The organism is Candidatus Villigracilis sp. (assembly GCF_057083605.1).
The window spans coordinates 1-57,671 of the sequence record NZ_JBXMTI010000033.1 but is presented as its reverse complement, the minus strand read 5'-3'; the positions used below and the strand labels follow the sequence as shown (position 1 = coordinate 57,671).

The 57,671-nt window shown below is 49.6% G+C and carries 52 protein-coding genes and 2 tRNA genes (1 of these 54 running past the window's edge); 27 read left to right on the top strand and 27 right to left on the bottom strand.

The features are described 5' to 3' along the window. The 3 genes from AC14M5_RS05305 to AC14M5_RS05295 all read right to left on the bottom strand — a co-directional run. A protein-coding gene (locus AC14M5_RS05305; protein WP_484028599.1) for a heavy metal translocating P-type ATPase crosses the window boundary here: on the bottom strand, positions 1 to 1,272 show its 5' portion. 1,224 nt of this gene lie to the left of the window's left edge; the window shows 1,272 of its 2,496 coding nt (coding positions 1–1,272); its start codon is at positions 1,270 to 1,272; its stop codon lies beyond the left edge, outside the window. A gap of 46 nt (positions 1,273 to 1,318) precedes the next feature. After that, on the bottom strand, positions 1,319 to 1,537 hold the full coding sequence (locus AC14M5_RS05300; protein WP_484028598.1) for a heavy-metal-associated domain-containing protein: 219 nt from the start codon (positions 1,535 to 1,537) through the stop codon (positions 1,319 to 1,321). A 201-nt stretch (positions 1,538 to 1,738) separates the two neighbouring features. Continuing rightward, positions 1,739 to 2,008 carry a metal-sensitive transcriptional regulator gene (locus AC14M5_RS05295; protein WP_484028597.1) on the bottom strand — a complete coding sequence of 90 codons (270 nt, stop codon included), beginning with the start codon at positions 2,006 to 2,008 and terminating at the stop codon, positions 1,739 to 1,741. Positions 2,009 to 2,146: 138 nt separating this feature from the next. Here AC14M5_RS05295 and AC14M5_RS05290 point away from each other — a divergent pair, with 138 nt between their 5' ends. From AC14M5_RS05290 to AC14M5_RS05275, 4 genes are all read left to right on the top strand, one after another. After that, complete coding sequence (locus AC14M5_RS05290; protein ID WP_484028596.1) at positions 2,147 to 2,845, top strand: Crp/Fnr family transcriptional regulator; 699 nt, start codon at positions 2,147 to 2,149, stop codon at positions 2,843 to 2,845. A 74-nt stretch (positions 2,846 to 2,919) separates the two neighbouring features. After that, positions 2,920 to 3,150 carry a hypothetical protein gene (locus AC14M5_RS05285; protein ID WP_484028595.1) on the top strand — a complete coding sequence of 77 codons (231 nt, stop codon included), beginning with the start codon at positions 2,920 to 2,922 and terminating at the stop codon, positions 3,148 to 3,150. After that, entirely contained in the window at positions 3,147 to 4,925 is a 1,779-nt protein-coding gene (nirK, locus tag AC14M5_RS05280) for a copper-containing nitrite reductase (protein ID WP_484028594.1), read from the top strand. The genes AC14M5_RS05285 and nirK overlap by 4 nt, the downstream gene beginning before the upstream one ends. A 109-nt stretch (positions 4,926 to 5,034) precedes the next feature. Beyond that, positions 5,035 to 5,664 (top strand): hypothetical protein, encoded by a 630-nt coding sequence (locus AC14M5_RS05275; protein ID WP_484028593.1) that lies wholly within the window; start codon positions 5,035 to 5,037, stop codon positions 5,662 to 5,664. 105 nt (positions 5,665 to 5,769) lie between these two features. Here AC14M5_RS05275 and AC14M5_RS05270 read toward each other — a convergent pair whose 3' ends face one another. The 4 genes from AC14M5_RS05270 to AC14M5_RS05255 all read right to left on the bottom strand — a co-directional run bounded on the left by AC14M5_RS05270 (position 5,770) and on the right by AC14M5_RS05255 (position 9,569). Further along, on the bottom strand, positions 5,770 to 6,696 hold the full coding sequence (locus AC14M5_RS05270) for a hypothetical protein (protein ID WP_484028592.1): 927 nt from the start codon (positions 6,694 to 6,696) through the stop codon (positions 5,770 to 5,772). A gap of 84 nt (positions 6,697 to 6,780) precedes the next feature. Then, the gene (locus tag AC14M5_RS05265; RefSeq protein ID WP_484028591.1) at positions 6,781 to 7,422 is read right to left on the bottom strand and encodes a site-2 protease family protein; all 642 of its coding nucleotides are present in this window, start codon (positions 7,420 to 7,422) and stop codon (positions 6,781 to 6,783) included. Between the two features lie 69 nt (positions 7,423 to 7,491). After that, positions 7,492 to 8,466 (bottom strand): UDP-glucose 4-epimerase GalE, encoded by a 975-nt coding sequence (galE, locus tag AC14M5_RS05260; protein ID WP_484028590.1) that lies wholly within the window; start codon positions 8,464 to 8,466, stop codon positions 7,492 to 7,494. A 209-nt stretch (positions 8,467 to 8,675) separates the two neighbouring features. Continuing rightward, positions 8,676 to 9,569, bottom strand: coding sequence for an alpha/beta hydrolase (locus AC14M5_RS05255; protein ID WP_484028589.1), 894 nt, complete (start codon positions 9,567 to 9,569; stop codon positions 8,676 to 8,678). A 32-nt stretch (positions 9,570 to 9,601) separates the two neighbouring features. Here AC14M5_RS05255 and AC14M5_RS05250 point away from each other — a divergent pair. The 6 genes from AC14M5_RS05250 to AC14M5_RS05225 all read left to right on the top strand — a co-directional run bounded on the left by AC14M5_RS05250 (position 9,602) and on the right by AC14M5_RS05225 (position 14,084). Beyond that, positions 9,602 to 9,676 (top strand) — tRNA-Pro (locus AC14M5_RS05250). 235 nt (positions 9,677 to 9,911) lie between these two features. Continuing rightward, entirely contained in the window at positions 9,912 to 10,262 is a 351-nt protein-coding gene (locus AC14M5_RS05245; RefSeq protein ID WP_484028588.1) for a VOC family protein, read from the top strand. A 63-nt stretch (positions 10,263 to 10,325) separates the two neighbouring features. Then, a tRNA-Sec gene (locus tag AC14M5_RS05240) sits at positions 10,326 to 10,421 on the top strand. A gap of 244 nt (positions 10,422 to 10,665) precedes the next feature. Then, the gene (locus AC14M5_RS05235) at positions 10,666 to 11,844 is read left to right on the top strand and encodes a site-2 protease family protein (protein WP_484028587.1); all 1,179 of its coding nucleotides are present in this window, start codon (positions 10,666 to 10,668) and stop codon (positions 11,842 to 11,844) included. Next, positions 11,841 to 13,220 (top strand): extracellular solute-binding protein, encoded by a 1,380-nt coding sequence (locus tag AC14M5_RS05230; RefSeq protein ID WP_484028586.1) that lies wholly within the window; start codon positions 11,841 to 11,843, stop codon positions 13,218 to 13,220. Before AC14M5_RS05235 ends, AC14M5_RS05230 begins: the two co-directional genes overlap by 4 nt. 87 nt (positions 13,221 to 13,307) lie before the next feature. Further along, on the top strand, positions 13,308 to 14,084 hold the full coding sequence (locus AC14M5_RS05225; RefSeq protein WP_484028585.1) for a hypothetical protein: 777 nt from the start codon (positions 13,308 to 13,310) through the stop codon (positions 14,082 to 14,084). A gap of 176 nt (positions 14,085 to 14,260) precedes the next feature. On the opposite strand, the gene AC14M5_RS05220 is transcribed toward AC14M5_RS05225, so the two are convergent. Next, positions 14,261 to 15,187: a hypothetical protein gene (locus AC14M5_RS05220; RefSeq protein ID WP_484028584.1), complete on the bottom strand. Its 927-nt coding sequence runs from the start codon at positions 15,185 to 15,187 to the stop codon at positions 14,261 to 14,263. Positions 15,188 to 15,336: 149 nt separating this feature from the next. Between AC14M5_RS05220 and AC14M5_RS05215 the strand changes: the two genes are divergently transcribed. From AC14M5_RS05215 to AC14M5_RS05190, 6 genes are all read left to right on the top strand, one after another. Next, entirely contained in the window at positions 15,337 to 16,800 is a 1,464-nt protein-coding gene (locus tag AC14M5_RS05215; RefSeq protein ID WP_484028583.1) for an aldehyde dehydrogenase family protein, read from the top strand. A gap of 186 nt (positions 16,801 to 16,986) precedes the next feature. Then, positions 16,987 to 18,165 (top strand): YibE/F family protein, encoded by a 1,179-nt coding sequence (locus AC14M5_RS05210; protein ID WP_484028582.1) that lies wholly within the window; start codon positions 16,987 to 16,989, stop codon positions 18,163 to 18,165. 119 nt (positions 18,166 to 18,284) lie between these two features. Next, positions 18,285 to 18,893: an RNA polymerase sigma factor gene (locus AC14M5_RS05205; protein WP_484028581.1), complete on the top strand. Its 609-nt coding sequence runs from the start codon at positions 18,285 to 18,287 to the stop codon at positions 18,891 to 18,893. Next, complete coding sequence (locus tag AC14M5_RS05200; protein ID WP_484028580.1) at positions 18,874 to 19,404, top strand: anti-sigma factor family protein; 531 nt, start codon at positions 18,874 to 18,876, stop codon at positions 19,402 to 19,404. Before AC14M5_RS05205 ends, AC14M5_RS05200 begins: the two co-directional genes overlap by 20 nt. Beyond that, complete coding sequence (locus tag AC14M5_RS05195; protein WP_484028579.1) at positions 19,401 to 20,465, top strand: bactofilin family protein; 1,065 nt, start codon at positions 19,401 to 19,403, stop codon at positions 20,463 to 20,465. The genes AC14M5_RS05200 and AC14M5_RS05195 overlap by 4 nt, the downstream gene beginning before the upstream one ends. 187 nt (positions 20,466 to 20,652) lie before the next feature. Next, entirely contained in the window at positions 20,653 to 21,762 is a 1,110-nt protein-coding gene (locus AC14M5_RS05190) for a C45 family autoproteolytic acyltransferase/hydrolase (RefSeq protein WP_484028578.1), read from the top strand. Positions 21,763 to 22,038: 276 nt separating this feature from the next. On the opposite strand, the gene AC14M5_RS05185 is transcribed toward AC14M5_RS05190, so the two are convergent. Both AC14M5_RS05185 and nadD read right to left on the bottom strand, forming a co-directional pair. Next, a complete protein-coding gene (locus AC14M5_RS05185) occupies positions 22,039 to 23,193 on the bottom strand; it encodes an MFS transporter (RefSeq protein WP_484028577.1) in 1,155 nt (384 codons plus the stop codon). Between the two features lie 8 nt (positions 23,194 to 23,201). Then, positions 23,202 to 23,813: a nicotinate-nucleotide adenylyltransferase gene (gene nadD / locus AC14M5_RS05180; protein WP_484028576.1), complete on the bottom strand. Its 612-nt coding sequence runs from the start codon at positions 23,811 to 23,813 to the stop codon at positions 23,202 to 23,204. Positions 23,814 to 23,886: 73 nt separating this feature from the next. On the opposite strand from nadD, the gene AC14M5_RS05175 reads away from it, so the two are divergent. The 3 genes from AC14M5_RS05175 (at position 23,887) to AC14M5_RS05165 (ending at position 27,271) form a co-directional block, all read left to right on the top strand. Then, positions 23,887 to 24,783 (top strand): GAF domain-containing protein, encoded by an 897-nt coding sequence (locus AC14M5_RS05175; protein WP_484028575.1) that lies wholly within the window; start codon positions 23,887 to 23,889, stop codon positions 24,781 to 24,783. Between the two features lie 157 nt (positions 24,784 to 24,940). Then, positions 24,941 to 26,119: an NAD(P)/FAD-dependent oxidoreductase gene (locus tag AC14M5_RS05170; protein WP_484028574.1), complete on the top strand. Its 1,179-nt coding sequence runs from the start codon at positions 24,941 to 24,943 to the stop codon at positions 26,117 to 26,119. A 21-nt stretch (positions 26,120 to 26,140) separates the two neighbouring features. Continuing rightward, on the top strand, positions 26,141 to 27,271 hold the full coding sequence (locus tag AC14M5_RS05165) for a TolB family protein (protein ID WP_484028573.1): 1,131 nt from the start codon (positions 26,141 to 26,143) through the stop codon (positions 27,269 to 27,271). 226 nt (positions 27,272 to 27,497) lie between these two features. Here AC14M5_RS05165 and AC14M5_RS05160 read toward each other — a convergent pair whose 3' ends face one another. Continuing rightward, positions 27,498 to 28,259, bottom strand: a complete 762-nt coding sequence (locus AC14M5_RS05160; RefSeq protein ID WP_484028572.1) for an ABC transporter substrate-binding protein — start codon at positions 28,257 to 28,259, stop codon at positions 27,498 to 27,500. Between the two features lie 73 nt (positions 28,260 to 28,332). On the opposite strand from AC14M5_RS05160, the gene AC14M5_RS05155 reads away from it, so the two are divergent. Continuing rightward, positions 28,333 to 29,883, top strand: coding sequence for an adenylate/guanylate cyclase domain-containing protein (locus tag AC14M5_RS05155; RefSeq protein WP_484028571.1), 1,551 nt, complete (start codon positions 28,333 to 28,335; stop codon positions 29,881 to 29,883). 45 nt (positions 29,884 to 29,928) lie between these two features. Here AC14M5_RS05155 and AC14M5_RS05150 read toward each other — a convergent pair whose 3' ends face one another. The 9 genes from AC14M5_RS05150 to AC14M5_RS05110 all read right to left on the bottom strand — a co-directional run bounded on the left by AC14M5_RS05150 (position 29,929) and on the right by AC14M5_RS05110 (position 38,651). Then, positions 29,929 to 30,306: a hypothetical protein gene (locus AC14M5_RS05150; protein ID WP_484028570.1), complete on the bottom strand. Its 378-nt coding sequence runs from the start codon at positions 30,304 to 30,306 to the stop codon at positions 29,929 to 29,931. Between the two features lie 239 nt (positions 30,307 to 30,545). Next, on the bottom strand, positions 30,546 to 31,328 hold the full coding sequence (locus AC14M5_RS05145; protein ID WP_484028569.1) for a MinD/ParA family ATP-binding protein: 783 nt from the start codon (positions 31,326 to 31,328) through the stop codon (positions 30,546 to 30,548). Between the two features lie 30 nt (positions 31,329 to 31,358). Beyond that, on the bottom strand, positions 31,359 to 32,096 hold the full coding sequence (locus AC14M5_RS05140) for a Crp/Fnr family transcriptional regulator (RefSeq protein ID WP_484028568.1): 738 nt from the start codon (positions 32,094 to 32,096) through the stop codon (positions 31,359 to 31,361). Beyond that, positions 32,093 to 33,199 carry a PrsW family intramembrane metalloprotease gene (locus tag AC14M5_RS05135; protein ID WP_484028567.1) on the bottom strand — a complete coding sequence of 369 codons (1,107 nt, stop codon included), beginning with the start codon at positions 33,197 to 33,199 and terminating at the stop codon, positions 32,093 to 32,095. Before AC14M5_RS05135 ends, AC14M5_RS05140 begins: the two co-directional genes overlap by 4 nt. 116 nt (positions 33,200 to 33,315) lie before the next feature. After that, positions 33,316 to 34,962 carry a TolB family protein gene (locus tag AC14M5_RS05130; protein ID WP_484028566.1) on the bottom strand — a complete coding sequence of 549 codons (1,647 nt, stop codon included), beginning with the start codon at positions 34,960 to 34,962 and terminating at the stop codon, positions 33,316 to 33,318. A gap of 127 nt (positions 34,963 to 35,089) precedes the next feature. Beyond that, entirely contained in the window at positions 35,090 to 35,563 is a 474-nt protein-coding gene (locus tag AC14M5_RS05125) for a hypothetical protein (RefSeq protein WP_484028565.1), read from the bottom strand. Between the two features lie 179 nt (positions 35,564 to 35,742). Continuing rightward, entirely contained in the window at positions 35,743 to 37,509 is a 1,767-nt protein-coding gene (locus tag AC14M5_RS05120; protein ID WP_484028564.1) for a TolB family protein, read from the bottom strand. 124 nt (positions 37,510 to 37,633) lie between these two features. Next, the gene (locus AC14M5_RS05115) at positions 37,634 to 38,095 is read right to left on the bottom strand and encodes a hypothetical protein (RefSeq protein WP_484028563.1); all 462 of its coding nucleotides are present in this window, start codon (positions 38,093 to 38,095) and stop codon (positions 37,634 to 37,636) included. 1 nt (position 38,096) lies between these two features. Continuing rightward, a complete protein-coding gene (locus AC14M5_RS05110; protein WP_484028562.1) occupies positions 38,097 to 38,651 on the bottom strand; it encodes an RNA polymerase sigma factor in 555 nt (184 codons plus the stop codon). Between the two features lie 196 nt (positions 38,652 to 38,847). Here AC14M5_RS05110 and AC14M5_RS05105 point away from each other — a divergent pair, with 196 nt between their 5' ends. From AC14M5_RS05105 to AC14M5_RS05080, 6 genes are all read left to right on the top strand, one after another. Then, positions 38,848 to 39,603: a MinD/ParA family ATP-binding protein gene (locus AC14M5_RS05105; protein WP_484028561.1), complete on the top strand. Its 756-nt coding sequence runs from the start codon at positions 38,848 to 38,850 to the stop codon at positions 39,601 to 39,603. A gap of 27 nt (positions 39,604 to 39,630) precedes the next feature. Next, positions 39,631 to 39,963: a hypothetical protein gene (locus AC14M5_RS05100; protein ID WP_484028560.1), complete on the top strand. Its 333-nt coding sequence runs from the start codon at positions 39,631 to 39,633 to the stop codon at positions 39,961 to 39,963. A 51-nt stretch (positions 39,964 to 40,014) separates the two neighbouring features. Continuing rightward, complete coding sequence (gene ligA, locus AC14M5_RS05095) at positions 40,015 to 42,084, top strand: NAD-dependent DNA ligase LigA (RefSeq protein ID WP_484028559.1); 2,070 nt, start codon at positions 40,015 to 40,017, stop codon at positions 42,082 to 42,084. Positions 42,085 to 42,327: 243 nt separating this feature from the next. Beyond that, positions 42,328 to 43,539, top strand: coding sequence for an aminotransferase class I/II-fold pyridoxal phosphate-dependent enzyme (locus tag AC14M5_RS05090; protein WP_484028558.1), 1,212 nt, complete (start codon positions 42,328 to 42,330; stop codon positions 43,537 to 43,539). 728 nt (positions 43,540 to 44,267) lie between these two features. After that, a complete protein-coding gene (locus tag AC14M5_RS05085) occupies positions 44,268 to 46,964 on the top strand; it encodes a cation-translocating P-type ATPase (RefSeq protein ID WP_484028557.1) in 2,697 nt (898 codons plus the stop codon). Positions 46,965 to 47,555: 591 nt separating this feature from the next. Continuing rightward, positions 47,556 to 48,377 (top strand): trypsin-like serine protease, encoded by an 822-nt coding sequence (locus AC14M5_RS05080; protein WP_484028556.1) that lies wholly within the window; start codon positions 47,556 to 47,558, stop codon positions 48,375 to 48,377. A 73-nt stretch (positions 48,378 to 48,450) separates the two neighbouring features. On the opposite strand, the gene AC14M5_RS05075 is transcribed toward AC14M5_RS05080, so the two are convergent. From AC14M5_RS05075 to AC14M5_RS05055, 5 genes are all read right to left on the bottom strand, one after another. After that, positions 48,451 to 49,596 (bottom strand): NAD(P)-binding domain-containing protein, encoded by a 1,146-nt coding sequence (locus AC14M5_RS05075; RefSeq protein WP_484028555.1) that lies wholly within the window; start codon positions 49,594 to 49,596, stop codon positions 48,451 to 48,453. A gap of 34 nt (positions 49,597 to 49,630) precedes the next feature. Further along, positions 49,631 to 50,119 carry a pyridoxamine 5'-phosphate oxidase family protein gene (locus AC14M5_RS05070; RefSeq protein ID WP_484028554.1) on the bottom strand — a complete coding sequence of 163 codons (489 nt, stop codon included), beginning with the start codon at positions 50,117 to 50,119 and terminating at the stop codon, positions 49,631 to 49,633. A 10-nt stretch (positions 50,120 to 50,129) separates the two neighbouring features. After that, on the bottom strand, positions 50,130 to 51,044 hold the full coding sequence (locus AC14M5_RS05065; protein ID WP_484028553.1) for an alpha/beta hydrolase: 915 nt from the start codon (positions 51,042 to 51,044) through the stop codon (positions 50,130 to 50,132). A 164-nt stretch (positions 51,045 to 51,208) separates the two neighbouring features. Further along, positions 51,209 to 53,557, bottom strand: coding sequence for a S8 family serine peptidase (locus AC14M5_RS05060; RefSeq protein WP_484028552.1), 2,349 nt, complete (start codon positions 53,555 to 53,557; stop codon positions 51,209 to 51,211). A 152-nt stretch (positions 53,558 to 53,709) separates the two neighbouring features. Continuing rightward, complete coding sequence (locus AC14M5_RS05055; RefSeq protein ID WP_484028551.1) at positions 53,710 to 54,366, bottom strand: YczE/YyaS/YitT family protein; 657 nt, start codon at positions 54,364 to 54,366, stop codon at positions 53,710 to 53,712. Positions 54,367 to 54,523: 157 nt separating this feature from the next. On the opposite strand from AC14M5_RS05055, the gene AC14M5_RS05050 reads away from it, so the two are divergent. Then, positions 54,524 to 55,711, top strand: coding sequence for a class I SAM-dependent rRNA methyltransferase (locus tag AC14M5_RS05050; RefSeq protein ID WP_484028550.1), 1,188 nt, complete (start codon positions 54,524 to 54,526; stop codon positions 55,709 to 55,711). Between the two features lie 85 nt (positions 55,712 to 55,796). Here AC14M5_RS05050 and AC14M5_RS05045 read toward each other — a convergent pair whose 3' ends face one another. Both AC14M5_RS05045 and AC14M5_RS05040 read right to left on the bottom strand, forming a co-directional pair. Then, a complete protein-coding gene (locus tag AC14M5_RS05045) occupies positions 55,797 to 56,714 on the bottom strand; it encodes an AbiTii domain-containing protein (RefSeq protein WP_484028549.1) in 918 nt (305 codons plus the stop codon). 344 nt (positions 56,715 to 57,058) lie between these two features. Next, on the bottom strand, positions 57,059 to 57,671 hold a 613-nt coding region (locus AC14M5_RS05040; RefSeq protein WP_484028548.1), incomplete at its 5' end, for a GNAT family N-acetyltransferase.

Sequence of the window (57,671 nt, the reverse complement as noted above, 5' to 3'; positions counted from 1 at the left end):
CACAAAGACAGCCGAGACCTGGTCAGCAAGTTTTTGGATCGGTGCTTTGCTTCCCTGTGCATCTTCAACTAATTTGATGATCTGTGCGAGCGCGGTTTCCTTACCAACTTTGGTGGCTTCGAACTTCAACATGCCCAGTTTATTGAGCGTCGCGCCAATAACTGCGTCACCAGGCTTCTTCTCAACGGGTAGTGACTCACCTGTCAACATGGATTCATCAATGGCGCTGCGGCCATCCACAACCACGCCATCCACGGGAATCTTCTCGCCAGGTTTAACAAGAACCATGTCCCCGACTCGAACATCGTCTATCGAGACTTCAGCCTCCACTCCGTCACGAATGATGCGGGCGGTCTTGGCACGTAATCCCATTAATTTCTTGATCGCTTCCGAGGTGCGTCCTTTTGCACGCGCTTCGAGGAATTTTCCAAGTTTGATCAACGTGATGATGACTGCCGCTGTTTCATAATAGACGTGTCCCATCAACAAGCCGAAAGTGATCGGCAATGAATAGAAGAATGCGGCAGATGAACCCATCACAATGAGTACATCCATATTGGCTGATTTGTTTCGCAAAGCCTTGTATGCACCCACATAATACTGCCAGCCAACATAAAACTGAACTGGGATGGCAAGAGCCAGCATCAGCCAGCCAAACCAGGGCTGGGCCTCGATCATTCCTTCCATCGAGTTGCCAGTGTAAAAGAACGCAGGTAACAGGCCAAAATCTTTGCCCATCGAGAGCAGGAATAGTGGAACGGTGAATATGATGCCAATGATCAAAAGGCGGCGTTGTTCGTTGATCTCATGTTCACGCGCCTGGGCTTCAGCATCTTCGGCTTCACCGCCGAGTTCCACGGCTTCAAATCCAGCGGATGAAACTGCGCGACGCAACTCAGCCTGCGTGACGATGGTTGGGACATATTTCACGCGTGCCTTTTCAGTAGTGAATGTCACTTGCGCTTCCAACACACCTTCAAGCTTGGCAAGCGCTTTTTCCAAGCGACGCGCATCGTTGTCGTCGGATAATCTCTTGATGATCAAATCCGCTTCGCCGGTGGCAACGCCATAACCCGCACGATTGACTCGCGCGATGACCTCAGGCAAGCCGAGTTTGGCGGTGTCAAAATCCACGGTGGCTCGCTCGGAGGAGAGATTCACCACCGCGCTTTGCACACCATCCAGTTTCTTTAAATTACGTTCAACCGTCGCGACACAGTTCGCACAGGTCATGCCTGTGATTGGTAATGTTAATTGTTTGGTATCGCTCATTTAGAATCCTATAAGTAGTCACGCTTGAAGCGTGACCTACAAAACGTTATAAAGTGATCAAGCCTTCGGCGGGATAATTGATCTCAGCCAGCAAGGCTTTGATCACAGCTTCGTTTGCGGGCGCATCGAAGGTGATTTCAACTTTCTTGGTGGCTTCATCTGCTTTTACAGATTGAACACCCTGCAATTCGCCAACTTCTGATTCAATCGTGTGGGTGCAATGTCCGCAGGAAATTGCGGGGACGGTATATGTAACTGTGGTCATGTTTTATTTCTCCTTGGGTTATATGGTTTTATTTTTATGCTCGGTGGTTGAGTAGCCCGAGGCGACAGACGAGGGCATATCGAGACCACCATTTATTGCAAATATTTTTGTCACAGGTGGTTCGATACAGGCTTCGCTATCGCTCAGCCCTACTCGACCACCGGACTATCTAACTAACCAACTATCCAACTATCAAACTATTCAAACTTTCGTAGACATCTCAAACACTTCGGTAATTTCCTTCAACACGCGTTCACGTTCCTTCTTGTCATTGCCTTGAACAGCGGTGATGACGCATGAATTCAAATGGTCTCCAAGAATCCGCGAGCTGACCTTATTCAAGGCCGCTTCAATCGCCTGTATCTGGCGGATCACGTCGATGCAGTAGGCATCCTCTTCCACCATGCGGATCACACCGCGCAGGTGTCCTTCGACAGTTTTTAATCTTCGGATCGTGTTATCGTTTTCCATAATTACCTCTATACTTGGATAAGGCTTCAGATGTCTGTCTTACCCCCCCCCAGGGGGGTTGGGGCAGGCAGAATATAAGCGAGGCCTAAAGATTCGTCAATATGACAAACATCATCGGATAGAGGGTAAAATGGCGCAATGAAATACACACCCATGGATTTGCGTAAGGTGGTTGTTTTTGAAAAAGCAACCGACGATGACCTGCATCTCATTTTGAAAAATAGCATTGATCGTTCCATAGAAGAAGGAAGTTTCTTTTTCTTTCAGGGAGACCCCGCCGAACATCTTTATGTGCTCACGAGTGGGCAAGCCAAACTTTTGCAAAACTCACCTAGTGGACAACAAGTCAGCTTGCGGATTATTTCTCCCTGGCAGATGTTCGGCGCGCTGGGAGCTGTCCGTGCGCAGGCTACCTACCCTGCCAGCGCCCAAGCCCTGGAAGACAGCACCGCCCTCGCCATCAAAAGCGGGTTCCTTCAGGAGATGCTCAAGACCCGCCCCGATCTGTCATTTGGTTTGATGAATTTAATGACCTCCTATATTCAGGAAATACAGGCTCGCTATAGAGAATTGGCAACCGAGAGGGTTGAGCAGAGAGTGGCCAACGCGCTGATCCGCCTGGCAGGGCAAACAGGTGTCAGGGCGGAAAAAGAGGCGGTGATCGTCTTATCGTTCTCAAGGCAGGATGTGGCAGAAATGACCGGGACTACTGTCTACACCGTCAGCCGTTTGCTCAGTGAATGGGAGCGGCAGGGGATCATCGAAACGGGGCGGGAGCGCATCAGCCTCATCAAGCCGCATGAGTTGGTGAGAATCGCGGACAATCTCGAAAAGTAATCCGTTTTTCCATTTGTGCCAATTTGCGCTAGCGCAAAGACAGGTTTGGGGGAATACGATATTCTGTATCCACTATGAAAGATGTTTTTGCGATTTCTGAAATCACTGTTGCAGACGTGCTGACGGCAACGCCAGAGGCGGTCAGATTCTTCATTGACCAGGGCACAGGTTGTGCAATTTGTTCTCTGGCGCGTTTTTGCACACTTAAGGAAGTTATCACCGTATACGATCTTGATGAAAATATATTCCTTGAAGAACTCGCCAAACTAAATATTCACAAAACATTAATAAGGAGTACAAAATGAAAACGTTTATCAAATTTTTTGGAGCCACCATCTTCCTGGCTGTCTTCGTGGCAGCCTGCGCCGGCGGGAATTCCCAGGTTGTAACAAAGGAATATGTGCTGACAACTGAATTGAGAGATGGTAATTTGATCTTTCTGGGTGTCAGTGATGAGATCAACGGCATTGCAAACCCAACGTTGAGCGCCAACCCCGGCGAGACAATTACCGTTACATTGATCAACGGCGGGATGGGACAACACGACATCACTTTCCCGGAAGTTCAGGCCAGCACAGGTATGGTAAAGGAAAAGGGCGAGACTACCTCAGTTACATTTACAGTCTCTGATGTTCATGGAGAAATGGAATATTATGACAGCGTAGCTAACCATGCAGACCTGGGCATGAGAGGTGTTTTGGTTGTAAGCGCAACAGAGGTATCTCCTGTTTCCTCTTCTTCCATGACAAGCAATGGTGACCCCGCAGTACTCGCCGCCTTCCAAAAAGGTGCATGTGGAAGCTGCCATACCATCGCTGGAATTCCCAATGCGGCAGGTGTGGTGGCACCTGATCTTTCAGAGATTAGCGTGGTCGCCGACGAACACATCAAAAGTGATGCGTACACAGGCACTGCAACCACCGCTGAGGAATATATTCACGAATCGATCCTCGATCCTAATTTGTTCATCGCGCCCGACTGCCCCACCGGTGCATGTGCCCCCAATGTTATGCCGGCTGCTTTAGCTGACACATTGACAACAGATGAGATCAACTCCATTGTTACTTATCTGCATGGATTGCCCGATGGCGCCTATAGTGAATCAGCCGCAGTTGCGGAAGTAGCCGCTGCTCCTCAAGAACCCACCACTGGCGCTGACATCGTGCGCGACCCAAGCGACCTGCCCGCCCCTCTCGAAGCACGTGAACCCACCACCGTCCGCATTGACCTTGAAGCGGTGGAAGTTGAAGGTCAGCTTGCAGATGGAACCACTTATACTTACTGGACCTTTAATGGCGCAGTCCCTGGCCCGTTCTTCCGAGTGCGCATCGGCGATACCATCGAAGTTCACATGAAGAACAACACTACCAGCGTAATGAATCACTCAGTAGATTTCCACGCAGTTACAGGTCCCGGTGGCGGCGCTGTGATGACGCAGACCAAGCCCGGTGAAGAAACCATGTTCACATCCAAGGCAATCAACGTCGGACTCTTCGTCTACCACTGCGCGACACCCATGGTTGCAGATCACATTTCCAACGGCATGTATGGTCTCATCCTCGTTGAACCCGAAGGTGGACTTCCTCCCGTTGACCGAGAGTTCTACGTAATGCAAGGTGAGTTATATACGGCTGGCAAATTCGGCGAGCAAGGTCATCAGATGTCTGATACTACAAAATTACTCGGCGAAGAACCTGAATACTTTGTCTTCAATGGCGCAGTCGGCGCGCTAACAACGCAGAAACCGCTCAAAGCCAATGTCGGCGACTCAGTGCGCATCTTCTTCGGCGTAGGCGGCCCGAACTTCACATCATCCTTCCACGTCATCGGCGAAATCTTTGACCGCGTGTACGATCAGGCTTCCCTCACTGGTGCGCCTCTCACTGACGTGCAAACCACCCTCGTCCCGCCCGGCGGCGCAACCATGGTTGAGTTCAATCTCGAAGTCCCTGGCAACTACATTCTCGTTGACCATGCACTCTCAAGATTACAACGCGGTCTGGCCGGCTTCATCGTTGTCGAGGGCGAAGCAAATCCTGAAATCTTCAACGGCACACCCATGCCCGGCAGCGGACACTAAAGAATTGCTACTGCTCGCTCGGGGGCTTAGCTCTCGAACGAGCAAGGGAAGCAGAAGCTAAACAAAAGCCTCGTCATGTTTGACGAGGCTTTTGTACTATAATTTTGGGATGAAAAAACAATCGCTTCTTTTTTTAACTGTTAGCCTGCTCCTGTTTCTATCAGCAGGTTGCTCCCGAAATGCGACTCCCGACCCGAACCAACAGATCCGCCAAGCTGTTGCAGCGACTCTTGCCGCAATGCCAACTGCCACACGAAACCCCGTTTCCACACCTTATCCATCACCCACACCCTTCAACCTCGTTGGTTTATTCTGCGAATATCAATTCTGCATCGGCCATCCAGTTGAGATGGCGTTCTTCGACGTCAGTGCACAGCAAAATCCCGCTGCGCCCAGCACGTTCAGCCAGGGACTACTTGCTGCTTTTAATGGCAATCTCTTCATCCAGGTCATGTGGCAGAGCGCGCCCGGCACAGCCGACCCGAAGTTCCTGCTCGATACCATCATTGATGCAGCCATAGATACCCGCGATGGAAACATGGATGTTATGCTGGTTCGCAATATGAATGTGATGTACACACAGATCACAAGCACCGCTACGGCTGTCCTACCCTTTGGCGGCGCCGGCGCATGGACCTGCGATGACCGCGTTTTCGCATGGAAAGTTTATACAGGACAAGCCGAATCAGCTAGGCCGCTTTTTGAAGAGGCGTTGGCGCGGTTTACTTGTGGTCAATGATTATTTCAGGGAAACGTCATCAAAAACAGGAACCCATTCACCCACACAAACGCAAGCTGGGTAGAGGGTAGTGTTCAAGTTCTTTATCAATAATTGAGAGTTGATTCATTCTATTTTCAGGGCGACTTTTATCCCATCTGTCCACAACCAAAATGCATGCTCTGTTGCCCATGAAATCCGATCAAATGTTATTACTTCTGCAGGCGCAAGAGATTGTGCCCATTCAGTTTTCAGCGCCCCTGTGTTACAGCCTGAGATATAAATAAACTGAAGGTCAGAGCCTGCTCCGCCAATCCGATATATGTCAGCGGGAGAGTAATAATCATTCGGGTTATGAGATAGGGCGACAGTTCCAGCTTTATAACCGCCGTGCGATGCAAGAATAACGAGCCGTCCATCCCGAAGTGCCTTGTCGATATTCTCTCTTGTCAACAATTCTACAGCAACACTTCCTCTACCCCAGCGTGCATTCGCAATTTCTGCGATAGGATACAAACCGGAGGCAAATACCCAGCGAGGGATGGGGTCCAGATTTTCATATAACATGTAAACTGATGCATTTCCATCATATTGATTGGCAAGTTGGTTTGCACGCGTAATGGCAAAAACAATAAATATTATGCCAGTCTGAAGAAGAATTCCCAATCCAACTGAAACGCCCTTTGATATTTTGCTGTTCGAAATTTTGGAAATTACTGGAATCGGTCTAACCGATCCACGGATCGCGCTAACGATGCCAATCAGCCAGAAAACGCCGCATAAAGCAAATGGAGCACCCGAAACAACATCCATAAACAAAATGATTTTGGAAAGAGTGAGAAGGCCAATATTAGGAAAATTAAATCCAATAATCAATTCCAAACCTTGAATGAGGATGAAAAAAATAATTGAAGGTAAAAGCAATAAAAAGAGTCCCAATCCATTTTGAATATGATGCTGTAAAGTTTCATTGTCTTTGCCCTTGAAATTAATCAGTCGTAATTGTGGGGCAAATCCAAAATAAGACCCAATGCTAAGGAGATGTGTTTTCATTTTTACATCCTTGGAAATTTCTGATATTGAAATTGGTCTATTATTGATTGAGTTTGGGAACTTTGTATTTTTATGAAGATCTGACTACCAAAACATAAATTGATCCAAGCCCAGCCCTGCCAATTGCAATGGGATTCCAGCTAACTGCGCAAGGGTGCCAATCAAACCCCAGAACGCACGGCCAACAATCGGTACCTGCCAGAGAAGGATCAGCACAATCCACGCTAACATGCCTTGTGTTTGCGCGAGTTTCATGCGAATGTCCATGGGGATAAAGGGTTCAATTGCGCCGAAACCATCAAATGGCGGAAGCGGAATCATATTCAACACAACTGCCGAAATTTGTAGGAAGGCGAGGAAAGCAATGCCGGGCCAAATGCCTGAGTTGTTGATAGGCATCAGTTGCAGAGCCAAGCCGAGGATTAAAGCAAGAAGCGCATTGGAGAATGGGCCCGCCAGCGAAACAGCAGTCTCCCACCGCTTGCTGCGCAATCTCCATCTTTCAATGTAAACTGCGCCGCCGGGCAGGCCGATTCCGCCCATCATCAAAAAGATCAGCGGCAGAAGCAATGAATAAACAGGATGCGTATATTTGAGCGGATTGAAGGTGAGATAGCCTTTATCTTTCACGGTGATATCGCCGCCATAATATGCGACTAACGCATGAGAAAATTCATGCAAACAAAGTGAAAACACCCAACCGATGAGTACAACAAGAAAAGTCATGATTCACATCCTCTTGCTCTGTCGGGGCTATACCCCTTCGGGGCACTTAGCCCCCGACAGAGCGGTGTTTTATTGATACCCTTTCGGGTTGGACTTATGCCACTCCCACGCGCTGGAGAGGATTTCCTGCAAGTTGGTATGAGTCGGTTTCCAACCCAGTTCGTTAATAATTCTTGTTGGTGATGCAACCAGGCGAGCCGAGTCACCGGGCCGGCGTGGAGATTCAACTGCGGGAATCGCGTGGCCGGTTACTTTTCGCGCTGTCTCGATCACCTCGCGGACCGAGAAACCGTTGCCGCTTCCGATGTTATAGATCATCCTATCGCACTCTTCAAGCGCATTCAAAGCCAGCATGTGCGCGGAGACCAAATCTGCAATATGAATGTAATCGCGGATGCAAGTACCATCCGGTGTGGGGTAGTCCGTGCCATAAATGGTCGCAGAGTCGGCTTGGCCTAATGCAATTTGCAGCACGCGCGGAATGAGATGCGACTCTGGCTGGTGCGCTTCGCCACGTCCGGGCAATGCGCCGCAGGCATTGAAGTATCGCAGAGCGGCAAAATGCAAGCCATGAATACTGCGATACCATTCGAGAGCTTGCTCGGTCATCAGCTTTGTGTGACCATACACATTGGTTGGGCCAAGCGGGGACTCTTCCGTAAGCGGATCTTCGCTGGATTGATATACCGCCGCGGTAGATGAGAATACCAATTTTTTCACGCCAGCCTGCACTGCAATTTCCATTAACTGCAGTGAGTTGGTAAAGTTATTGCGGAAGAATTTCCCAGGGTCTTTCATGCTCTCCCCGGCCTCAATGAAGGCCGCGAAGTGCATGATGGCATCATATTTCGCAGTAGTTAACGCTTCAGCCAGGGCATGGCTGTCATCCAAAGATGCATGAATGAATTTTGCATCTGAAGGAACTGCGGCGCGATGGCCGGTGACAAGCGAATCGAACACGGTGACAGAGTGCCCTGCATTGATCAACGCCTCGGCTGTAGCTGAGCCAATATAGCCTGCGCCGCCGGTAACAAAGATATTCATTTATTCTCCTGTTGTAAAATTACGTCATTGCGAGCCGCCAGTGTTCTTCTGGTGGTGAAGCAATCTCGTCTCAATTGGTAGAACTCCGCCAAACCGGAGATTGCTCACCTGCATGATTTGCTAAGCAAATCACGTGCGGCGCAAGTGTCGTCGCCAAGAGCAAAAGCGCTCCTCGCAATGACGGGTATATAGTAGTGAAAAATTATATCTTACTGCACCACTGCTTCTTCCTGCCATGCCTGTGCATACCAACGCAGATATTCCTCCACATGCAGGCTCCAATAGGATTCCGAATGATCGCCCTGATAAAAATAGTATTCATGGATGTAATTATTTCGAGTCAACATCTCTTCAAAATCCAGCACGCTTGCCAATTCCCGGTCTGCATCACCCACATCCAGCCATAGGCGTGGATGGTTTTCTTCTGGAATGTTCTTAATGATCTTCTCAATATAAGGGGCATTATCTTTGAAAATTGCGGGGGAATGCAAACCGAGGGAGCCAAACAATTCAGGATGTTCGAAGCCAAGCTGTACCACCCACCCCCCGCCGCGAGAGAGACCGCCGAGGGAGCGATGGTCACGATCTGACACGGTGCGGTAATTCTCGTCCACATACGGGATCATGTCTATGATTAATCGATCCCCAAAACCAGACCCCACCTGTGAATTCCAATAATGGTCATCCGGGAAGACGATAATGAATGGAATGGCCTGCCCTGAGTGAATGAGTTGATCTGCAATACCTGGCGCACCCAACCTCACCCACTGATCTTGTGCGTAAGTTTGACCATGGAGCAAATAAAGGACTGGATATCTTGTGTCGACCTGTTCCTGATAGCAAGGTGGTAGATAGATGATGAATTCCTGCGGTGGATCAGTGCGGGAGATGGCATCCTGTTTGAGGTTGCCAGGTTGGGTAAGACAGGTCAATGGGGTGGATGTAGGCGTGGGTGGAATGGGACTAGGGGTGAAAGTCAGCGTGGCAGTTGGCAGCGGGGTTGCTGTTTGAGTGGGAATGCTGTCATTTGTGGTGGAACAGGCTGAAAGTGAAAAAAGAAGCGTAACATAAGTGATGAATAGAATCGCTTGACGGGTACTCATCCTTCGCATTATACTCGGCCAGTTCATTTGATCGGGGCGTGGCGCAGTCCGGCTAGCGCGCTTGCTTTGGGAGCAAGAGGTCGGAGGTTCGAATCCTCTCGCCCCGACAAAACTTACAAAAGACAATAGACGTAGGTTTCTCCACAGGGGGACGATGCGAATCCTCTCGCCCCGACCATAGTAAGTAACCACTCTGCCAAAAGAGTGGTTTTGTTTTTAGATGGCGACCATGATGCCACATCTTCAGTAGCTCCGCTGACTTTTCCAGTCAGCGCTTTTATTTTTGTGTTCCATCAATGTCTGCAAGACATTGATGATAAATTCAAACACAAGGAGAATAAAATGAAACCTCAATTGTTCGTGATCACTCTCTGGGCTGAAGATGTAGCCCAGACCGCACATTTCTATCGCGATGTGATCGGCCTGCCTCTAGTATTGCATCATGACCGTCCGCATTTTGATCTGGGTGGAATTTACCTGACCATCATCCAGGGAAAGTCTTTGCAGGAATCCGCCCATCGCTTTCCATGTGTAGCCTTTTCCGTGGATAGCCTGGACTCAGCGATCCAGCGCCTGGAGGCGAATCATGTTGAACTTCCTTTTGGCGTGGAAGAGGATGAAGGAACGCGCTGGGTTATGTTTTATGACCCCGCCATGAACTTGATCGAGCTGGCTGAAATCAAAAAGAAATAACATGCAGCAATAAAGAGAAAGGTTCACTTGCCAATCCTCATCGTCTCGTGTATCCTTGCGAATGGGAGTGGTTAGGTCCCGGTGGGCTTCCTGGTCTTCAAAACCTGTGGCGGGTCGCGTTGCGGGTCGCGGTGGGTTCGACTCCCATCCACTCCCGCTTCATTTATCGCAAACCCTAAGAGGCTGTCTGAAATCTCAACTTTATCGCTCGTCTCATAATTAAGTAAACTTTTCGTTGAGAATTACGAAGGAAAATCGAAGTTTTTGTTTACCAAATTATGCGATACTCTGTAGATATGGATTTGTAGGGACGCAGCGAAACGATTTACGTCCAAAATCTTGAATTGACTCGCTGTGTCCCTACTTTTCAGACAATTTCTTAGGGTTTCTTACAAGGAGAACCATGTCTTATCCTGATGCTGATGTATTTACAAAACTTGTCTCACGCGTGTTTCGCGTTGACGATGTAACCAGCGAAGACCCGCATAAGGGATTCATACTGCGCTACCGTGGCGAATTGCTTGGCGAAGATTCCGCAGAAGCATACGACCTACTGGTCGAATCATTGAGCCAATACAACATCACACCCCTCTTTAGATTAGAAGAGGAACGCCAGGTAATATACCTTGCCCCGAAACAACCCGAACCCCCAAAAGATAAAGTTTCCACGAACATCATCCTCTTTGTTTTAACGGTTTTCAGTGTCATGCTGGCTGGTGCGCAACCAGAAGGGCCCATGCCAAATGATTTTATGGGGCAACTATTGATGCTTGCAAAAAGTATTTTCACGGGCTGGCCTTTTGCATTAAGCCTGCTTGGAATTTTAGTGGCGCATGAACTGGGGCATTACTTCATGAGCCGCTATCACAAGACGCCCGCCACCCTGCCTTACTTTATTCCATTTCCATTCAGTCCGCTTGGCACAATGGGCGCAGCGATCATCATGCGCGGCATCCCGAAGAACAAACGTATCCTTTTTGATATAGGTATCGCAGGCCCCATTGCGGGGTTGGTCGTTGCCATTCCTGTTTTGTTCTATGGATTGTCACTTTCAACATTAGGAACCATCGACCCAAACCCGAACAGCTTCCTCGAAGGTAATTCGCTTCTTTATCTCTTTGCAAAATTTGTCACCTTCGGGAAGTTGCTCCCTGCACCAATTGAGCCGCAAAGTGGTTTATATTGGCTTCAATATTTTTTCACAGGCCGCCCCGTTCCATTTGGCGGTCTGGATGTGTTTATTCATCCGATAGCCTTTGCGGGTTGGGCAGGCATCCTCGTCACCGCGTTGAACTTGATTCCCGCGGGCACACTGGATGGCGGGCATGTCATTTATGGTTTGCTGGGCGATAAAGCGCGAAAGGCGTTTCCATTCATCATTGGTCTGCTGGTTGTTCTCGGCATCTTTTGGAGCGGATGGTGGCTGTGGGCCTTCCTGCTTTTCTGGCTGGGACGAGTCAACGCACAGCCATTGGATCAGATCACCACGCTCGACCCTACCCGAAAACTGGTTGCTTATACGATGGTCATCGTCTTCATTTTGGTATTCATGCCAGTCCCCTTTATGACACTTGCTCCATGAAAAAAATACTCTCACTATTCTTTATCGCTTCCATCATCTTAACTGCATGTAGTGGAGTGGATGCCACAGCCCTGGCAGAGTCATCTCCCACACAAAAGGCGGAAAAAACTCCAACCGAAGAAGCAGTCCTCGAAACGGTCAGCAGGCTTGAGGTCCAGGAAGAGGCGTTGAACGGATTGGAGATCGAAGTCTGGACTCCATGGTATGGCATCGAGTCAGATCTGTTCGATTCATTCGTCAACGACTTCAATACGCAAAATGAATGGGGCATCAAAGTAAAGCTGCAAAATCAAGTTAACTTTTCGCAGCTTTATGAATCTGTAACCGCATCCCTGCCAACCGAGGAAAGGCCCGATCTTGTGATCGCATTGCCCGAACATGCGCAGGGTTGGTATGCAGATGGCGTGGTGACCGATCTGACCGATTATGTTGATGACCCGAAATACGGGATCAACTCCGATGATATTCCTTTCGTATTTTGGAATCAGGACCTGGCAGGCGAGGCACGTGTGGCAGTCCCTGCGCAGCGCAATGCGCAATTTTTACTTTGGAATGAGACTTCGGCCGGCAAGCTTGGTTTTAAATCGGCGCCGCTTACATCAGAAGATTTTCGGAAACAATCCTGCGGCTCGCAAAAGTCGATGCTTTCCGATCAGTTTGCAGAAAATGATTCTCTGGGCGGCTGGTTGGTGAATACCGAGCCGATGACGGCTTACGCATGGCTGCTGGCATTTGGCGGCGGTGTATTGGAGGAAGATAATTACCGATTCCTCGCGCCGGACAATATCGATGCATTCAAATATCTGCGTGAGCTTTCCGAATCAAGTTGCGCGTGGCAAAGAGCAAACGTGGATCCCATCACTGCATTTGTCACTCGCGAGGCTTTGTTCATCACCGCCAACCTTCACGATCTTCCAGTTGTCACACGCACGTTCGCAAGCTCCAGCAACCCTGACAAATGGAAAGTGATCCCCTTCCCCGGCCCCGCTGGGAATAATGGCGTGCTTGCGGTGTATGGTTCCTCCTATGTTATTTTGGAATCAACCGATGAGGAGCAACTCGCGTCATGGTTATTCGTCCGCTGGCTGCTGGATAATGAACAAGATGCGCGCTGGGTGGAGACTACTCACCTCTTTCCGCTTCGCGCTTCGACCCGCGACCTGCTCGGCGACTATGAGAAGACTCATCCGCAATGGGCCCAGGCCGTGGAGCTTTTACCCGAAGGTGAGATACAACCTCAACTGGCTTCCTGGCGTACAGTTAAAATAATGCTCGGTGACGGATTTACGCACATGTACCGCGTCAACGTTTCCAGCGGACAGGTTGCCGCGATCCTGGCACAGATGGAGTCGCTTTCAAAGGATTTGAGTAAGTAACCCCTCATCCCCAACCCTTCCCCCGAAGGGGAAGGGAGTCCCCTCTCCCAAAGGGAGAGGGCTAGGGTGAGGGAAAGGAGAAATCTTATGGTGCAATCGGAATATAAAGCACGTCAGATGCGTGCAAAAACGCATGAAGTTTACGAGTACGATCACGACGATGAAAAGCCCGGCAAGCCGCTACACATCCTCATCCCCGGCGGATTGATCGCGCTGGCCACACTGGCGCTGATCATTTTTATTGGCTATCAAACTTTTCTTGAAGAAAGCATCTCTCAGGAATTGGGAATAATCCTGTGCCTGATCCTTGCTCCGTTTTATGTGGGCGGCGTATTCCTCTTCAGCTATGGATATGAACTATATAACATCCCGCGCGCCATTCGCTTGACCGCGATCATTGTGTTTGTGACCCTTGCGGCGGTTGTGATCATAGCTGTGCTGTTCCTTGTATTGGGGAACATGAAAGGCGGGTCGAGTAAATCATCAAGCAGATCATCATCAAAATCCTCATCGAAATTATCAGGCTCTGCGAAACCTTCAGTCCAAAATAAAAGCGGATTGGGCGGCGGTTTGATCGGTGGCGCATTGGCAAATAAGTCATCATCAAGCTCTTCATCTGGAGGCGGCTCGTACCATTCAGGCGGAAACATATTTGTTGGTAGCGGCAGAACTCGCGTGGAAACCCGCGAGGTGACAAAGGAAGTAGTCAAAGAAGTTCCTAAGGAACCCATGCCGATTACCTGTCCGTTTTGTTCGCGGTCTTATACGCCTGTTGAACATAAATTTATCTGCCCCAGTTGTGGCGCGGCGACGCCCAAGGATCTAATCGAAGAATCGCAGATGCCGGAGGATGAGGGAAAGTAAGAAGTAAGAAGATAAACCTAAGGTTATATCTTGAGGTTTCCATTTACTAATACAATGATGGATTCGCCATAGCCTACAGTCCAGGCCGTTGTGTCTATCGTCGTGTTTCCATTCATATACTAACGTATCTCAAAACAAACACGTATTCAAATATATAAGAAGAAAGTAATCAATAACTATGGTCCAATGAGTATTTGTAGATCTGGGTTTCCATCTTGCCTATCTAATCCAGTTCGCGCAGCAAGAATATCACCTAAAGTCAAGTTATATACCTTAAACTGATCAGCATCAGGAACTAATAAATTTGCCAATGGTAATACTACAAGCGTTCGAAATTCATGTTCGCGGTCACCATTTGGTGCATTTACTAACAACTTGTCTAACGGAAGCTCATGTGCTATTCGGAATAACACAGTTCCCTCATCGTTCACGCCATCAATGGTGTAATATATCATGCCCATGATTCCCTGCACTGAGACTGCTTTATGCTGTGCATCCAATTCCTTTAATTCCTGTGCGCTAACAATTGTCACCTGTATACCACTGTCTGTTCCAAAATTACCGGTCATTGGTTCATTATTAAAAAAGAAATCAAAATCAATGCCATCACTTGATTCAAGCTGTGAAGTAAGATTTTCAAATGATAAATTAAATCGTTCCATTAACCATTTTGTTAACTCATCCGGTACAAAACTTTTATCCTCGAAACTCGTAGCATCTTTATGTTTCAGTGCTTTGATTTTTTCTGAACCGGGAGTACCCAATTTGATTCGAACATCTATGGGTATTGTGTTAGAGCTCGGCCTGTCATACGCAAAATAATCTTTAATTAAATATCGAACCCAAGAATGCAATAATTCATCCCACATATAGGTATAACCGTCTTTGGCGTCCATAAGCGGGACGCCATTTACTACATGTGTCGTCCCCTCTGGTGCGTTTTTTAGGGGATCCTCTGTCGCGGTTGGGGTGGCGGGAATTGCAGTGGGCGTACTTGAAGGCACAGAAGTAAATGTGATAATCGAAGTTGGCGCGGGGGTCGCAACATTGACACATGAAGCAAGAAAAATGGATAAAAGAAGAAGGTGAGAGATTCGTTTCATGGATGTCCCTTTCCATACGATGAAATCAGGCAATTTGAATCATTGTAGCATAAAGGCTTTTTGAAAGTACAAGGCTATTACTTTCATTTTTGGGTTTTATCTGCATGATATGATTGGAAAATTCCCAATATGACAAAGGAGGAGCACCTATGAAACTCATGTTAATCAACGGCAAGTTCACGAACGGAAATGCGAAGGAAGAAATCCAGGTTCAAAACCCTGCTACAGAGGAGATCATTGACTCTGTCCCGCGTGGGACGGCGGAGGATATTGAAGCGGCAGTGCAGGCTGCGAAGTCTGTTTTTGATGCCTGGAGGAAGATGGGGGCAAATGAACGTGCCAGCCACCTGCATGAGGTGGCAAATAAAGTCCATGAACATCGCGAAAAAATTGTCCATTTGCTGACTTTGGAAGAAGGCAAGCCTCTTTCTGAAAATGAAGAGGAAGTTGAGTGGGTCATCAACACTTTTCGTTATTATGCCGAACTGGGACGTCATCATCGCGGGAGTGTGCTGGCTTCGGGCGAGTCATCGCAATTTAACTTTATTATCAAAGAACCTTATGGCGTGGTGGGTTGTATCGTGCCGTGGAATTATCCACTGCTCCTGCTGGCATGGAAGCTTGCGCCCGCCCTGGCAGCCGGGAATACAGTCGTCATCAAGCCCTCGGAGATGACTCCGCTCACGGCGCTGTATCTTGCTGAACATTGTTTTGATCATTTGCCTGCTGGCGTGGTCAATGTGGTCACTGGTTATGGGCTTGAAACAGGCGAACCATTGGTCAAACACTCTGATGTGCCGGTGATCGCATTCACGGGCAGTCTGGCAACGGGGCAAAGAATCGCATCCATTGGCGCACCGATGATGAAGAAACTTCATCTCGAATTGGGCGGCAAGGATGCCACTGTCATTGCAGAGGATGCAGACCCCGAGATCGCGGCAAAGGCTGTGGCGTATGCGGCGCTGATCAACGCCGGGCAGGTTTGCACAAGCACGGAGCGGGTTTACATCCCAAGAAGAGGTGCAGCGAGATTCACTGAGGCCATTGTGGAACATGTCAAAACCCTCAGGCTTGGGTCGGGGCTTGAGTCAACAACCGATATGGGACCGATGATCGGCGATACCTTCCGCGCGAAGTTCGAGAAACATATCGAAGATGCCCGCGCACACGGCGCAAAGATTTTAACTGGCGGTGGAAGGCCGAAAAATTTAGCCAAGGGATTTTTCCACGAGCCAACCGTTTTGTCTGGCGTTGACCATAGCATGGTCATCATGCGCGAGGAAACTTTCGGTCCCGCAGTACCAATCATGGAATACACTACCTTCGATGAAGCTGTTAAATTGACAAATGATTGCCAATACGGTTTAGGCGCAGTCTTGATTTCGAATGATCCAAAGAAGATCAAACAATTCTTCGATGACGTCAAAGCAGGCACGATCTGGATCAACGATCCGCTCACAGACAATTATGCAGGTCCCTTTGGCGGGATGAAGTACTCCGGCGGCGCGCGTGAACTTGGCGAGGAAGGCCTCGATGAGTTCCGCGAGACCAAACACGTCCATTGGGATTTCAATATGGAGGATAAGAGTTATTGGTATCCGTATGGGCGATAGACAATTGACAATGGACGATAGGTTATGGGCTCTTTGGGGTTTGCTGTGATATGCCGCCAGCCGTAGGTCAAATTGGCAATTTGACCTACACCACGCCGCCATATATGCTGGTTTGTTACGGCGATTCCCAATGAGCCAGATTATGGTCAATCGTCCATTGTCCGTCGTCCGTTTATAATCAGAGCCATGAAAAACAGATCATGGCTCTTTCCTTTTCTATTGCTCATTGGGGTTTTGATTTACACAGCACTCACCCAGGTGCAATTGCCCGGCGAGGGGTTCTCCACCTTTGGCGCGGATACCGTCCGGGCAGAGGTACTGCAAATTATCGAAGAAGGTGAAATTGATCTGGGAGGGAATTTACAAACGTATCAAATCGCGCGCGTGAACATTCTTGAAGGTCAGTACGCTGGTATTCCCATGGAAATCGATTATGGCAAACGTCAGATCCGTTCGGATGATTATCTGTTGGAACCAGGCGACAGAATTTTGGTCTCCATCAGCAAGACGCCGGACAATGTGGTCAACGCCTATTTTGCAGATTACGTCCGCACCACGCCGATCCTCTGGCTGACCGCCATCTTTGCAATTGCTATCATCCTCATCAGCAGTTGGAAGGGCTTGCGCGCATTATTGAGCATGGCCTTCAGCTTGTACATCATCATCGGTTACATCATCCCACACATTCTGGTCGGCGAAGACCCTTTGCGTGTGAGCATCATCGGCTCGATCATTCTTTTGGCTGTGTCACTCTACCTCACCTACGGCTGGACTTTGAAGACTCACGCAGCAGTCATCAGCATGATGCTGGTCCTGTTATTGACAGGCGCTCTTTCAGGATTGTTCGTAGTCTTCGCAAAGTTAAATGGGACGGGTGATGAAAACGTGATGTTCCTAATGCAGTTGATGGAGTCCCCGATCAACCTGCGCGGATTACTGCTCGGCGGTATGATCATTGGTGCACTCGGTGTGCTGGATGACCTCGTGACGACTCAGGCCTCGGCTGTGTTTGAACTGCATCATGCGAATCCATCTTTCGGCTTTCGCGGACTCTACAACTCTGCCATGCGCATCGGGCAGGATCATGTAGCGGCTACTGTTAACACGTTAGTTTTAGCCTACGCAGGAGCCTCGCTGCCCATGTTATTAATGTTCTCGCTTGGGCATGGTGACTATGGTTACATCATCAATTTTTCCTTTATCGCTGAAGAAGTGGTGCGGACATTGGTCGGCTCATTGGGGTTGATTGCCGCTGTGCCGCTCACAACGGCCATCGCGATCTTTATCACTCAAAGGGCCGAGTCGCTTGGGAAATGGGAGCAGGTTCTCGGTCCAGTGGGAAGCGGGGGTGGGCATGTTCATTAACTCTGGAGTGCAGGAGCTTGCTCCTGCAAAACCGACCAGCAAGCTGGTCGACTCCAGAGTCGTGCAACCTTCCCTAATTTCCTGCGTAAAGGATGTAGAAAGTCTCATCAAGGAGCAGCGTGAACGAAGAACAGACCTGGGTTTCCCAGGCGCAACAAGGTGATGACGAAGCGTTTACCCGCTTGGTCGAGACCTATCAGACCCCGGTTTTCAACCTGTGCTACCGCATGTTGGGCGAGCCTGAGTTGGCAGAAGATGCCGCACAGGAAACCTTTTTACGTGCCTACCAGCACCTGCACCGCTACGATCAGAAACGTCCGTTCGCGACCTGGCTGCTTTCGATTGCGGCGCATTATTGTATTGACAGACTGCGACGCAGAAAATTCTCAATGTTTTCGATGGATACGGAGGATGAGGATGGCAACACCTTTGAATTGCCTGACCCCGATTCACCCAACCCCGAAGCCGAATCCATCAAAGGGCAGACTCGTGACCGGGTGCATTCCCTGCTCAAAGACCTTGATAACACTGACCGCGCCGCGATCATTATGAGATATTGGTATGACTATTCAGAAATTGAGATTGCTGAATCTTTGCGTTTGACGGTGAGCGCGGTGAAGAGCCGCCTGCACCGTGCACGCAAGGAACTGGCAGGTTTATGGCAGGAACAGGAAGAAGACCTGGTCGCCGAAATGGAAAGGAGGCATCATGAATCACCAGCCTTTTGAAACATGGCTGTTGGACGATAAATATTTAAGCACAACCGAGAAGCGTGAGCTTGACTCGCACCTGCGGAGCTGCGTTCATTGCACTGCGCTGGCAGAAACGGGGCTGGCATTACGCTCTGCGCGCGTGGTTGAGCCCGCGAAAGGTTTTGCATTGCGCTTCCAACAGCGGCTGGCTGTACAAAAGATCGCGGAGCGCCGCCGCAGATTGTGGGGTCTCATCGTGTTGATCATAAGCGGAGTGGGGCTGCTCGGCTGGTTTGCGGCTCCCTACATTTACGCTTTTGTTTCATCTCCCATCGAGTGGTTGACGGCCTCCGTCGGCTATTTTCTATTTGTGTTCACATCCCTGCAGGCTTTTAGTGAAATCTTAAGGGTATTGGCGCGCATGGTTCCAAGCTTTATCCCACCTTATATATGGATGGTGATGCTTTCTGCATTGGCAGGGTTGGGTCTTATATGGGTTGTATCAATCTGGCGGTTTTCACACAAGCCGCAAGGAGTAACTGTATGAAAATGAAAACGAGTTTAATTCGCATTATCCTTCTGCTGGCATTGCTGATCATGCCATCCAGTACGGTGTTGGCACAAGGCCCGGGTGAAGATGTATTGTTATTTGGGCAAAACTACACATTGGAAAGCGGAGACACACTGGATGGAAGCCTGGCTGTGGTCGGCGGCAATGCAGTGATCGAAGAAGATGCCATCGTGAATGGAGATATTGCCCTGGTCGGAGGGAATGTTACGATCAATGGGGACGTTAATGGTGATGTCGCTTTGATCGGTGGAAACCTGATAATCACCGGCACTATAGATGGTGATGTTGTCATCGTCGGAGGTCAGGCTTCGCTGGCAGAAACTGCCGTGGTGGATGGAGACATTGCCACCATCGGCGGAAGTGTGGATAAGGAACCAGGCGCAGAAATAACTGGAACCATCACAAACAACGCCCCACCTGTGATCAATGTGCCAGAAGTTCCAAATGCACCTAATGTTCCCAACGTGCCAAACACGCCCAATGTGCCGAATACACCTGACTTCAACATCGATGTGAATCCGTTTTGGAATGTGGCAGGCAAGTTTGGGCAGGCGGTATTGGTAGCGCTCGTCGGTATGCTGCTTACGCTTTTCCTGCAACCCCAATTGGAACGGGCTGGCGATGCCATCGTTCATCAGCCCTTGATGGCTGGAGGTTATGGTCTGCTGGCATTCATCATCGTCCCCATTGCAATCGTCATCATGACCGTTACCATCATCCTCATTCCAATTGCCTTGATCGTGGCATTGGTCATCCCGCTGGCATGGTTGTTCGGCATGGTTGCGCTGGGGCAGGAAGTTGGTGATCGCTTTACAAAAGCCATCAACCAGACCTGGGCTCCCGTTCTCGCTACAGGGTTCGGCACCTTTATGCTCATGCTCGTAGTCGGATTTTTAGACATGATCCCCTGTGTCGGCTGGCTGCCATCCTTGCTAGTCACCTTGGCTGCCATTGGATGCGTTGGAATGACATGGTTCGGCACACGCAATGTACCCGGCACGATCAGTCAACCGGTGGAAGTGCCTCCCACTTCATAAGAAAAATATAATTCTCTCGTCATTGCGAGGCGATGTAATTCCGCCGAAGCAATCTCATGTGAATTGGGGATTGCTTTACCCACTCGCCGTTTACGGCTCGGGGTTCGCAATGACGAACATGCTCACATGATATAATCTGCCCGCCTCAGAGATATTCTGAGGCGGTTTTATTTTTTGGAGGAAGTTTATGTTAAAGCACGAAATCCCAGATACCCAAATTCACAATACACCCCCACCCTTAATTGAAATCTCCGGTTCACACCGCGAGATGGGACGTCAGATCGGCGAAGCCGCGCGTGTCCAAGTCCAAAACAGCATAGCCAACGCGCGTATCCTGATCGATGCCGCATATGATACTCTTGAACTCACCTGGGATGGCGCGAAAATACAAGCGCGCAAATACCTGCCTTTTGCGGAAGAGCAATATCCACAATATGTGGATGAACTGCGCGGCATTGCCGAAGGTGCAAATATTCCATTTGACGACATCATGGTGCTCAATGCGATGGAAGCCGTCACCATGGATGCGCTGCACCTCACCCGCTGCACCAGCATGGCGGTCAATGATGAGCGCACAGCGGATGGTCACGTGCTCGCGGCGCATAACGAAGATTGGATTCCAGAAGATGAAGGCGATGTACTTATCATCTCTGCCAAACCTGACAAGGAACCCCCGTTTCTTGCCATGACCTATGGCGGGCTCCTGCCCAATGTCGGATTCAACGCTTATGGCATTGCCCAACTAATTGACTCGGTATACCCCAGTGATTCACGCATTGGCATTCCTCGCCTCGTTGTGGCACGGGCTGTTCTCGCATCCCGCCGCATGTCCGGCGCAATCGGGCGCACCCTCATCCAGCATCGCGCAGCAGGTTACAATCATTTGCTGATCCACGAAAGCGGAGAGATCTATTCGATAGAAGTCTCGTCTCGTAAATTTGAAATCCTGTATGCAAATGATGGCTACATGGTTCACACAAACCATTACATCGACCCACAAATGAAGCAGATCGAAAAAGACCCCGAAGAACTGCTCTCATCGCGTGTACGTTACTTCCGCGCCTCACGCCTGCTCCGCCAGAATGAAAAACATTCCATTAAAAGTTTGCAAGCCATTCAAAAGGATCACGTCAACATTCCGAACTCGATCTGCAACCACAATATAGAAGGGCTTGACCCGCTCGACCGAGAAAAGACGATCAATGCCTTGGTCATTGACTTAACCTCACGTGAAATGCACATCGCATGGGGAAATCCCTGCCAGAATAGCTACCATACGTATCATTTGAATGCGTAAAAGAATAAGCAACTTACCGTACGCAGATTCAATCCCGAAGGGATGGCAAGATTATAGGAAATTGCCCAAACCAGCATCAAATCCCGAAGGGATGTCATTGTTTTTTAGCAAAGCCATGTCACCCCTTCGGGGTTTGAATCCATCTTTGCTTTATGTCTATAATCATTTCACTCCTTCGGAGTTATGTGTGCATGAGCGGTAAGGTGAGTAGGTAACAAGTAACAAGAAAGAGTCTGTTGATGAATAGACTCTTTCTTGTCGTCAGTAATGATTCGATCAACCAATTGAGGATATCGCTGGTTCCTTCAAAAACAATGCCAGAGGTGACGCAAGCAGGACCATGCCCATTGTTAAAGTCAATACAAATGGAAAGCCGTATAATTCCGCCAAGTGACCGGTATAAAGCAAGCCCAGCGCGCCAGAAGAAAAGATAAATCCTAATATCAACCCGGATGCCAGGGCCATCCCACCGGGGATGATCCGCTGGGCGAAGACTACCATAATGCTGTGCACCGCACCGGTGAATGCGCCCGCAAGAGGGATAAGCACATATAACCAAGGTGACCACCCGATGATGCTGACAAGGTAGATGGGGATGGATGCCAGAAATAAAACAAAGGCAGCGATGAAGCGTTTGCTATAACGATCACCAAAGTATCCGCCGAAAACATTTCCCAAAGCAGAACCGCCCATGAACAGCCCCGCCATGCTGCCATAGACTGTTGCACTCTGCCCCAAATCTTTAATATATTTGGGAATGAGATTCACCATATTTGCCTGCGCCCATGACTGCAGAGCCGCCACCAATGCCAGCACAATAATGAACACGAGGCCAGCCTGTGTGCGATTTGAATGAACTGTTTGTGCAGGCCTCGGATGTGGATGGTTGGCGCGCAATTGGTAAAACAATGTAAAGCCAACTGGAATGGAAACGATCGGCACAATGAACATACCGGGAACTTTATAAGAGGCCAGGATAAAACCCGTAATAATTGGGCCGATAAAATGCCCAAGCTGACCTGCCGTAAAAAAGAGTGAGGTAGAAGTGGCTTCACGCCCCGCCAGGAGGTCACGTCCGCGTAAGGTGGCTTGGACAGCACCAACCGGATGAAACGCGGAGGACCCCAGCGCCGCGATGATCAAACATCCCAAGCCAACGTTACCAGGTAGAAACAAGGCCGCAGAATAAAAGACCGTCATCCATAGCACGCCGCCAGCCGCCAGCCAACGTGGACCTGCGCGATCTGAGATCCAACCGAAGAAGGGCTGTGTCAGCGCAGAGGCCCAGATATAAATTGTAGAAAATAAAGCGATTTGTGATTCGCTTAAGCCAAGATAGGTTAGCAAAACAGGTCGGCTGGCGTTGAACGTATCCACCATGAAGTGGCTGAGGGCAATGGATGAAAAGATGGAATCAAGGAATAGTGACATGTTTGTTGTTATTTCCCACGATACAGATGATGCGATTCAATGTATTTGTACACTGATGGAGGGACATAATATCGATACACTTCTTCCTCAGCAATTCGGCGGCGCAACTCACGCGAGGAGACGGGCTGTAAAAGCGCATTAATGAAAACCAGCTTTTCCGCAATACCTGGAACTTTTTCCTCCAACTCGGAGAGGTTGCTTAAGTCGCCGGGGCGGCGCATCACGCCGATTTTGGAAACAGCAGCTACCAGGTCCGAACTGAAGCGCCAGGTGGGTAAGTCCCTCAGTGAATCGCCGCCGATCAAAAGGATGATGTCGGCTGAGGGTTCCTGTTCGGCGATCAATCTAACCGTGTCTATGGCATAGTGCGGCCCGGGGCGGTCAATTTCAAGATGTGAAATTTCAAAGGTTGGGTTATCAGCAACCATACTTTGCAGCATCGGCAGGCGGTGCTTGAGCGGAGTGATGGGCTGTTCCTGTTTATGTGGAGGGTCTGGTGTAAGCACCCAAAGCAGGCGGGAGAGGTTGAATTGATAAGCGGCTTCACTGGCAAGGATGAGATGCCCGATATGTGGCGGGTCAAACGTGCCGCCAAAGTATCCAATTTTTTTTTGTGACATGAGGGTAGTATATCTCAAAGTTTTATGGGGACATGCGTATTTTTTGGTATACTCTTTCGCAACAGGCTATAACATGTCTAACCTTACAATGATCAGTTCCACTTCCCCACTTAAACGGATCATCCACGCTGTACGCGCAGTGGAAAACGGGGAATATACGCCCGATCTATTAAGTGACCTCGCCCAAGACCCCGGTGACCTGGGTCAATTGGCGCGAATGTTGGATGCAATGGCGCGCAGTGTAACGTTCCGTGATAATCAATTACGCCTGTTGAGAAAAGTGATCCCCATTGGTGTTTCACTTTCTGCAGAAAAAGATTTTAACCGCCTGCTGGAAACCCTGGTGGTGGAGGCGCAGTCTGTTACACATGCGGACGCCGGCACGTTATATCTATTGGAAAATGATGCGCTGAAATTTGTGATCCTGCGAAACACATCGCTCAACCTGGATATGGGTGGCACAAGCGGAAACGATATCCCTTTTTATCCGGTGCGGTTGCACAATGAAGATGGAAGTGAAAACCGCGCCAATGTAGCCTCGCACGCCGCTTTAACTCGCAAGCGCATCAATATCGCCGATGCGTACCAAGCCGAGGGGTTTGATTTTTCTGGCACAAAATCCTTTGATGTTCGTACAAAATATCGTTCCAAATCCTTCCTCACCATCCCTCTGGATAATAAAGAAGGACATGTGATCGGCGTGCTGCAACTGATCAACGCAAAGGATATGGAAACTGGTGAGATCGTGCCCTTTGCTGATGATGATGTACTGGAGGCGCTGGTCTTGCTGGCAACTGCCGCGCTGGATGGATATATCCGCGAGGCTTCTCTGCGCCAGGAGATCGCCAAACTTAAAATTGAGATCGATGAAACGCGCCGGGCCCATCAAGTGGCGGAGATCACAGATTCACAATTCTTTAAGGATCTGAAAAGTAAGGCAACACAAATGAGGTCTAGAGACAATAAATAGAACGAACGGGGGTAATTTAAGCTTCAACTCAGCTTTCAAAAGTGTAATATCGTTTCATCTCCTAAAAAAACCCTTTTGGGCGTAAATTTGCCACTAAGGTTACAAGGGCACGCGTATGGCTATTGCACCCAAATCATATAACCTTGAAGGAAACTATATGCCGAAAAATTATGATGCAATCGTGATCGGGGCGGGCGTGATGGGCACAAGTATTGCATTTCACCTCACAAAACGAGGTATAAAACCGATTATTTTGGAGCGCAAGCAGGTAGGGTTTGGCGCTACAGGCAGTTCCAGCGGACTCGTGCGTATGCATTACGACCTGCAAGTGGAATCGCAACTTGCCTGGGAAAGCTTTCAATATTTCCGAAATTGGAATGAGCGCGTCGGCGGCGAGTGCGGATTCCGCCGCACAGGCTTTTTGCATATCGAACCAGCCCATCATTTAAATCAATTACGCGGCAATGTAGAAATGCAGAAGAAATTGGGAATTCCCACCGAAGTTATCACAGGGGACGATGTAAAAAAACTTTCTCCGTCCTTTACAACAGATGATATTGAATTCGCGGCATATGAGCCAGAGTCAGGTTATGCAGATGCAACGCTCACCGCGAATTCATTTTTAACCGGTGCAAAAGAGGGTGGAGCTGACTATATGCAGGATTGCGAAGTGACCAGCATTGATGTCACATCAGGCGGGATAACCGGTGTGCAAACCACACGCGGTAATTTCTCCGCCCCCATCATTATCAATGCTGCCGGAGCATGGGCTGGTAAAGTCAGCGAGATGGTTGGAGTGCATATCCCATTGGATACCTGGACTCATGATGTAGTTCACGTGCGCCGCCCTGCTCATCTTGACGAACATCTGACAGTGATAGACAGTTCGCTCGGCATGTACTTTCGGCCTGATTCAGGCGGCCTGACCTTGATCGCCCTTGAAGATGACAGCCGCATCGGCGAATCACCCGAAGCAGACCTCGGCTACGTTGCCAAGGATTTCGTAGAACGCGCCATAGATCGTATTTGTATGCGCATCCCCGCCATGATAGAGGGATCGTTGCACTCCTCTCATGTTGGAAGAGATGGCCTAACTCCAGATCAACGAGCAGTGATCGGCGCGGCAGGCCCCGAAGGGTATTACCTTGTCACCGGCTTTAGCGGCACTGGCTTCAAACTTTCCCCTGCCATTGGGTTGTGCGTCAGCGAACTTATCCTCGATGGAAAATCCAAGACAGTTGATATATCAGGTTTTAACCCCATGCGTTTTGAACACGGTGAGATGCTTAAAGGTCAGTACGACTATGGCTTCATCTGGCGTAATGCAAAATCTTAACTTTATAGAGACAAGGAAAATATGAAACCAAATTACAACAAACTTTACAAATTGATCGCCAGTATGGCATTGCTTATTGTTGCCGGCATATTAAGCGCATGTGGTCCCACAACTGGCCTCGAAGGTGCTGGCGGTCTCGGCACAGAAGAAGCTGTTGCCACCGACCCGGGCCAAACATCCCCAACCGGGGAACCCGCCCTCACACCCATCCCAGATGCCTTCGGGCATATCGTCTTTGTATCCAACAGAGATGGTCAAATGAGTTTATACAGCACAACTCCCGATGGCGTTGAACAAACCCGGCTGACAAACTCAGCCTCAACTACAGATGATATCAGCCCGATCGTTTCCCCGGATGGAACGCGCGTGGCGTTTGTCTCCACTGTTGATGAGAACATGGATATTTATATTCTCGATCTCAATACACTCGCCGTGAAGCGCGTCACTGATACAGCCGAAAGGGATGCGGCTCCGTCCTGGTCTCCAGATGGACAGCAACTGGTTTTCGAATCGTTCCGCGATGGCAACCTCGAAATTTACATTGCCAATGTAGATGGCTCAAATCAAATCCGCCTCACCAACGATCCTGCTGGCGATAGCAACCCCGTCTGGTCGCCCGTCACCAATGAGATTGCATTTGTAAGCAACCGCTTCGGCAACTCGGATATTTTATTGCTGACAACTAACGGTGCCGTTTCCACTTTGACGACAAACTCCGCTCCTGACTCCGCCCCAGCCTGGTCGCCAGACGGAAGCTTGATCGCATTCAAAACCTCTACCGGCGAACTCTCCAACCTGTGCCTGATCGGCCGCGACGGCCTTAATCAGCGCTGCCTCACCAACGCCCCATCAGAATACGGCTCACCAGTCTGGTCACCAGATGGTTTATGGGTGGCCGCCAATGCCAAGCAAAGCGCAGGGTATGGGATAAACGTTTTCAATATTAGCGATGGAAGCATCGTACAATTATTTTCCCAGGGCATTGATCCCCGCGGAACCCCGGCCTGGTCACCTGAAGGCGCAAGGCTTGCGTTCCAAGCTCAGTCCGCCGGAGACATGGAGCTTTATTTAGTCGTCGTGCCAACCAACGAATTCATCCGTCTCACATCCACCGTGGCATACGACGGTGAACCAACATGGACTGGGCAATAAACATTATTGATATCGACACCAAACTTCGTCAGTGCGAGCCACTGCTCCTGTGCTTTGGTGGCGAAGCAATCTCCCTCAATAACATAGGATTGCTCACCTACACTGCAACAAACGCAGTGCAGCGCAAGTGTCGGGCAAGAGCGCCATCGCAATGACGGATGTAGTTTAGTGAATCAAAAAAGCCAGCCCTTACCGGGCTGGCTTTTTTGATTATTTCATTGTGAAGCTAGTCTAAAGTTACATCCATGTTTTCGCTGGGGATGGCTGTAGCGTCCCAATAACCTGCGAAGGGCTCAAGGGTTACGGTTGAACCGCTGAGTGACGCAAATTTGTAGGGCCCAGTACCACCATCTCCTGCACTGAAAGCGTTGGGGCTGACGATGGAGAAAGCCGGGTTGGAAAGCTTGGTCGGGAAATCCACATCCGCTGTATTCAAGTGAACCAGTACGGTGAAGTCGTTCACTTTTTCAATGCCGTCATAAATGGACTTGGCTTTCCCGTCATCAGTAACCTCGCCTTTGAAGCCGCCAAAGTTTTCGGCCCATGCGGCAAATTCACCGGAACCGCGATTGGCATCGTTGGGGTCAAACCAGCGGTTGAAGTTCGCAACCACAGCATCTGCATTCAAGGTGGAGCCGTCATGGAAGGTTACACCGGGGCGCAGGTTGAAGATATAGTCCAGGCCGTCTTCAGAAACGGTAAAGGATTCGGCGATGACGCCAACCGCAGCATCACCCTCAAGGCGTACCAGCCCTTCGTACAGGTAGCCGACAGCGGCCAGGGCGTTGTCACCCGTTGCATTGGCAGGATCAAGTATCAGGTCCGAACTGGAAGCGACGGAGGCAGTGGCTGCAGGTGCACTGGTTGCCGCTTCTTCTATCGGCAGTGGTGCTGCTTCTGTAGCTGCTCCCCCGCCGCAGGCCGCCAGCAACAAGCCAGCGATCAATAATAGACTTAATAAAAGAAGGCGCGTGTGTTTCATTTTCATTCATCTCCTCTGAATTAATTTATGATTCCGCAAATGCGGTAATCTCACTCTTGTTTCAAGTATAATACGTTTTATGCTCCCTGAGTCGCCACTCACCACAATTGAAAGCCGTCTGCGATATTTACTTCCGGCTGAAATGTATGCCGCAATGTGGGGCAATCCGTCAGTGGATATTATGATTGAAGTCCACAAACATTTGCGGACATTGCAACGGATTTTGCATGATTACACTTCACGGCAGATCGATGTCAGTTCATTGAAACCAGGGGACGTAAAGCCCGAATGGAAATACGGTACGATGATGTTCACCGATCTGGCGGGTTTCACGAAACTGATGGAAGCTAATGCGGCCAAGGGGCGTGAGGGGGCGGAAGACCTGCTGAAACAGTTAACCAAATATTTTTCCGCGATGATCGCGGTCATTAGCAAATCTGGTGGAGATCTGGTTGAATTTACAGGCGACGCACTGCTGGTGATGTTCCCAAAAACTGACAAGAACGATGATACTCTGCGAGCGGTGCGCGCCGGGTTGCGTATGCAAAGGGCCATGAAGGAATTTGCAGAGATCGAAACCCCTTCGGGCATTGTTAATCTAAAGATGCGAATTGGCATCCATTACGGCAGGTTCCTGACAGCAGATATTGGAACGCCGCGCCGCATGGAGCATGTATTGCTAGGTAAGGATGTGCAGCAGGCGAAGCTGACGGAAAGTAAGGGCCGCAACGAGCGTGTGAATCTGTCAAAGAAGGCTTATGAACGAGTGGTTGACCACTTCCGTTTTGAAGATGGCGAACCTGAATATCATCTTGTAATCGATGATCTTACCGACGACCAGTTGGGTGAGTATGAGATCACGCCACTGGGCAGGCGCATGGCAAGCGGTGTTGTATTCAACCGTGATAAGAGTGAAGTCATGCAACAGATCACGAGCCTGCTTAATTCCATTGAGCCAATTGCCAGTTTTATTCCTGCACCTGTGCTTTCCCTGCTTGTAGAAAGCGCCGCAGATAGAAAAATTCCCCCGGATTTCCCGCAACCCACTATCATGTTCGTTAACTTTGTTGGCCTGCCCGAATCGGCTGACCGCGCATTACCCGGTGAAGAGAGAAAGCTGGCGCTCAGTTATTCGAGGGCGTTTTCGTTGATCAATGCGGCTGTGGAATCACGCGGCGGGGTGTTGAAGAAAGTTACCTATCACCTCTCAGGTTCAGATATTGTGATTTATTTTGGCGTGCCAACCGCCCACACAAACGATGAGATGCGCGCCGCCTCTGCGGCCATTGCGATCCGCGAAGTTATTACAAACATCAGCTTGAAAGCGCCGACAATTGGAAATGTGCAACCTGAGATCTTTTGCCAGATCGGGATCCACACCGGCCCCACATTCGTGGCGGAAGTTGGTGACCCTCGAGGTCGCCGCGAATACAATGTACTGGGAGATACCGTCAATACTACAGCGCGTTTGATGAACCGCGCCCAGAAAAACCAGATCGTTATCTCCGATGCCGTGAGGAAAGCCGTCGAGTCTAAATATGAATGTGAACCGCTGGGGGAATTTTCGCTAAAGGGTAAAAGCTTACCCGTGCCGCTTTTTGAACTGGCAAAACAAAAATCAAAAAATTAGATGAAAAAATGACGGTTTCCAGGAAGCCGTCATTTTTTGTTAAGTTTATTCTGTGTCTTTAGGCTTGTCTTTTAATTTCGAATCCAGAGAAGACCAGATGCCTGCCGCCAGTGTGCTGCCCGCCTTGCGGCGCAGGTTCACTTTGTAAATGGCTTTTTCACCTTCCCCAATACGGATCAGCCAGAATTGCTGGGTCAATGTTGAAAGCGCATCATTCAAGTCATCACGCGAGAGGCGCTCTTTCTCAGGCATCGCGTCCATGGTTTCACAGAGTTGAGTGTAGTTCAATTGAAGCTCACGCAGCATCAATCGCATGATCTTTCGCAGCGCTGGCGGCAAGTCGACAAGATCAAGAGCTGTGATCCCGCCTTCCTGCTGTTTGTTTTCTATTTCCTTATTTAACCGATCAAAGACTCCAGGCATGGCAACCTCTTCTAATCTCAGTACAACTCAGGCATACTGATCGGTTCCGGCTGCGGCTCACATTCACCGCACCAGATGACATTTGCTACCGCTAAACCTTTAGGCGTGTTATTGGCGCCCACGAACATCGTTAAAAACGTGGACATGGTTGCCGCATGATCCTTGCAGACAAATCGTCCACAAAAAGAGCAGGAAGCACGTGCGGCCTCCTCACAATGCCAGCATTTCATGGTGTGCTCCTATTTGACAGCCAGAACAGCCTGCGCCACTTCGCGCAAAGCTTTCGACCAGTCATGGTCTGGAAAACGAAGGGAGAAAAGATCGTTACTGGCATTATCCGCCAGGTCGAATGAAAGCGGTAAAACACCGGCCACCGGTGCATTGAATTTAGTTTGAACTTCGTTCTTGAGTTCCACAAAATCATATTTGGGCAGGGCTTTGTTTACCATCAGGATCAGGTTCGGCACATCCAGGCTGCGGGCTATATCCACAGTTACTGAAGTTCCCTGCAAGTCCTGATTGTCCGGACGCAGAATGATGATCAAAATATCGGATGTGGCTATCGAGAGCAAGGTCTCTTCGTTCAAACCTGGGTGTGTATCAATAAAAAGATAATCCAGATCAAATTCCTTGATGGTGCTTTGCAATCCCTCATTCAGCTTGTTGAAATCGATCCCTTCTTTCAATATCTGGCTGATCTCACGTCCGCGAATGCTGGAAGGAAAAAGCCAAAGATCCTTTCCGGCCAGCTTGGAGCGCCCTTCGGCCCCCGCGCTATGCTCGCCGATGGGAAAACCGATCTCGCGGATCGTAGCTTTGCCATGCAAATAATCGTTCATGGTCTTGCCCATTTTGGCTTCGTCCAGGCCAAACAAAACATGAATACCCGGAGATTGGATATCCGTATCCACAACCCCGACGCGCTTGCCAGCCATTGCCACTTGCGCCGCCAGGTTTGCAGTGGTGTTTGATTTTCCCGTCCCGCCTCGAAAAGAATGAATGGAAACAATTTTGCCTTTCATGAGCCTCCAAAGGATATCACGTGTTGAGCACTATTCCTTCAATCGCCTCTGCCTCAAAGCCTTGGCCTGCTCTTTGAGTTGTGCGTAAAATTCCGTCCCTGTGATCTCTTCAAATTCCTGCTTCCTGCGCGCCTGGTCGATCTCAAAATTCAACTTTTCCAATTGCTGTTTCAGCCCTTCTTCACGTTCCTTCACCCGTCGCACCATGGTAAAGAATGCCGCCAGAAGCTGGGTTGCCTTATCATCATCTGAGGCAGTGTTGTTTATGCCTGGCTGGGTCTGATCGATAAATGAATAATCACCCTCGGCCAGTTTTTGCGACCAGTCAATGGCTCTTTCAATATACGTGGTAGAAAAACGCAGGCGGTTTGAATAACTACGAATGATCGAAAGTGAAACATCCGGGCGTTTATCCAGAATTTCTTCAAAAACATCCTGTTTCAATTCCAGCACTTCAGCATCTTCCAAGGCAATCACCGTAGCAGAGCGCGGAACGCCATCGATCAGAGCCATCTCGCCGATGGTTTCGCCGGGCCCGCATTTATTGATGATCAACTCGTCCCCTTTCGAGTCCTCGGTCACGATCTTCATCCAACCGTAATGCACAAGAAAAAGCGAATCACCTGCCTCCCCTTTTCTGATCAGCACTTCGTCCTTTGCAAGTTTTCGCGTGGATGCTTTTTCCGCAACCGTTGCGAGCGCTTCATCGTTGAGTTCGCTAAAGAGGGTTGTCTTTTTTAATTGGCTAAGAATGTCTTCTTGGCTCATGGTTGATCATCTTCCTGTGACTTGGATGACTGTACACGGCTGGTAGCACGATCCCAAAGCCCGCCTCCCTTTTGACCTGTGCTTGATTCAGCGATACGGGCATTGATCGAACCCCAAAGATTCATATCCTGCGCCAGATATACCTGGCGGACGAATAACATACAATAAAAACCGATCTCAGTGCGCAGCACTTCCATCTCGGCATGCAGGCTGCGGATAATTTCGTTCATCTCTTGTTTCTTGCTTTCGCTAAAGGTAGAGTCAAGTAATTTTGTCTTGATCCCGATCTCTGCCTGTTTACTAAGCATAGTCTTGACCTTCCCCGCTTTTTCGTCTCCAAACTGCAGCGCCAGAGGTTTCAATAACTCGTCCAATTCCTCTATCTTGTCTAATGCTTTTACTTCATTCCTGGTAACGCGGTTTAGGTCACCCAGTTTTTCAGCCAGCCATTCTTTCTGGGTATTCAATCCTCTTCGGATTGCAACAAAGATCAAACCGAACCCAGCCACACCGATAATGATTGCAAAGATCAAAACCGTCCCAGCATTGACCAATGTATTAAAGATCATATGGAAAGACATGGCAAACGAGTAGCCCAACAATAACCAGGAAAAGCCCTTCACTCCGCGTTCTGCCCGATTCATGGAAAGGGCCACCCCGATCACCCCGCTGCCTGTTGCATGAACAAGATTTGTGGAAAATACACGTGCCAATGCTACCGTGACAGCAATCTCAGGGTTGCCAAAAATATATTCAGAATTCTCAATAATTGCAAATCCGATCCCCGCACCAAAACCGTAGACCGCGCCGTCTACAACATAATTAAAATCCGCACGCTGAACGAGATAGATCAAGATCAGGCTTTTTAGTAATTCCTCCACAGTTGGCCCCACAATGCGTATCACCTGCTGTCGCGTTGCCCATCCCGCATTGATGATGGCAGGGTTGACCTGTGCTGCAAGCAGGTAGGCAATTATCCCCCACACAATTGTAGTTAGCACAAAGTGAAATTTACCGGTGGCAAACAGATCTCGTTTCTTAACGATGTACAAAAACAACAAAGGAATAACAAACGCGATGCCCAGAGCGGTATAAATTAACATAAGAGAAATCATACCGTAACTATAGAGCCCCCGCAAGACCAGAAAAATGACAAAACGATAAAAAGAGACGACAGGCATTTCTGCCTGCCGCCTCCTTTTCACACTATCTTACTATCTTAGTAGCCTCGGGAACCAGGTTCCTTGGAGGGTGACCATTGTGACCACTTGTCTGTGGAAGGATCAAGTGTGATCTCATAGATATCACTGTCACCCTGCCACCAGGTGGAGAAGATGTCCGGGTTGCCGGTGCGGGTGGAGGTAAATGATACGTCCGTACCACCGCAGTTCCAGGTCGGGGCTGAGTCTACCCCACCGAAATCGGTCAACTGATATTCGGTGTTGGTGGTTAGGTCGTAGGTGAAGACGTCGGTGTTGTCACCTGTGGTCACCTGGTAGGCGATACGGTTGCCTTCCGGTGACCAGGTTGCATTGCCCGCGTCGCCACTGATCGAGATCTGCTGGAAGGATTGACCCTGCAAGTCGGACACGACCAGATCCCAAGTGCCAGCTATATTCATAAGGAAAGCCAGTTGCTTGCCGTTTGGCGACCAGCTTGGGAAGAGCACATCCTGAGCAAAAGATGTCACCTGATATTCGGTACCAGTGGAGATGTCGAAAAGGTAGACATTCCATGAACCAGAGCGGTTGGAGGAGTAGGTGAACCAATTCGCATCCGGGGACCAGAAGGGATTCACATCGTCTGCCACATCAGAGGTCAACTGCAATTCTTCGCCGGTATCCTTGTTGAGCAGGAAGATATCCCAGTTACCGTTTCGATCACTCTGATACAACACCGACTGGTTATCCGGTCCGAACATCGCATTGATGTTGTTGGACTGAGTATTAGTCAGCCGAGATTGTGACTTGCCCATGCTGTCGGTCAGATAGAGTTCCACATTGCCGTCACGGGTGCTCTGGAACACAACCCATTCGTCATTGTCTGAGCGGCTGGGGCGGGAGTCCACTGAAATGTTGTTGCTCAGGTTGATCGCCTCAATGCCTTCCAAACCTTCGAGCCCATCCAGGCGGAAGACTTCGAGATCGCCAGAGCGGAAGGAGTGGAACATGATCCAATTCGGGCAGGAGCCTGCCACAGGAGGTGTCTTGGCTTTTACTTCCGTAATTGGAGGCGCACAAATCGGGTTAATTGCAGGGTCGCAAGTAGGAGGCTCAGTGGGAGGCGCGCAACTCGCGTCAGTTGCAGGATCGCAGGGAGGTGCGCAACTCGCGTCAGTTGCAGGATCACACAAAATTTGTGTGATCCCACAAATCGGATCCACTTCCCCTTGAGCAGCGCGGCAATTGGCATGTGCACTGCCATTGACTGGGTGGCCTTTGCCATGATCGCCCTGACCACAGGGAAGTCGGTTCTCGGTGTTATCTAAACACGGGTCAAGGGATTCGTTCTTGGAACCACGCACATCTACACCCTCGGGGTTCTGATCATTGGTATTTCCAGCAACACCACTGCCACCCGGGTCGGTGTTACCACCCCCGCCACCCTGGTTGCCGCCACCCCCACCACCAGCATCGTTAGAGTTACCGCCTCCGCCTCCGCCGCCACCGCCCTGACCATTGTCACCATCATTACCGCCACCACCGCCCTGACCACCTGGGTCATCCGGCTTGCCCCCACCGCCGGCGCCGCCTTCCAAACCTGGAGCAGAACCGCAGGCGGAAAGCAGAATCGATAGGACTGCTATCACTGCAATCAGCACGAAGATACTTCGCTGCCAATTGGGTTTCTTTGTTGAACTATTCATTACTCTCTCCTTGTTAGTTTTTATATCAATTGGTCTTTCTTCAATAAGAGTTGGCAAATGTTCGTATCTATAAAAACCTCCTTGCCATCAATTGATTCCAATTTTACGCCCTGTTATGTATGCGATTTTATTTGCGGCGATTTATCCATAATATAAACAAAATCACCCCTGCCAGCCCTGCAATCACCAACACTCCCCCCAGAGGTGTTTGCGCAGTGGCAGTGGTGGATGACCCGGTTGTTGAAAACAATGGTGATAGGATCAGGAAGATGAGCAAGGCGCCCAATATTCCTGCCGCCGCTCCCACCTGCGGGCGGGTTTGCAAGGTTTCCAACCATCGTTTCCAAAACGGCTGCTCTTTCTTCTGTTCTTCACGCTTTATACGGTTCTTCAGACGAACGTGCATTTGTTTCACTCGCGCTTCGTCCAATGCAATGGGTGGGTAAGCGGTCTTCAAGCGTTGGACTGTCTCCTCAAGCAGGAGCAGTTCTTCGTCCACGTTTGAGGCGCTTTTTTGCACCTGCCCCTCGATCACACCATCTGTGAAGTCTGCCAGCCGGTCATCTTGATTCGAACTGAGGGTATTACTTGGTCGGCTCATTTCATCCATCCAGATGTTGCTAAAAATTTGGCTGTTATTATTTTGTTAAGGTGCAAACCCTATAAAATAGCAGGGTTATTTCTACAATCTTAGTAGAGAGAAAAGATGAAAAAGGGTTTATTTACAATTAAAAATTGAAGCGGCAACAGAGACTGTCACCGCTTCAATTTTAATTTATCTTAGTAGCCTCGGGAACCAGGTTCCTTGGAGGGCGACCATTGTGACCACTTGTCTGTGGAGGGATGGGTTGTGATCTCATAAATGTCACTACCACCCTGCCACCAGGTGGAGAAGATGTTCGGATTGCCATTCATGGTTGAGGTGAAGGACACGTCCGTACCACCGCAGTTCCAGGTTGGGGCTGAGTCTACACCACCGAAATCGGTTAACTGATATTCGGTGTTGGTGGTCAGGTCGTAGGTGAACACGTCAGTGTTGTCACCCGTTGTCACCTGGTAGGCGATGCGGTTGCCTTCCGGTGACCATGTTGCATTGCCCGCGTCGCCACTGATCGAGATCTGCTGGAAGGATTGACCTTGCAAATCAGACACAACCAGATTCCATGAACCAGCAATATTAATCAGGTATGCCAGTTGCTTGCCATTTGGTGACCAGCTTGGGAAGAGCACATCCTGAGCGATGGAGGTCACCTGATATTCGGTACCAGTGGAGATGTCGAAAAGGTAGACATTCCATGAACCAGAGCGGTTGGATTGGAAGGTGAACCAGCTTGCATCCGGGGAGAAGAAGGGATTCACATCGTCGAACTCGCTGGACGTCAATTGGGTTTCCTCGCCGGTATCCTTGTTGAGCAGGAAGATGTCCCAGTTACCGTTTCGGTCACTCTGGTACACCACTGACTGGTTATCCGGTCCGAACATCGCGTTGATGTTGTTGGACTCGGTAGTCGTCAGGCGGGATTGGGATTTGCCCATGCTGTCGGTCAGATAGAGTTCAATGTTGCCATCGCGAGCGCTCTGGAACACGACCCATTCGTCGTTGTCTGAGCGGCTGGGGCGGGAGTCCATCGAAGCGTTGTTGCTCAGGTTGATGGGCTCAATGCCTTCGGTGCCTTCAAATCCATCCAGGCGGAAGACTTCGAGATCGCCGGAGCGGAAGGAGTGGAACAGAATCCAGTTCGGGCAAGAGCCTGCCACAGGAGGCGTCTTGGCTTTTACTTCTGTGATCGGAGGAGGAGGAGGTGCACAACTTGGATCGGTTGTAGGATCGCAGGAAGGAGGAGGTGCACAGCTTGGATCAGATGCAGGATCACAGGGAGGAGGAGGTGCACAACTTGGATCACTTGCAGGATCGCAAGGTGGCTTCCCGCAGTCCTCTACTGCGGGATTGCAAAGAATTTCCGTTATACCGCAAACCGGGTCTACCTCACCTTGAGCGGCGCGACAATTGGCGTGTGCACTGCCGTTCACAGGATTACCCCGGCCATGGTCGCCCTGCCCACAAGGCAATTGGGCTTGGTCAGGCTGGTCAGCATTAAACTTATCCAAACAGGGATCGGATGGATCCTGGTTGGAGCCGCGGACATCTACGCCACCAGGGTTCTGAACATTTGGGTCACCGGTGCCGGGTTGGTTGTCGTTAGTATTTCCACCGCCACCACCTTGGTTACCACCACCGCCACCTTGGTCGTTACCACCCCCACCGCCTTGGTTTTCCTGGCCGCCACCACCCTGGTTTTCTTCGCCACCGCCACCCCCACCTTGATTTTCTTGGCCACCGCCACCACCCTGGCCGTTGTTTTCGTCATTACCGCCACCCTGGCCTTGTGAACCTGGGTCATCTGGCTTGCCGCCACCGCCGGCGCCGCCTTCCAAACCTGGGACAGCGCCGCAGGCTGAAAGCAGAATCGATAGGATGGCTACAACCGCAATCAGCACGAAGATACTTCGCCGCCAATTGGGTTTCTGATTATTTGAAATTTTCATAATTCTCTCCATTCGATAAATATAAATTGGTCCAATTTTTAGTTGACTGACATGCTTTTCAATAATTTGTCGCCTCCTTCTGAACTATTCAAATTGCGATATAACACCGTGAAATGTATGTCATTTATTTGCGGCGTTTTATCCATAATATAAACAAAATCACCCCTGCCAGACCTGCCACCACCAATATCCCCCCCAGAGGTGTCAGCGCGGTGGCAGTGATGGATGACCCGGCTGTAGTTAGTGAAGGGAATATCAATATGAAAATGATCAATAAACTTAGCGCGCCTACTACAGTCCCAAATTGCGGATGGGAGAACCATTTTTTCCAAAACGGTTGTTTTACCTCCTGCTCTTCACGCCTGATACGGTTCTTCAGGCGAACGTGCATTTGTTTCACTCGCGCTTCGTCCAATGCAGTGGGTGGGTAAGCGGTCTTCAAGCGCTGTACCGTTTGTTCGAGCAGGAGCAGTTCTTCGTCCACGCTCGAGGCGCTTTTTTGTATCCGCCCATTTATTACTTCATCTGTGAAGTCTGCCAGCCGGTCATCTTGATCTGATCTGAGGTTTTTATTGGGTCGGCTCATTTCATCCATCCAGATGATTGCGAAGCGCAGAGATCGCCCTGCGGAATAACGACTTGGTCGCTTCGAGGTTCTGGTCCATGAGACTTGCGATCTCACTGAATTGCATATCTTCGGCAAATCGAAGAATGATGATCTCACGATAATTCTCAGGCAGTTTTTGGAGCGCGCGTTGGATATAAATACGCTCTTCCATTACCTTGGACGTACTTCCTTCAGTTCGGCCAGACGCCTCGGAGAGCGGAGCAAGGAGTGGTTCCTGCTTGCGAGTGCGCTTCCTGTAAAATTCGGCTACTTTATGATTTGTTAAAGTACGAAGCCATGTGCCAAATTGCGAATCGCCCCGGAACGACGGGAGCGATTTCAAGGTTGCGATGAAAATCTCCTGGGTTACATCTTCAATGTCACTCTCTGGTATTACATACCGCACGCGTTTATACACGTTGGGGAGGTGACGATGATAAAGCGTATCAAACGCTTCTTTGTTTCCATCCTTGAATTGCTGGACGAGGACTTCATCGCTGATGTCTTGTGGAGATGGCTTGGAAGTGTTTTCCATATATTTAGTAGTCACAGGTGGCAAAAAGGGGTTGTGTAATTTTCGGGAAGGCAGCTGACTGTGTCATAAATTTCATGCAATATAACATAAAGGGGACAAGAACAGTAGGGAATTGACTTTCAGTCTAGTTAGGCTATAATCAGGAGAAAGCATTTTCCAAACTTTGGCAAGATTATCACAAAACTGGAGAGGGACGATGTCCAAAATCATTTCAATTCACTCTTTCCGTGGCGGCACAGGGAAATCGAACACAACGGCGAATATTTCCGCATTGCTGGCCATGGATGGAGCACGCGTTGGGGTTGTAGACACAGATATTGCATCACCTGGCATTCATGTATTGTTTAACCTGGATGAATCCGAAATGGTTCATTCCCTGAACGATTATCTTTGGGGGAAGTGCGGCATTGAAGAAGCCGCGCATGATGTAACCGGGCACGTTGGCGGCGAGATCAAGGGCCAGATCTTCCTCATCCCTTCCAGTATTAAAGCCGGTGAAATCGCGCGCATCCTGCGTGAGGGATATGACGTGGGATTGCTCAATGATGGTTTCCGCGATGTTGTGGAAAAACTGAAACTTGATTATCTTCTAATCGACACCCACCCGGGACTAAACGAAGAAACCCTGCTTTCGATTGCAATCTCAGATGCACTGGTGATCATCCTGCGCCCAGATTCACAGGATTACCAGGGCACAGCCGTTACGGTTGATGTTGCCAAGAAACTGGATGTGCCGAAGATGCTTATGCTGGTAAATAAAGTGCCGACTCAATTTGACCTTGATGACGTTCGTACACGCGTGGAACAAACCTATAACGCCACCGTTGCGGCAGTGTTGCCTCATTCAGATGAAATGATGACCCTCGCCAGCTCAGGCATTTTCTCCATCCGCTACCCCGATCATGCCATGACCAAGGGCCTGCGCAGCCTCGTGGACCAGCTCAAAAGCTAAGGCAGACTCTGGTTAAAGGAGAACGCCATGAGCGAGTCGCTTTTCAACATAGCGATGAAGGAACTGATGGATCGGAAGGAAGATGTCCGGCCATCGGATGTTGTCCTTTTCTCCGAACCGCTTCGTTCGGCGCTGAACTTTGTCATTCGGCTTGGGCGCTTCAGCCTGACTGAATTTGCTGAAAAACTGGAGTTCACACGGGACGAAACCAAAAAGATCGCAGACCTGCTGGTGGAACGAAACCTGTTCGTGGTTTCAAGGTTTTCGAATGCAGAGGAAACTTTTTACGAATCGCGCCTCTCTGCAATGACCCGCCCGCTTTCGCGCCCGCCCCCGGACATTTGGAAAAAAATAGATTGAACCTCACCCGCCCGCTTCTGGGCGGGTTTTCATTTCGGCTATAATGCAAACATGGCAGATAAACTTCTATCCCGATACGAAAAACTTAAGGCGCAGATCAACTTTCACAACCATCGTTATCACGTGCTGGATGCGCCCGTTATCAGTGATCTGGAATATGACCGCCTGCTCAAAGAACTCAACCAGATCGAAGCCGACCACCCGGACTGGATCACACGCGACAGCCCCACGCAGCGCGCCGGTGCCAAGCCTGCTGACCGTTTCGACAAGGTTAGCCACCCTGCTCCCATTCTAAGCCTGGCCAACGCTTTTGGTGCAGACGATACCCGCGCCTGGTTTGAGCGCGTCAAAAAAATTGATGACCGCGTTGAAAAAGCCAAATTTGTAGTCGAACCAAAAATTGACGGGTTATCCATCGTTTTACATTATCGTGATGGCTTGTTCGTGCAAGGCGCCACCCGCGGCAACGGCGAGATCGGCGAAGACATCACATCGAATTTACGGACGATACGCGCGATACCGTTGAAAATCCCTGTCGAAAGTGAAAGTCAAAAGTCGAAGGTTGAAAGTCACAAACCCCCTAAGTATTTGGTGGTTCGCGGCGAAGCTTTTATTCCCATCAAGGAATTTGAAAAATTAAATAAAAAACTGGAAGAAGCAGGCGAGAAAACATATCTTAATCCGCGCAATACGGCGGCGGGATCATTGCGCCAGCTTGACCCGCAACTTACTGCCTCACGCCCGCTGACTTTGCTCGTCTATCAGATCATATATTCAGAGGGCGGGAAGATTCCAAACACACAATGGGAAATCCTCGAATACCTCAAAGCGCTGGGCTTCCCCGTCGCGGATGTTGCCAAACGCTTCAATGACCTTGAATCCGCAATTGCCTACACTGAAACATGGAACGAGGGACGCGATAAATTATCCTACGAAGCGGATGGCATGGTCATCAAGATAGATGACTTAAACCTGGCCGCAGACCTCGGCTTTGTCGGCAAAGATCCGCGCGGTGCGATAGCCTTTAAATTTCCAGCACGCGAAGTGACCACTACTTTAAATGATATTGGCGTGGCCGTTGGGCGTACAGGTGTGCTGACTCCCTACGCCATCCTGGAGCCAGTTGAGATCGGCGGCGTGGTCGTGGAGCGCGCCACACTTCATAATTTTGATTACATCGCTGAAAAAGACATCCGCGTGGGAGACCGGGTTCTGGTCAAACGTGCAGGGGAAGTAATTCCTTATATCATCGGCCCTGTTGTGGACGTACGTTCTGGCAAAGAGAAAAAGTACAAGCCGCCCACGAAATGTCCCACTTGCGGACAGACGGTGGAACATTTTGAAGGTGAGGTCGCGTGGTATTGCGTCAATGCAGCCTGCCCTGCGCAGTTGTTGAGAAACGTGGAACACTTCGTCTCACGCGGCGCAATGGACATTGATGGGCTGGGGATCAAAATCGTCGAGAAGTTAATCGATGCAAATAAAGTGAGGGATGTCGGAGATATTTACAGGTTAACAAAGGGAGATATTCTTGAAGCAGTCACAAAGAAAGATCGAAAGACCAAGTCTGAACCGCCAGGCAAAATCGCGGATAAGCTGCTGGTATCCATTAATTCATCAAAGGGCAGACCATTAAGCCGCTTGATCGCCGCACTGGGTATACACGGAGTTGGCGAAGTCATGGCGAGGGATTTGTCACAAAATTTTATAGACCTGGATGAACTGGCAAAAACTAAAGTTGAAAACTTGATGCAAATTCCAGGGCTGGGCCCAAGCATTGCAGAATCCATAGTCGATTGGTTCTCTCTTCCCTTCAACAAACAGGTGTTGACGAAACTCAAATCCGCAGGCGTTTGGCCCAAAGGTAAATCCAAAGCTGAGAAAAAAGAAGGTGCGTTAAGCGGGTTGACTTTCGTAGTGACCGGCACACTTCCCACCTTATCGCGCGATGGCGTAAAGGAATTCATCGAAGACAGCGGCGGCAAAGTGATCGATAGCGTCAGCAAGAAAACCAGCTATCTAGTATTGGGCGAAAACCCTGGCTCAAAATTGGATAAAGCACAATCACTGGGCGTGAAAGTGATCAGTGAAGCTGAATTGCGAAAGCTCGCTGGTTCATAATTCCCCTCTTTAGATTGGGAGCACTAAAAGTTTGTTGGTGTAAGCTCTAGCCGCCGTCCCCGGCGGCGTTTTCTGAGTTTATACTTTACATTCAACTGAGCCTACTGCAATGTTTACTAACTTATAATCGTGTTTATTTGGCTAAATTTTTGTATTAAAAGGCTTGGAAATTTATTTAGCGAGCAGTAGACAGAACCATATCCCTCGGCTAAACTTACGTCATTCTGTTTCGGAGGCACTTAAATGGATGTTCAAAATTTTGACAACGCCACTACCAGGCGCATCGCTGCATTAAAGACGCGCGTGGATACCATGAAAGAACACGGCTATTATTTTTACAATCAAGCTGTCGAAGAGATTTTGGATGGGGCGAAGGTGCGTGTGAATGGGCGGGAAATGGGGATGTACGCTTCATATTCCTACCTGGGCCTGGTTGGGCATCCGAGGATTAACGAGGCGGCCAAGAAAGCTGTCGACCAATGGGGAACGGGAACAAACGGCGTCCGCACGCTGGCAGGGACATTGACCCTGCATAACGAATTGGAAGAAACGATTGCAAATTTTAAACATGCAGAAGCAGCGATCACATACACATCAGGTTATGTGACCAACCTGACCGTCATCTCCACGTTGATCGGACGCGGCGATTACGTCTTCTCAGATAAGATCAATCATGCCTCCATTGTGGATGGATGTCTCATGTCCGGTGCGGAGTTCCGCCGTTTTCGTCATAATGATATGGAACATCTCGAAGGCTTACTTAAAAACGCACCAGCCGACGTTGCCAAACTCGTCATTGCAGATTCAGTCTTCAGCATGGATGGCGATATCATCGACCTGCCCAAGATCGTTGAATTAAGCAAAAAATACAACGCCTGGCTAATGATCGACGAGGCGCATTCTGTAGGCGTGCTCGGAAAAAAAGGAACGGGCATCGAAGAACATTTCGGTCTAGGCGATGTGATCGATATCAAAATGGGCACATTGAGTAAGACCATCCCCTCGGTAGGTGGATACGTGGCCGCCAAGAAAGACATGATCGATTATCTGCGTCACGGAAGCCGCGCATATATCTTCTCTGCAGCATTGCCGCCCGCACAAGCCGCTGCCGCCAACGAAGCCTTCAAAGTTATTTTGGATGAACCCTGGCGGCTTGATAGACTCAATCAAAATACCAAGCAATTCATTGGTGGCTTGAAAAGCATGGGTTTCGACACTCTCCTCACTGAAACAGCCATTGTCCCGGTATTATGTGGAACTGACGAACGCGCCTTTGAACTGACAAAGCAATGCCAGGAAAACGATGTATTTGTTTTGCCCGTGGTCTCCCCTGCTGTGCAGGAGGGAATGGCAAGGCTGCGAGCGACTGTCACCGCGGCGCATGAGCCAAGCGAGATCGAGCGCGCCATGGATGTGATCTACGAAGCAGGGAAAAGAATGGGAATGGTTAAGTAATGTAAGTTGCTGCTTTTCCAAATTGTGTCACCCTGAGCGATAGCGACACATGCACCGCATTGCGGATGCAGTGCGGTGAGGGTCTCTACTTCTGAAATACGAGATGTTTCGCTCACCGCACTGCAACAAGCGCAGTGCGGCGCAGTGTCGCTCAACATGACACTGCATGGGCGAGTAAGTAAGAGAAAGAAATAAAAAAAATCGCTACTGACCAACTCCGATGGGGAGCAGCCACCCAATTATTTGGGATGCACAGTCGTCAATACGGAAAATCTCCCCGCTATCCTGTAAATGCCAAGACCATCGTCAAACTTTGGCGATGGTCTTTTTACTTGCTACTATCGCCCAAAATACTTGAAGGTAATTTCTCTACCGTACAAGCCCCCTACTTTCCGTCATTGTGAGGGCGTTCTCCCTGGCACCGTCCGGCTTAAGCCGTACCAGGGCAGGTGTGCTCTTGCCCGAAGCAATCTAAACCACAGTTCTGAGATTGTTTCGCCGCCAAAGGCAAGATCGGCGTCTCGCAATGACGGATGTACGGTCGAGAAAAGGTAGTAAAAAGAGTTGCATGAATTGGAAATAGCTTCCCAGACTCTTCATCGTCATTTTTATCAGAGCATGTATTTGGTGTACACTACTTGTGCGGCTGTTGGTCAGCGGTTTTTATCAAACAACGTCTCTCACTGGTATTATCATTGGCACAAACAAAACAGAATGGATATTGATTAATGAACTGGCATCTTACAGATATTCAGGAAAGTCTTTCAAACCTGAACTCAGATCAGCAAAACGGACTTTCTGAAACTGAAGCATCGGCACGGCTTGCAGCACATGGCGCGAATGAACTCATCGAACGTGGCGGGCGGACTCCCTTACAAATATTATGGGAGCAGCTCACCGCCACGATGGTTTTGATCCTGATCGGCGCCGCAGTGGCGGCGGGTCTACTTGGCGATACAAAAAACGCAATCGCGATCCTTTCCATTGTCGTGCTTTACGCATTTTTGGGTTTCATTCAGGAATACCGCGCCGAACAGGCCATTGCCGCGCTCAAGAAAATGTCTGTGCCAAACGTGCGCGTGCTTCGCGATGGCAATTTGCGGGAACTCTCTGCACGCGAACTTGTGCCCGGCGATATCATTCAACTGGAAACAGGCAATGTTATCCCCGCAGATTTGCGTTTGCTTGAAGCAGTCAACTTGCGGATTCAGGAAGCCGCTCTCACCGGTGAATCAGAGCCCATTGAAAAACATACGGCCACACTTTCTGGCGAAGACCTGCCCCTTGGTGACCGCCGCAACTTGAGCTACATGAGCACCATCGTCACACAAGGGCGCGGACTCGCACTGGTGGTTGCCACGGGAATGCAGACCGAACTTGGCAAGATCGCTGAACTGATCCAACAAGTGCAGCACGAACAAACTCCGCTTCAACGCAGGCTGAATACGCTCGGAAAAAATCTTGCAGTGATCGGCGTTGTAATCGCCGCGCTGGTATTTATCCTTGGCCTCATGCGCGGCGATGAAATCCGTCATATGCTGCTTACGGCAGTCAGCGTGGCAGTTGCCATTGTGCCGGAAGGTCTGCCCGCAGTCGTTACCATCACATTGGCACTTGGCGCGCAACGCATGTTGAAACGCGAAGCGCTCATCCGCAAACTACCTGCCGTTGAAACGCTTGGTTCGGTTACTGTTATCTGCTCCGATAAAACAGGCACGCTGACCGAAAACCGCATGACCGTCGTGGTGTTGGATGTGGCCGAACACGCCCTCGACTTGACCGAAAAAATGGAACGCGACGGTACGCTTCGTGCCACCCGTGGGCTGGGTGCGCCAGCCGAATCCTCTCTTTCGCTGGCAGCGATTGGCGGTGCCTTATGCAATGACGCCAAGTTGATAGACACCGGCGATGACCGCTTCCACACACTGGGAGACCCCACTGAAGGTGCGTTGGTAGTGGCCGCCGCAGAAATGGGTTATTGGAAGTCAACACTGGATTCGTCCTTCCCACGCACGGCGGAGCTTCCCTTTGATTCAGAACGCAAACGCATGACCACTGTCCACCATCTTGGGAACTACGATCCCACTGTGCTATCGGGCCTTGAGATTGGTGACAAACGTTATATCGCCTTCACCAAAGGCGGCGTGGACGGGCTTCTCGACCTCACCAGCGATGTTTGGGTGGAGGGAAGGTCCCTGCCAATGGATGCAGGCTGGAGGTCCAGAATTGAAGCGGCGAATGATGGGCTTGCCAAAAAAGGCATGCGCGTCCTCGGCGTTGCATTCCGTCTGCTTAACTCCATCCCTGAGATCATTCAAACAGACCTCGAACAGAATCTAACTTTCGTTGGCTTGTTCGGCATGATCGACCCGCCGCGCAATGAGGTAAAGGATGCGGTTGCAACCTGCCGCGCTGCCGGCATTCGACCTGTGATGATCACGGGTGACCATCCATTAACAGCGATAGAGATCGCACGCCAGTTGGGGATCACTGAAAATGGCCGTGCCTTGACGGGCGTTGAAATCGAGAGTTTATCCTTTGATGATTTGAAAAATGTCGTGGATGAAGTGAGTGTCTTTGCGCGGGTTGCGCCTGAACATAAGTTGAGGATCGTGCAGGCTTTGCAGGAAAAGGGACACATCGTTTCGATGACTGGCGACGGTGTCAATGATGCACCAGCGCTTCGCAAAGCGGATATCGGCGTGGCAATGGGGCTCACTGGCACGGATGTATCGAAGGAAGCCTCTGATCTGGTTTTGCTCAACGATAATTTTGCGACCATCGTTGCGGCAGTGCAGGAAGGCCGAACGATCTACGATAACATCCGCAAGTTCGTGCGCTTTAGTGTGGCGGGTAACATCGGTAAAGTGTTGGTGATGTTGATCGCTCCATTTTTGGGTAAACCATTGCCATTGTTACCTTTACAGTTATTATGGCTTAACTTATTAACGGATGGCCTGCTTGGTTTGGGAATGGGCGTGGAAAACCCCGAGCCTGATACTATGAAGCGCAAACCATATTCCCCCACCGAAGGCGTGTTCTCACGCGGTACAGGGGCTCAAACTATTTGGGTGGGCGTGATGATCGGCGCACTCGCATTGGGGCTTGGCTCCTGGTATTTCTTCACAGGCCGCGCCGAATGGCAAACAATGATCTTCACCTCATTGGCATTCATGCAGGTCTTTCAGGCTTTGGCTTCGCGCTCTGATAAGGAATCGTTATTCAAAATGCGGCTGATGAGCAATCCATTACTGGCAGGCACGGCCTTGTTGGTTGTCGGATTGCAACTGGCCGTGATCTACACCCCCGGTTTGAGCAGTTTCTTTGAAGTTGTGCCGTTGAGCGGATGTGACCTGTCCATCGCTGCCGCAACAGGCGTGATCGTATTCGTAGTGATAGAGTTGGGGAAGAATTTGAAGAAGTGAGGGGTAATTAACTCAAGTTACCACATTGTAATAAAAAGAAATGTGTCACCCTGAGGGAGCGCGTTCTCCGCGACCGAAGGGTCTGCATTTACGGTGTCAGAGATGCTTCGGGGCGAAGAGCGCCCCTCAGCATGACATAACGGGAGTAAGAGACACATCCAAACATAGTTTTTGCGGATGAGTCTTTTTTAATAACAAAAGATATAAGCTCATAGAGTAGTTTGGGGTTAATAGAATCGTTTCCTAATCATGTTTTTAAGAGTGGTTAAGATTAGATTTACTTGCAGCATGTACCATCAATACATTATGTAGTGACAAAACTTGATATTCAAGAACATCGCTCAAAACATCCCACTCGTCCAATCATAAATTGAATATTTGCGTCCATTGAAATATGGACGGTAAAAATTCACCAACTGTACTGCAAAGCACAGGTTATCCCTTCACGCCAGTTTTTATCCTTCTGGTTCATCCTTACTGAAAAGGAGGTGATGCTTTCGACCATGAACCTGCTGTTTCCTGCCTGACCCATCAAATAAGAAAGAACGGGAATGGCAATGAATTGACCAACAACAAAAGGAGAAATACAAAATGAAAAAAGTTACACTAGCGGTTGTGCTTGCGCTGGCTTTGGTATTCAGCACGATCGGCCTCGCCAGCGCGATCACAAACGGCCAGCCTGATGGTAACAATCATCCGTATGTCGGTTTGGTCGTGTTCGATGTTATAGACGGAAATGGCAACCAGGTGCCCTCGCACCGTTGCAGCGCTTCCCTTCTTACACCGACAGTTGTTCTGACGGCTGGACACTGCACCGATGGAACAGTGGCTGCCCGCATTTGGTTTGACGAGGTGGTTCAGGGCAATCCTGAATACCCGTTCAGCGGCGCTACTTCCTATGACGGCACGCCTTATACCTACCCAGGCTTTTGTATTGGGTGTGGTGACGGTCTGCCCGGATTTGCCGCCGGTGACGTTGGTATCGTCATCCTGAGCGAGCCAGTTCCAGAGAGTGTAGTCAGTGAATATGCCGCCCTGCCATCCGAAGGTCTGGTTGACACCCTTGAAAACAAAACCGAGGTTGACTTGGTAGGTTATGGCGTACAGGAGCAGATCGTTGGCAATGGTCCTCCGATCTGGGCTGGGCTCAGAGTCCGCTTGTTTGCGCCGAGTGAGCTCGTCTCCGGTGAGTTTGTGCACAGCGATGAATTTATGAAGCTGGCGCTCAACCCCGGCGGCGGTTCAGGTGGTACCTGCTTTGGCGACTCGGGTGGGCCTGATCTACTGGCTGGCACGGACACCGTCCTGGCAGTCAACTCGTACGTGACCAACTCCAATTGTTCAGGCGTGGGCTATTCCAACCGCGTCGACACCCCGGATGTACTGGCATGGATTAACGATTTCCTGCCCTAGATCCGAATCTTTACCAATAATATGTGGAGCCACCATAATGGTGGCTCCACTTTATTTATTTCTTTTGATACTACTACTTTGCAACTGCATTCCCAATGATCTTCGCCGAGGCCCGCGTGGAGACGGTGAAACCAAAGAACGGCCCGAAATCCTGGCCAGCGGGCATACTGGTGATATATAACCCCTTCACGCTAGTCTGAAAACATTCATCCAATATGGGAAAGCCATTCATCACCGAAATCTTTTCAAACAAATTCCCCTTTGCCAAAAACGGGATCTGCTCCAAATCCACTTTGTAGCCAGTTGCCAAAATCATATCATCCACAATAAAAGATTCGCCGTTATCCAGGCGGACGTCCAGCGCGCCGTCGTCACGCTCTGTGCATGAGATCAACTTCGTCTTTGCATGAATGTGCGTGTTCTTTTTCAACACACGCTTCTCCAGCCACGGTTCCACCTTCAACCGCCCCTCACTCCACAACCGCCTGCTGACCGCATCCTTTTCATCCTGGGTCAGGTTGCGAAACCAGCCGGGGTTATCCACCATCGAATCCACCAGCGGCGAGACCCATTTCCACTCCGATTCCGCAAACTGTGGAGACTCGTGCCTGTGAACCAGATGGACTTCCGCTGCGCCTTCGTCGTTCAACAGGGCTGTCCATTCGAATGCGCTTTGCCGGCCGCCCAGGATAAGTACCCGCTTCCCTTTCAGACCTTTGAACTGCACGGCCTCCACCGTATGCCTGAATCTACCCTTGGGCAGAAGTTCGGTCAGCTCTGAGGGCAGATTCTTGAAATACCCCATGCCAATCGCCATAACTACATTCTTCGCCTCGATCACATCCCCATCCTCCAGCACGGCCTCGAAATGCTCATTGACCTTGTCCAGCTTCGTTACATAAACCGGCAGGCACTGAATCCTGTTTTGTTCCTGAAACCACTGGCAATATTCAAGATAAAAGTCGCGAGAGAGCGGTTCCACATCCGCAGGGGTCTTTCCCAACGTCGCCAGGTAATTGACAATGCTTGCCTGACCCATCGGGTCGAGCGACCAGTCCGATGCGGAACGCAGGAACATGCCATTGGGCATGTTGGTTTTCCAGAACTCCATCGACTTGCCCACCACGAGATGATCCACGCCCAAATATTTCACATACGCCGCAAGCGCTAATCCAAATGGCCCCGCACCGATAATGAGAAGGTCTGTTTTCCTGTTCATTTCACATCTCCGTTTGAGGTAAATTTATTTTTTGTCATCCATCAAAGATAAATTTTGTGGGGTTCTCGAAGAACTTCGTCCACGCCAGGCATTGACGCGGCGTGAAGATATACAGGCCGCCTTCATCCCATTGATCAGGCTTGGGAGCATAGCCATCCGATTCGTATTTCGCGCAGTAAGCGACTGATAGTCGCTGGGCAAGCTCAGGGTCGGGTTTTGAGGCGGGTTGTGATGTGCCATCCATGATGACCACATCATTTCCACTTTCCAGGTGCAAGGTCACGTTTGGATTCTTCTCAAGATTTCGCGCGTGACGTGTTTCAGGGCTGCCATCATAATAAAGTTTTCCATCAAGAAATGCGCCCCAACGCGGAATGACATGAGGGCGACCATCAGGATAGACAGAGCACAACCAATAATTGATGGATTCAGTCAATCGCTTTTCAACATGCTCCCAGGGCACTTCGGAGATCGGGTGATCCACATATCCTTTGGGAAATTTTGGGCGGGTGGTCTTTGGCATATTATTCACCTCAGGGTGACACATCTAGTAAGTATTGATCAAAAAACGCAGCGACTCGCGCCTCGTATTCTTCTGCTCGTTCCTTATCGAACCCCACATGACCAAGTTCGGGATCAAACCATAATTCCTTTGGCTCACCTGCCGCATCATAGAGGCGTTGTCCGCTGTTCGGTGAAATGATGGTATCGAGGCCGCCCTGCATCAGGAAGACAGGGCGCGGGCTGATCTGTGGGATCCATTGGGTTGTATCGATCTCCTCCATTTTAATATCTGTTTCATCCTCCGCCCAGAATACGATTAGAGGCACAAAGGGAAATTCAGGCAAGCCTGTAAAATGTTTAACGCTGGTTGCAACCGTATCCTGCATGGATGAGAAGGCGCAATTTGCGACCACCGCCTTGATATTTTGATTCAGCGCGGCATATTGAATGGATAACATCCCGCCATAGGAATTCCCAAGAATGCCGATCTTGTCATGGTCAAAATCATCGCGGGTGAGCAGGTATTGATACCAGGTTTCCATATCATCCATTTCATACACGCCGAGCGTGATCAATTCACCTTCACTGTAATCATGCGCGCGGACAGAAGTAACCAGCACGCCATAGCCGTGACGATGCATCATCTCAGCTTCGTTGAGCAATTCGCGGCGCGTGGATTTGTACCCATGCTGCATGATGATGACGGCCCCATTTTCAGAAGGGATAAACCAGCCTGTGAGTTTCATGCCATCAGAGTTGGTCACGACCACATCTTCAAATTCGAGGCTGTAATCGGCTGGAGTTTCATCGGGCAGGTTGCGGGTTGCCATCGGCGCATGGAGCAAGTTATGGGCTTCAGCACGAGTCTTCCAGAGCAGGATGGAAGTGATGACGATTAGAAGGCTTGCGAGTGTAGCTAGAGTTATTTTTGTGATGCGATTCATGAAATGTATTCCTTTGGCTAACAATACGAGATGCTTCGCTTCGCTACTGGAGAACCATGTCGTTGCGAGGAGGGCATTTGTATTTTCCGACGAAGCAATCTCCGACACGGCGAGGAGATTGCTTCGGGCAAAGAACAAGAACGCCCTCGCAATGACATAGGAATTTATTGCCCCAAAGCCTCTTTCACAGCTTCATACACATCCACAACACCGTAGCCATAAGCATTATTGGGGACATTACCCGTGAAGCATCCAACAGATGTATCCCCGGTAAAGGGCTGCGCGGTATCGATGATGAGTTGTTCTGTCGCGTCAATGTCGCCGATTAGATTGGGCTGTGCGGACCAGATCAACGCTACGACGCCCACCAAATGCGGGCCCGCCATTGAAGTTCCGCTGTTTGGTCCATAAGTACCTTCCGGCAGCGAAGAGAGAATTTCCACGCCCGGGGCGACAATATCAGGCTTGATACGGCCAGAACCATCCACAACCACCGGGCCGCGACTGCTGAAAACAGCCATGTTGCCGAACTGGTCAATGGCACCCACTGAAAATACAGAGTCATACAAAGATAATGGCGATTCAACAGTTTCACAACTTGGCCCATCATTGCCAGTGGATACCACCACAAAGATGCCCGCGTAGCGCAAATTATCCACAGCATATAACAAGGCATTCGGGTCACAACCTTCCAGAGATGGACAGCCCCAGGAATTATTCATCACATGCGCGGCCTGGGTTGGGTCGCCGTCAAATAACGGGTCGCCGCCCAGCGGAAATGGCGCGAGCATGAATTGCATACAATCCAAATATAGTGCGGGGTTGCCGAGGTTTCTATCGAGGTTTACACAACCGATCCATTGTGCTTTGGGAGCAATGCCGATCCCATCTGCGCCGAGGATCGTGCCCATCGTATGCGTACCATGCCCACCTTCATCATTGGGGGAGGTTGTCGCATCCCAGGGATCGAACCAGTTGTAATCATTGCTCGTGTTGAATCCGCGATATTGTTTCGCAATTGCGGGATGATTCCCATCCACACCCGAATCAGATTGGCCAACTACAATGCCTTCGCCCTCCACGTCGAATTCAGTCCAGACCTTGTCCGCGCCAATCATGGAGACATTCCACTGTACGCTGCCATCAACGGTAGTCAAATATCCAGGCGAAGGAGAATCTTCGGGAGCAGCACGCAGGCGCGGGCTGGGAATGACGCGATCCACTTCGGAGCGGGTCATCAAATACAGGCGCAACAACGTCCCGCCCTGAACCTCCATCGCATTTTCCAAATAATAAGGCGTGTACTCAACGCCGACTGCATCAAAGAATTGGCGCATGCCAGCCTGGGTTTTATTTGCATGTTCTGTTAATTGTTCATAGGCTGCGGTCAATCTCTCATCACGGTCTTCGATCTCCGCTACTGCAGAAATATCCGCCTGATCTTTTAAGATGACAAAAAGCCTGTCACCATAATTTCCTGGATTGCCAAACAAAAAGAAGATAGTGATGACGGACAACCACGTGATGCCAGCGCCAGCCCAACCAACCGCCCGCTTCACATTCGCGCCCGAACCTGTTGAGGCAAACTGACGGAGGAGCAGTGCGATGATGCTCGTGCCCCAACCGATCAACAACGCAATGCCGAGGGCCTTGCTTGCAAGCCCTACAATATCGCCGAGAATGAAGGTTAATTCGGTGGGGTCAAAAAACGCCAGCCCTGCAAATGCAAGGATTCCTGTTGCGGCAGTGGCTGCGGCGCGTGATGGCAATACGGCTGCGATTGCAAAGGAGCATGCGGGAATCAAGACGACCAATAAAACCTGCGCGCCATCGTAGCCAAGCACAGAAGCCAACAAGGCGAGTACTCCGCCTACACCTACACCGTCCAATAAGACATTCTCCGTCGTCGCAGACATCAATGTGGCAGCAAGGAAGCCAAACGAGAGGCCCGCCAGCAGGCTTAAGCAGGCATCGGCAAAGGAGCCAAAGGAACCGTAGATCACAAGCGGCAAAATGCCGATACCTCCCATCAATAATCCGAAGGGAAGCGCGCCGCGGTCCCAAACGACATCTTTCCCACGAAAACGAATGACGACGAAACCTGCCACCAATGAAAGGACGATCTGAAGCATCGAGCCGATCTGATCGTTATTCGGCCCAAGCGCCCGCAATAACAAAGCAGGGAAAGCCATTAACGCTGCACCAAACAGACCGGCATATACGGGTTTGAAACGATCATCAGTTGTAAAGCGCCATAACAAGCCAGCAGCCAGGGCCATGACAACGCCCTGCAGGGCCAACCCAATCGGCCCAGCCCATGCCCAGTTTTTGGCGCTCAACGAAACAATTGCGCTTTGTTCCATCGTCCACAACACAAAATGGTAGATGAATAAACAAAACGGCATGGGCAGTGCAAAGATCAAAAAGATTGCCAGCGCCCCGCCGCTTCTATTTTTCGGTTCGGAAACAGTTTCAGGTTCAAAAACGGGAGTGTTATCAATTGATTCGGTCATGGTTTCTCCTAACTTATGTCTCCGCATTTTATTAGAATTTTGATATCACATAATTTGAACCGCCGAGACGCGGAGTTCGCGGAGTTTTCAAAAGCTTTCTCTGCGTTCTCAGCGACTCTGCGGTGAAATTTGATCTGAGTTCCCTATAAAATTTACTCCGCGCCGCCTTCAACTCCTGCAACTACCACTTCATCTATCGGTTTATGCGGCTGGACTTTGAATATTTTAAATCCCCATTGCACAGATGGGCCAACCAAAATGGCATAAGCCAATGTGCCAAAACCTGCGGGGCCGCCCAAGAGCCAGCCTATCGTCACTACTGTCACCTCAATGATTGCACGCGCCGCGCGGATGCTGATACCCGTAGTGCGTTTGATCGCCAGCATCATGCTGTCACGCGGACCCGCGCCCGCATCCACGCCAATATAGATGGCGCTGGCGAGTCCCATTAAAAAGATCGCCAGCAACAACATGCCAATTTGCAAGGGCAGGTTATCCGTCACCGATGGAACGAACGAAAGCCAGAAATCCTCCCACGGCCCGATCGACAAAATATTTGCGAGCGTCCCCCATCCAATTTTTTCACGCATGATCAGCGCGCCTGAAAGCACCATGAACCCCATCACCACCGTCATCGTCCCGATGGTGATGCCGATTTTTTGCGCCAGTGCCACTTCTAATACCGCCCACGCACCCGTGCCAATATTTCCACGGATCATCAAGGTGATCGCCAGCCCAAACAAGAAGAAACCGATCTGTATTCTAAGAAAGTCAAGAAAAAAAGTATTCCAACGAATTGGTTTTAACATGAGTCTCCATTGAATTCTTATGTCGTTGCGAGGGCGCTCTTGCTCTTCGCCCGAAGCAATCTCGGCATTATGACAGAGATTGCTTCGTCGGGAAGTACTCCCTCCTCGCAACGACATGAACGAATGCGATAATACCACGCTGTGATACACTCCCACCATGAAGATCACCATAAAACATGGACGTGAAAAGAGTCTATTGCGACGCCATCCCTGGGTCTTTGCGAGTGCACTTCTACCATTGGACAAAGAACCCGCTTCAGGCTCAACCGTTGACTTGCTCTCGTCCGAGGGGCATTTCCTCGCTCGTGCCTCCTACTCCCCACACTCCCAGATCCGCGCGCGGGTGTGGACGTTTGAGGATGAAGCTGTTGATAAGGAATTCTTTCGTAAAAAGATTCGCGCTGCCATTGAAATGCGTCGAATGTCAAAGGTCGAAAGTCAATCTGATTCTTATCGTTTGTTGCATGGCGAGTCTGACGGGACTCCGGGCTTTGTCCTGGATCGGTACAAAGATATTCTCGTGCTCCAATCCACCACTGCTGGTTCTGAATTCTGGAAAGAAACCATCGCCGATTTGCTCATCGAAGAGGCGGGTATTCAAAACATCTACGAACGCTCCGATGCAGATGTGAGGGAACTGGAAGGCCTTAAACCTATTACTGGAATTTTACGCGGCACAATCCAAAATCCCCAATTACGAATTACGGAACACGGATTACTTTTTCAAGTCAACATCGACACTGGCCACAAAACCGGCTTCTACCTCGACCAACGCGCAAACCGTCAACGCGTGGGTGAACTTGCCAAAGACCGCGATGTATTAAATTGCTTTTGTTACACTGGCGGATTTTCGATCCATGCGCTGGCGAACGGAGCAAAATCCGTGTTATCTGTTGATTCATCTGCCGATGCATTGTCTTTGCTTGAAGAAAATATCGCTATCAACCGCGTCCGCATCCCCGCTGACCGTCACACATCGCTTGAAGGCGATGTCTTTCAACTGCTAAGAAAATTCCGTGACGAGAACCGCTCCTTCGACATGATCATTCTTGACCCGCCAAAATTCGCTCCCACTGCCGCTCATGCAGAGAAAGCATCACGCGCATACAAAGACATCAACTTGCTGGCTTTCAAGTTATTACGACACGGCGGCATCCTGGTCACCTTCTCTTGTTCCGGCGGAGTGGATGCGGCCCTCTTCCAAAAGATCATCGCTTCCGCCGCATTGGATGCAGGCACGGAGGCGACGATCATCGAGCATTTGTCGCAGGGAAGTGATCACCCGGTCAGTTTGCATTTTCCAGAGGGTGCATATTTGAAGGGGTTGGTGTGTGTGAAGGAATGAGGATAATATAGCCCAATTTAGCGGGCAACCTCTGATGCCGAACTGCAGAAATTGCGCCCGTGTTGAGACCCCTTTGTGTAGAAACTTAGGGATGATGTTCAGGCAACAAGTTAAGCAAATAAACGGTAAGTTCTCTCCTGATACGCTCTAAGATACGTTGATAGTCTGAAGGTTGTGCATATGCCACTAACTCCGCATTAGGATTATCAGCGTCAGGGTTGATATCCCCCAACGTGAAAGACAGCGTGACAATTCCTTTCTGGAGATCGGAATTTTGTAGGTTTGACTCTATTGAAGATACTGAGTGAGCAATTAGAACCTTATATTGGAAAAAATGTTCAGGTTCACGACGCATATACTCAAAGACGCTGCTCGCATTTCCTGCCCATGCAATTGATTGTAAGTTAATTCGTGAAGTCCCAGATACATAAACATCCAAAAGGCGATGAGGAATCGGAGATGAAGTTGGGTCGGCATATCCAGAGAGTTCATTACGACAAAATTTTTCAAACGGAACATCCCCTGCTTTTTGCGCTATTGCTAACGCCTCCGCTAAACATTGAGCTAAAGTCACGCTTCTCGCCTGAACTTTAGCCAACAAGCTGTGAATCTCCGAACTCGTACTGCCTTCATCCTCGTTTTCTGCCGCGGATTGATCTACATGAACGACAGGGCGAACATCTCCACGTAACTGCCGAACTGCTTCATAAAGTAAAGTTCGATACATTTTTACTTCATGGAGTGTTAACCCCTTGCTTTGCCGAGTAGTGCTGTCATATTCATCATGATGAGGGATACAAAGATACGCTAAGTTTTCGAAATCTATATTAGCAGGATTGCTATCAAGGTGCGCAATTTGCCCCTTCTTTTCAGCCAGATCCATTTGTAAGCCGAAACAAAGACAACATCGTCTAGCACTCTGAGTAAGCACTTCGGTTTCTATTTCTTGCGGGGTCCTTTTGCGTTTTCCCATAGTATTGTTTGATTTGTCACCAGAATTCATATTGAAAGAAGTCACCAAAAGAATTGCGCTATGGCGTGGCGGGAGGGTAACACTTGAGGCATACTTGGCCTCCCTATCAAAATGGGACAATGTTTGAGCGTAGTATAAACCCAAATTGACCTGATAATCATCGGGTATTTGCAGGTATTGATTTGTGTGAAAAGTTGAGAACAGGAGTGCGTCGCACCTTACTCAATGAGATAAATCAAATGCGTGGACTAGTCTCCTTAATAGAATGAATCCACCCGTCTGGTGCGACGCACTTTCGCCCACTTTTTGCCAAAAGACAAATATTGCATTGAAAGAAGTGAAACAATTCTGTTCACGATACTTCTGCTGAAATTTCACATATCGAGGGCAAAATAAACATCGCCATCAAGATAGTGAGTTATTTGAAACCCAAATCTCTTGTAAAACTTAATAACCTCATGCCAAGTTTCAGTGGTTTCAAGAATAACCCGCTTGTAACCATTAGATTTTGCGTACTGACACAATTTACCAAGAATCATTTTTCCAATACCATTGCGACGCACATTTGTAACAACTGACATTCTAACAATTTCCGCAGTGTTATTTGATTTTGGAACAATCGCTCCCGTGCCAATTACTTTATTGTCTTGTAAAGCAACCAAAAACAGGCCATTGGAGTAACTCGAACTTATCTCATTCAAATCAGGATTTTTACCTAAATCAAGTGTACCCCAGTGTTCTGCTAACCCAGCCAAGATCAGACTCTTCACTTCAGACTGATAGTTTGGTTGAAAAGGCACAACAACTATGTTTTGCAGTGAATTCATTTTACAAATTCCGAATTTGCTCTGCTGTAAACAGCGGGCTAACGAGACTGTCGAAAAACCCCTAGTTCGAAAAATGTTCTTAAAAATCTCCCACAACAGACTAAAAAATTGCCAAAATGTTGCCAAAGTGTTGTGCGGAACACCAAAAACCAGACGCCTT

Excerpts from the sequence above, each read along its gene's own strand:
- AC14M5_RS05300 (WP_484028598.1), bottom strand. The coding sequence starts at position 1,537 with ATGACCACAGTTACATATACCGTCCCCGCAATTTCCTGCGGACATTGC.
- AC14M5_RS05295 (WP_484028597.1), bottom strand. The coding sequence starts at position 2,008 with ATGGAAAACGATAACACGATCCGAAGATTAAAAACTGTCGAAGGACAC.
- AC14M5_RS05290 (WP_484028596.1), top strand. The coding sequence starts at position 2,147 with ATGAAATACACACCCATGGATTTGCGTAAGGTGGTTGTTTTTGAAAAA.
- AC14M5_RS05285 (WP_484028595.1), top strand. The coding sequence starts at position 2,920 with ATGAAAGATGTTTTTGCGATTTCTGAAATCACTGTTGCAGACGTGCTG.
- nirK (WP_484028594.1), top strand. The coding sequence starts at position 3,147 with ATGAAAACGTTTATCAAATTTTTTGGAGCCACCATCTTCCTGGCTGTC.
- AC14M5_RS05275 (WP_484028593.1), top strand. The coding sequence starts at position 5,035 with ATGAAAAAACAATCGCTTCTTTTTTTAACTGTTAGCCTGCTCCTGTTT.
- AC14M5_RS05270 (WP_484028592.1), bottom strand. The coding sequence starts at position 6,696 with ATGAAAACACATCTCCTTAGCATTGGGTCTTATTTTGGATTTGCCCCA.
- AC14M5_RS05265 (WP_484028591.1), bottom strand. The coding sequence starts at position 7,422 with ATGACTTTTCTTGTTGTACTCATCGGTTGGGTGTTTTCACTTTGTTTG.
- galE (WP_484028590.1), bottom strand. The coding sequence starts at position 8,466 with ATGAATATCTTTGTTACCGGCGGCGCAGGCTATATTGGCTCAGCTACA.
- AC14M5_RS05255 (WP_484028589.1), bottom strand. The coding sequence starts at position 9,569 with ATGAGTACCCGTCAAGCGATTCTATTCATCACTTATGTTACGCTTCTT.
- AC14M5_RS05245 (WP_484028588.1), top strand. The coding sequence starts at position 9,912 with ATGAAACCTCAATTGTTCGTGATCACTCTCTGGGCTGAAGATGTAGCC.
- AC14M5_RS05235 (WP_484028587.1), top strand. The coding sequence starts at position 10,666 with ATGTCTTATCCTGATGCTGATGTATTTACAAAACTTGTCTCACGCGTG.
- AC14M5_RS05230 (WP_484028586.1), top strand. The coding sequence starts at position 11,841 with ATGAAAAAAATACTCTCACTATTCTTTATCGCTTCCATCATCTTAACT.
- AC14M5_RS05225 (WP_484028585.1), top strand. The coding sequence starts at position 13,308 with ATGGTGCAATCGGAATATAAAGCACGTCAGATGCGTGCAAAAACGCAT.
- AC14M5_RS05220 (WP_484028584.1), bottom strand. The coding sequence starts at position 15,187 with ATGAAACGAATCTCTCACCTTCTTCTTTTATCCATTTTTCTTGCTTCA.
- AC14M5_RS05215 (WP_484028583.1), top strand. The coding sequence starts at position 15,337 with ATGAAACTCATGTTAATCAACGGCAAGTTCACGAACGGAAATGCGAAG.
- AC14M5_RS05210 (WP_484028582.1), top strand. The coding sequence starts at position 16,987 with ATGAAAAACAGATCATGGCTCTTTCCTTTTCTATTGCTCATTGGGGTT.
- AC14M5_RS05200 (WP_484028580.1), top strand. The coding sequence starts at position 18,874 with ATGAATCACCAGCCTTTTGAAACATGGCTGTTGGACGATAAATATTTA.
- AC14M5_RS05195 (WP_484028579.1), top strand. The coding sequence starts at position 19,401 with ATGAAAATGAAAACGAGTTTAATTCGCATTATCCTTCTGCTGGCATTG.
- AC14M5_RS05190 (WP_484028578.1), top strand. The coding sequence starts at position 20,653 with ATGTTAAAGCACGAAATCCCAGATACCCAAATTCACAATACACCCCCA.
- AC14M5_RS05185 (WP_484028577.1), bottom strand. The coding sequence starts at position 23,193 with ATGTCACTATTCCTTGATTCCATCTTTTCATCCATTGCCCTCAGCCAC.
- nadD (WP_484028576.1), bottom strand. The coding sequence starts at position 23,813 with ATGTCACAAAAAAAAATTGGATACTTTGGCGGCACGTTTGACCCGCCA.
- AC14M5_RS05175 (WP_484028575.1), top strand. The coding sequence starts at position 23,887 with ATGTCTAACCTTACAATGATCAGTTCCACTTCCCCACTTAAACGGATC.
- AC14M5_RS05170 (WP_484028574.1), top strand. The coding sequence starts at position 24,941 with ATGCCGAAAAATTATGATGCAATCGTGATCGGGGCGGGCGTGATGGGC.
- AC14M5_RS05165 (WP_484028573.1), top strand. The coding sequence starts at position 26,141 with ATGAAACCAAATTACAACAAACTTTACAAATTGATCGCCAGTATGGCA.
- AC14M5_RS05160 (WP_484028572.1), bottom strand. The coding sequence starts at position 28,259 with ATGAAAATGAAACACACGCGCCTTCTTTTATTAAGTCTATTATTGATC.
- AC14M5_RS05155 (WP_484028571.1), top strand. The coding sequence starts at position 28,333 with ATGCTCCCTGAGTCGCCACTCACCACAATTGAAAGCCGTCTGCGATAT.
- AC14M5_RS05150 (WP_484028570.1), bottom strand. The coding sequence starts at position 30,306 with ATGCCTGGAGTCTTTGATCGGTTAAATAAGGAAATAGAAAACAAACAG.
- AC14M5_RS05145 (WP_484028569.1), bottom strand. The coding sequence starts at position 31,328 with ATGAAAGGCAAAATTGTTTCCATTCATTCTTTTCGAGGCGGGACGGGA.
- AC14M5_RS05140 (WP_484028568.1), bottom strand. The coding sequence starts at position 32,096 with ATGAGCCAAGAAGACATTCTTAGCCAATTAAAAAAGACAACCCTCTTT.
- AC14M5_RS05135 (WP_484028567.1), bottom strand. The coding sequence starts at position 33,199 with ATGTTAATTTATACCGCTCTGGGCATCGCGTTTGTTATTCCTTTGTTG.
- AC14M5_RS05130 (WP_484028566.1), bottom strand. The coding sequence starts at position 34,962 with ATGAATAGTTCAACAAAGAAACCCAATTGGCAGCGAAGTATCTTCGTG.
- AC14M5_RS05125 (WP_484028565.1), bottom strand. The coding sequence starts at position 35,563 with ATGAGCCGACCAAGTAATACCCTCAGTTCGAATCAAGATGACCGGCTG.
- AC14M5_RS05120 (WP_484028564.1), bottom strand. The coding sequence starts at position 37,509 with ATGAAAATTTCAAATAATCAGAAACCCAATTGGCGGCGAAGTATCTTC.
- AC14M5_RS05115 (WP_484028563.1), bottom strand. The coding sequence starts at position 38,095 with ATGAGCCGACCCAATAAAAACCTCAGATCAGATCAAGATGACCGGCTG.
- AC14M5_RS05110 (WP_484028562.1), bottom strand. The coding sequence starts at position 38,651 with ATGGAAAACACTTCCAAGCCATCTCCACAAGACATCAGCGATGAAGTC.
- AC14M5_RS05105 (WP_484028561.1), top strand. The coding sequence starts at position 38,848 with ATGTCCAAAATCATTTCAATTCACTCTTTCCGTGGCGGCACAGGGAAA.
- AC14M5_RS05100 (WP_484028560.1), top strand. The coding sequence starts at position 39,631 with ATGAGCGAGTCGCTTTTCAACATAGCGATGAAGGAACTGATGGATCGG.
- ligA (WP_484028559.1), top strand. The coding sequence starts at position 40,015 with ATGGCAGATAAACTTCTATCCCGATACGAAAAACTTAAGGCGCAGATC.
- AC14M5_RS05090 (WP_484028558.1), top strand. The coding sequence starts at position 42,328 with ATGGATGTTCAAAATTTTGACAACGCCACTACCAGGCGCATCGCTGCA.
- AC14M5_RS05085 (WP_484028557.1), top strand. The coding sequence starts at position 44,268 with ATGAACTGGCATCTTACAGATATTCAGGAAAGTCTTTCAAACCTGAAC.
- AC14M5_RS05080 (WP_484028556.1), top strand. The coding sequence starts at position 47,556 with ATGAAAAAAGTTACACTAGCGGTTGTGCTTGCGCTGGCTTTGGTATTC.
- AC14M5_RS05075 (WP_484028555.1), bottom strand. The coding sequence starts at position 49,596 with ATGAACAGGAAAACAGACCTTCTCATTATCGGTGCGGGGCCATTTGGA.
- AC14M5_RS05070 (WP_484028554.1), bottom strand. The coding sequence starts at position 50,119 with ATGCCAAAGACCACCCGCCCAAAATTTCCCAAAGGATATGTGGATCAC.
- AC14M5_RS05065 (WP_484028553.1), bottom strand. The coding sequence starts at position 51,044 with ATGAATCGCATCACAAAAATAACTCTAGCTACACTCGCAAGCCTTCTA.
- AC14M5_RS05060 (WP_484028552.1), bottom strand. The coding sequence starts at position 53,557 with ATGACCGAATCAATTGATAACACTCCCGTTTTTGAACCTGAAACTGTT.
- AC14M5_RS05055 (WP_484028551.1), bottom strand. The coding sequence starts at position 54,366 with ATGTTAAAACCAATTCGTTGGAATACTTTTTTTCTTGACTTTCTTAGA.
- AC14M5_RS05050 (WP_484028550.1), top strand. The coding sequence starts at position 54,524 with ATGAAGATCACCATAAAACATGGACGTGAAAAGAGTCTATTGCGACGC.
- AC14M5_RS05045 (WP_484028549.1), bottom strand. The coding sequence starts at position 56,714 with ATGAATTCTGGTGACAAATCAAACAATACTATGGGAAAACGCAAAAGG.